Source organism: Cupriavidus sp. a3 (genome assembly GCF_051015765.1).
Taxonomy (GTDB): Bacteria; Pseudomonadota; Gammaproteobacteria; order Burkholderiales; family Burkholderiaceae; genus Cupriavidus; species Cupriavidus oxalaticus_A.
In genome coordinates this window covers 55,295-110,376 of record NZ_CP170644.1, presented here as the reverse complement: position 1 = coordinate 110,376, position 55,082 = coordinate 55,295, and the positions used below count along the sequence as shown (strand labels likewise).

General features: G+C 68.4%; 52 protein-coding genes and 3 pseudogenes (2 of these 55 running past the window's edge). 21 read left to right on the top strand and 34 right to left on the bottom strand.

Annotated elements, in window-relative coordinates; genetic code table 11:
- Positions 1-232 carry the start of a PhoX family protein gene (locus ACAD63_RS22440; RefSeq protein WP_434034365.1) on the bottom strand. Its footprint begins 1,757 nt before the window's first position, so the window shows 232 of its 1,989 coding nt (coding positions 1-232); the start codon lies at positions 230-232; its stop codon lies beyond the left edge, outside the window.
- Between the two features lie 275 nt (positions 233-507).
- Between ACAD63_RS22440 and ACAD63_RS22435 the strand changes: the two genes are divergently transcribed.
- Both ACAD63_RS22435 and ACAD63_RS22430 read left to right on the top strand, forming a co-directional pair.
- Positions 508-1,125: an IMPACT family protein gene (locus tag ACAD63_RS22435; protein WP_133095655.1), complete on the top strand. Its 618-nt coding sequence runs from the start codon at positions 508-510 to the stop codon at positions 1,123-1,125.
- Entirely contained in the window at positions 1,118-1,432 is a 315-nt protein-coding gene (locus ACAD63_RS22430) for a 2Fe-2S iron-sulfur cluster-binding protein (protein ID WP_135703284.1), read from the top strand. Before ACAD63_RS22435 ends, ACAD63_RS22430 begins: the two co-directional genes overlap by 8 nt.
- Positions 1,433-1,449: 17 nt before the next feature.
- Here the strand turns inward: ACAD63_RS22430 and ACAD63_RS22425 are convergent, their stop codons facing one another.
- Positions 1,450-2,550 (bottom strand): extracellular catalytic domain type 1 short-chain-length polyhydroxyalkanoate depolymerase, encoded by a 1,101-nt coding sequence (locus tag ACAD63_RS22425; protein ID WP_434034364.1) that lies wholly within the window; start codon positions 2,548-2,550, stop codon positions 1,450-1,452.
- A 152-nt stretch (positions 2,551-2,702) separates the two neighbouring features.
- On the opposite strand from ACAD63_RS22425, the gene ACAD63_RS22420 reads away from it, so the two are divergent.
- Together ACAD63_RS22420 and ACAD63_RS22415 are read left to right on the top strand one after the other, a co-directional pair.
- Positions 2,703-2,903: a DUF3606 domain-containing protein gene (locus tag ACAD63_RS22420; RefSeq protein WP_133095652.1), complete on the top strand. Its 201-nt coding sequence runs from the start codon at positions 2,703-2,705 to the stop codon at positions 2,901-2,903.
- 297 nt (positions 2,904-3,200) lie between these two features.
- Positions 3,201-3,950: a carbonic anhydrase gene (locus ACAD63_RS22415; protein WP_133095651.1), complete on the top strand. Its 750-nt coding sequence runs from the start codon at positions 3,201-3,203 to the stop codon at positions 3,948-3,950.
- A 98-nt stretch (positions 3,951-4,048) separates the two neighbouring features.
- On the opposite strand, the gene ACAD63_RS22410 is transcribed toward ACAD63_RS22415, so the two are convergent.
- From ACAD63_RS22410 to czcI, 8 genes are all read right to left on the bottom strand, one after another.
- Positions 4,049-4,804 (bottom strand): sulfite exporter TauE/SafE family protein, encoded by a 756-nt coding sequence (locus ACAD63_RS22410; protein ID WP_135703286.1) that lies wholly within the window; start codon positions 4,802-4,804, stop codon positions 4,049-4,051.
- Between the two features lie 11 nt (positions 4,805-4,815).
- Entirely contained in the window at positions 4,816-5,172 is a 357-nt protein-coding gene (locus tag ACAD63_RS22405) for an antibiotic biosynthesis monooxygenase family protein (RefSeq protein ID WP_135703287.1), read from the bottom strand.
- Positions 5,173-5,199: 27 nt separating this feature from the next.
- Positions 5,200-6,063 carry a cytochrome P450 gene (locus ACAD63_RS22400; RefSeq protein WP_434034363.1) on the bottom strand — a complete coding sequence of 288 codons (864 nt, stop codon included), beginning with the start codon at positions 6,061-6,063 and terminating at the stop codon, positions 5,200-5,202.
- 5 nt (positions 6,064-6,068) lie between these two features.
- Positions 6,069-6,341, bottom strand: a complete 273-nt coding sequence (locus ACAD63_RS22395) for a hypothetical protein (RefSeq protein WP_434034362.1) — start codon at positions 6,339-6,341, stop codon at positions 6,069-6,071.
- Between the two features lie 58 nt (positions 6,342-6,399).
- Positions 6,400-9,579, bottom strand: a complete 3,180-nt coding sequence (locus tag ACAD63_RS22390) for a CusA/CzcA family heavy metal efflux RND transporter (RefSeq protein WP_434034361.1) — start codon at positions 9,577-9,579, stop codon at positions 6,400-6,402.
- 12 nt (positions 9,580-9,591) lie between these two features.
- A complete protein-coding gene (locus tag ACAD63_RS22385) occupies positions 9,592-10,893 on the bottom strand; it encodes an efflux RND transporter periplasmic adaptor subunit (protein WP_434034360.1) in 1,302 nt (433 codons plus the stop codon).
- A 17-nt stretch (positions 10,894-10,910) separates the two neighbouring features.
- On the bottom strand, positions 10,911-12,191 hold the full coding sequence (locus tag ACAD63_RS22380; protein ID WP_434034359.1) for a TolC family protein: 1,281 nt from the start codon (positions 12,189-12,191) through the stop codon (positions 10,911-10,913).
- 96 nt (positions 12,192-12,287) lie between these two features.
- Complete coding sequence (czcI, locus tag ACAD63_RS22375; protein ID WP_133095644.1) at positions 12,288-12,662, bottom strand: cation efflux protein, CzcI family; 375 nt, start codon at positions 12,660-12,662, stop codon at positions 12,288-12,290.
- Between the two features lie 245 nt (positions 12,663-12,907).
- Between czcI and ACAD63_RS22370 the strand changes: the two genes are divergently transcribed.
- Positions 12,908-13,294 (top strand): hypothetical protein, encoded by a 387-nt coding sequence (locus ACAD63_RS22370; protein WP_434034358.1) that lies wholly within the window; start codon positions 12,908-12,910, stop codon positions 13,292-13,294.
- A 106-nt stretch (positions 13,295-13,400) separates the two neighbouring features.
- On the opposite strand, the gene ACAD63_RS22365 is transcribed toward ACAD63_RS22370, so the two are convergent.
- The 4 genes and pseudogenes from ACAD63_RS22365 to ACAD63_RS22350 form a co-directional block, all read right to left on the bottom strand.
- Positions 13,401-13,604: a zf-HC2 domain-containing protein gene (locus tag ACAD63_RS22365; protein WP_133095642.1), complete on the bottom strand. Its 204-nt coding sequence runs from the start codon at positions 13,602-13,604 to the stop codon at positions 13,401-13,403.
- Between the two features lie 47 nt (positions 13,605-13,651).
- A complete protein-coding gene (locus tag ACAD63_RS22360) occupies positions 13,652-14,242 on the bottom strand; it encodes a sigma-70 family RNA polymerase sigma factor (RefSeq protein ID WP_135703983.1) in 591 nt (196 codons plus the stop codon).
- A 66-nt stretch (positions 14,243-14,308) separates the two neighbouring features.
- Positions 14,309-15,340, bottom strand: a pseudogene (locus ACAD63_RS22355) (AAA family ATPase); the annotation flags it as partial.
- 48 nt (positions 15,341-15,388) lie between these two features.
- On the bottom strand, positions 15,389-16,108 hold the full coding sequence (locus ACAD63_RS22350) for a class I SAM-dependent methyltransferase (RefSeq protein WP_434034357.1): 720 nt from the start codon (positions 16,106-16,108) through the stop codon (positions 15,389-15,391).
- A 665-nt stretch (positions 16,109-16,773) separates the two neighbouring features.
- Between ACAD63_RS22350 and ACAD63_RS22345 the strand changes: the two genes are divergently transcribed.
- Together ACAD63_RS22345 and ACAD63_RS22340 are read left to right on the top strand one after the other, a co-directional pair.
- Entirely contained in the window at positions 16,774-17,463 is a 690-nt protein-coding gene (locus ACAD63_RS22345) for an ArsR/SmtB family transcription factor (protein ID WP_135703294.1), read from the top strand.
- A gap of 55 nt (positions 17,464-17,518) precedes the next feature.
- Positions 17,519-18,025 (top strand): DUF6630 family protein, encoded by a 507-nt coding sequence (locus ACAD63_RS22340; protein WP_135703295.1) that lies wholly within the window; start codon positions 17,519-17,521, stop codon positions 18,023-18,025.
- Positions 18,026-18,054: 29 nt separating this feature from the next.
- On the opposite strand, the pseudogene ACAD63_RS22335 reads toward ACAD63_RS22340, so the two are convergent.
- The 3 genes and pseudogenes from ACAD63_RS22335 to ACAD63_RS22325 all read right to left on the bottom strand — a co-directional run.
- A pseudogene (locus tag ACAD63_RS22335) lies at positions 18,055-18,180 on the bottom strand (helix-turn-helix domain-containing protein); the annotation flags it as partial.
- Positions 18,181-18,322: 142 nt separating this feature from the next.
- Positions 18,323-19,408 carry a Zn-dependent alcohol dehydrogenase gene (locus ACAD63_RS22330; RefSeq protein WP_135703296.1) on the bottom strand — a complete coding sequence of 362 codons (1,086 nt, stop codon included), beginning with the start codon at positions 19,406-19,408 and terminating at the stop codon, positions 18,323-18,325.
- 108 nt (positions 19,409-19,516) lie between these two features.
- Positions 19,517-21,181 (bottom strand): phospholipase D family protein, encoded by a 1,665-nt coding sequence (locus ACAD63_RS22325; protein ID WP_133095636.1) that lies wholly within the window; start codon positions 21,179-21,181, stop codon positions 19,517-19,519.
- A 371-nt stretch (positions 21,182-21,552) separates the two neighbouring features.
- Here ACAD63_RS22325 and ACAD63_RS22320 point away from each other — a divergent pair, with 371 nt between their 5' ends.
- Positions 21,553-23,115: an amino acid permease gene (locus tag ACAD63_RS22320; RefSeq protein ID WP_434034356.1), complete on the top strand. Its 1,563-nt coding sequence runs from the start codon at positions 21,553-21,555 to the stop codon at positions 23,113-23,115.
- Positions 23,116-23,198: 83 nt separating this feature from the next.
- Here ACAD63_RS22320 and ACAD63_RS22315 read toward each other — a convergent pair.
- The 3 genes and pseudogenes from ACAD63_RS22315 to ACAD63_RS22305 form a co-directional block, all read right to left on the bottom strand.
- Positions 23,199-23,357, bottom strand: a pseudogene (locus tag ACAD63_RS22315) (type II toxin-antitoxin system YafQ family toxin); the annotation flags it as partial.
- Positions 23,350-23,616, bottom strand: a complete 267-nt coding sequence (locus tag ACAD63_RS22310) for a type II toxin-antitoxin system RelB/DinJ family antitoxin (RefSeq protein WP_133095676.1) — start codon at positions 23,614-23,616, stop codon at positions 23,350-23,352. The gene ACAD63_RS22310 and the pseudogene ACAD63_RS22315, both read right to left, overlap by 8 nt.
- Before the next feature lie 94 nt (positions 23,617-23,710).
- Complete coding sequence (locus ACAD63_RS22305; RefSeq protein ID WP_434034355.1) at positions 23,711-23,986, bottom strand: hypothetical protein; 276 nt, start codon at positions 23,984-23,986, stop codon at positions 23,711-23,713.
- Positions 23,987-24,608: 622 nt separating this feature from the next.
- On the opposite strand from ACAD63_RS22305, the gene ACAD63_RS22300 reads away from it, so the two are divergent.
- The 6 genes from ACAD63_RS22300 to ACAD63_RS22275 all read left to right on the top strand — a co-directional run bounded on the left by ACAD63_RS22300 (position 24,609) and on the right by ACAD63_RS22275 (position 29,733).
- Positions 24,609-26,141: an NCS1 family nucleobase:cation symporter-1 gene (locus ACAD63_RS22300; RefSeq protein ID WP_135703301.1), complete on the top strand. Its 1,533-nt coding sequence runs from the start codon at positions 24,609-24,611 to the stop codon at positions 26,139-26,141.
- Positions 26,142-26,186: 45 nt separating this feature from the next.
- Positions 26,187-26,921, top strand: a complete 735-nt coding sequence (locus tag ACAD63_RS22295) for an aspartate/glutamate racemase family protein (protein ID WP_029045211.1) — start codon at positions 26,187-26,189, stop codon at positions 26,919-26,921.
- A gap of 32 nt (positions 26,922-26,953) precedes the next feature.
- The gene (gene puuE, locus ACAD63_RS22290) at positions 26,954-27,943 is read left to right on the top strand and encodes an allantoinase PuuE (RefSeq protein ID WP_135703302.1); all 990 of its coding nucleotides are present in this window, start codon (positions 26,954-26,956) and stop codon (positions 27,941-27,943) included.
- Between the two features lie 89 nt (positions 27,944-28,032).
- Positions 28,033-28,851: a GntR family transcriptional regulator gene (locus tag ACAD63_RS22285; RefSeq protein ID WP_135703303.1), complete on the top strand. Its 819-nt coding sequence runs from the start codon at positions 28,033-28,035 to the stop codon at positions 28,849-28,851.
- 100 nt (positions 28,852-28,951) lie between these two features.
- On the top strand, positions 28,952-29,371 hold the full coding sequence (locus ACAD63_RS22280) for a cupin domain-containing protein (RefSeq protein ID WP_434034354.1): 420 nt from the start codon (positions 28,952-28,954) through the stop codon (positions 29,369-29,371).
- 8 nt (positions 29,372-29,379) lie between these two features.
- Complete coding sequence (locus ACAD63_RS22275) at positions 29,380-29,733, top strand: hypothetical protein (RefSeq protein WP_434034353.1); 354 nt, start codon at positions 29,380-29,382, stop codon at positions 29,731-29,733.
- Positions 29,734-29,747: 14 nt separating this feature from the next.
- Here the strand turns inward: ACAD63_RS22275 and ACAD63_RS22270 are convergent, their stop codons facing one another.
- From ACAD63_RS22270 to ACAD63_RS22255, 4 genes are all read right to left on the bottom strand, one after another.
- Entirely contained in the window at positions 29,748-30,134 is a 387-nt protein-coding gene (locus tag ACAD63_RS22270; protein ID WP_195430297.1) for a DUF427 domain-containing protein, read from the bottom strand.
- Positions 30,135-30,210: 76 nt separating this feature from the next.
- Positions 30,211-31,200 (bottom strand): Bug family tripartite tricarboxylate transporter substrate binding protein, encoded by a 990-nt coding sequence (locus ACAD63_RS22265; protein ID WP_135703307.1) that lies wholly within the window; start codon positions 31,198-31,200, stop codon positions 30,211-30,213.
- Between the two features lie 73 nt (positions 31,201-31,273).
- Positions 31,274-32,431: a CaiB/BaiF CoA transferase family protein gene (locus ACAD63_RS22260; protein WP_434034352.1), complete on the bottom strand. Its 1,158-nt coding sequence runs from the start codon at positions 32,429-32,431 to the stop codon at positions 31,274-31,276.
- Positions 32,432-32,439: 8 nt separating this feature from the next.
- On the bottom strand, positions 32,440-33,387 hold the full coding sequence (locus ACAD63_RS22255; RefSeq protein WP_434034351.1) for a hydroxymethylglutaryl-CoA lyase: 948 nt from the start codon (positions 33,385-33,387) through the stop codon (positions 32,440-32,442).
- Between the two features lie 213 nt (positions 33,388-33,600).
- Here ACAD63_RS22255 and ACAD63_RS22250 point away from each other — a divergent pair, with 213 nt between their 5' ends.
- Positions 33,601-34,557 carry a LysR family transcriptional regulator gene (locus ACAD63_RS22250; RefSeq protein ID WP_434034350.1) on the top strand — a complete coding sequence of 319 codons (957 nt, stop codon included), beginning with the start codon at positions 33,601-33,603 and terminating at the stop codon, positions 34,555-34,557.
- A 184-nt stretch (positions 34,558-34,741) separates the two neighbouring features.
- The gene (locus tag ACAD63_RS22245) at positions 34,742-35,434 is read left to right on the top strand and encodes an SDR family NAD(P)-dependent oxidoreductase (protein WP_135703311.1); all 693 of its coding nucleotides are present in this window, start codon (positions 34,742-34,744) and stop codon (positions 35,432-35,434) included.
- A 43-nt stretch (positions 35,435-35,477) separates the two neighbouring features.
- Here the strand turns inward: ACAD63_RS22245 and ACAD63_RS22240 are convergent, their stop codons facing one another.
- On the bottom strand, positions 35,478-36,413 hold the full coding sequence (locus ACAD63_RS22240) for a LysR family transcriptional regulator (protein ID WP_135703312.1): 936 nt from the start codon (positions 36,411-36,413) through the stop codon (positions 35,478-35,480).
- Positions 36,414-36,529: 116 nt separating this feature from the next.
- On the opposite strand from ACAD63_RS22240, the gene ACAD63_RS22235 reads away from it, so the two are divergent.
- Positions 36,530-37,207 carry a type 1 glutamine amidotransferase domain-containing protein gene (locus ACAD63_RS22235; RefSeq protein WP_133095622.1) on the top strand — a complete coding sequence of 226 codons (678 nt, stop codon included), beginning with the start codon at positions 36,530-36,532 and terminating at the stop codon, positions 37,205-37,207.
- Positions 37,208-37,328: 121 nt separating this feature from the next.
- On the opposite strand, the gene ACAD63_RS22230 is transcribed toward ACAD63_RS22235, so the two are convergent.
- From ACAD63_RS22230 to chrA, 7 genes are all read right to left on the bottom strand, one after another.
- A complete protein-coding gene (locus ACAD63_RS22230) occupies positions 37,329-39,767 on the bottom strand; it encodes a penicillin acylase family protein (RefSeq protein ID WP_434034349.1) in 2,439 nt (812 codons plus the stop codon).
- Between the two features lie 125 nt (positions 39,768-39,892).
- Positions 39,893-41,491, bottom strand: a complete 1,599-nt coding sequence (locus ACAD63_RS22225) for a sulfite reductase subunit alpha (protein WP_434034348.1) — start codon at positions 41,489-41,491, stop codon at positions 39,893-39,895.
- A complete protein-coding gene (locus ACAD63_RS22220) occupies positions 41,488-42,516 on the bottom strand; it encodes an FAD:protein FMN transferase (RefSeq protein ID WP_205751605.1) in 1,029 nt (342 codons plus the stop codon). Before ACAD63_RS22220 ends, ACAD63_RS22225 begins: the two co-directional genes overlap by 4 nt.
- Before the next feature lie 11 nt (positions 42,517-42,527).
- Positions 42,528-43,394, bottom strand: coding sequence for a DUF4198 domain-containing protein (locus ACAD63_RS22215; RefSeq protein ID WP_434034347.1), 867 nt, complete (start codon positions 43,392-43,394; stop codon positions 42,528-42,530).
- A 19-nt stretch (positions 43,395-43,413) separates the two neighbouring features.
- On the bottom strand, positions 43,414-43,938 hold the full coding sequence (locus ACAD63_RS22210) for a DUF2271 domain-containing protein (protein ID WP_195430316.1): 525 nt from the start codon (positions 43,936-43,938) through the stop codon (positions 43,414-43,416).
- A 75-nt stretch (positions 43,939-44,013) separates the two neighbouring features.
- Positions 44,014-44,670 (bottom strand): PepSY-associated TM helix domain-containing protein, encoded by a 657-nt coding sequence (locus tag ACAD63_RS22205; protein WP_135703316.1) that lies wholly within the window; start codon positions 44,668-44,670, stop codon positions 44,014-44,016.
- 272 nt (positions 44,671-44,942) lie between these two features.
- Positions 44,943-46,166, bottom strand: a complete 1,224-nt coding sequence (chrA, locus tag ACAD63_RS22200; protein WP_135703317.1) for a chromate efflux transporter — start codon at positions 46,164-46,166, stop codon at positions 44,943-44,945.
- Positions 46,167-46,507: 341 nt separating this feature from the next.
- On the opposite strand from chrA, the gene ACAD63_RS22195 reads away from it, so the two are divergent.
- Together ACAD63_RS22195 and ACAD63_RS22190 are read left to right on the top strand one after the other, a co-directional pair.
- On the top strand, positions 46,508-48,064 hold the full coding sequence (locus tag ACAD63_RS22195; RefSeq protein WP_133095616.1) for a methyl-accepting chemotaxis protein: 1,557 nt from the start codon (positions 46,508-46,510) through the stop codon (positions 48,062-48,064).
- Positions 48,065-48,185: 121 nt separating this feature from the next.
- Positions 48,186-48,437 (top strand): GlsB/YeaQ/YmgE family stress response membrane protein, encoded by a 252-nt coding sequence (locus tag ACAD63_RS22190; RefSeq protein ID WP_133095615.1) that lies wholly within the window; start codon positions 48,186-48,188, stop codon positions 48,435-48,437.
- On the opposite strand, the gene ACAD63_RS22185 is transcribed toward ACAD63_RS22190, so the two are convergent.
- Both ACAD63_RS22185 and ACAD63_RS22180 read right to left on the bottom strand, forming a co-directional pair.
- Positions 48,410-51,676: a transglycosylase domain-containing protein gene (locus ACAD63_RS22185; RefSeq protein ID WP_135703318.1), complete on the bottom strand. Its 3,267-nt coding sequence runs from the start codon at positions 51,674-51,676 to the stop codon at positions 48,410-48,412. The two genes, ACAD63_RS22190 and ACAD63_RS22185, sit on opposite strands and share 28 nt — an antisense overlap.
- 260 nt (positions 51,677-51,936) lie before the next feature.
- Entirely contained in the window at positions 51,937-52,971 is a 1,035-nt protein-coding gene (locus ACAD63_RS22180) for an aldo/keto reductase (RefSeq protein ID WP_195430341.1), read from the bottom strand.
- A 293-nt stretch (positions 52,972-53,264) separates the two neighbouring features.
- On the opposite strand from ACAD63_RS22180, the gene ACAD63_RS22175 reads away from it, so the two are divergent.
- Together ACAD63_RS22175 and fabG are read left to right on the top strand one after the other, a co-directional pair.
- A complete protein-coding gene (locus ACAD63_RS22175; protein WP_434034346.1) occupies positions 53,265-54,494 on the top strand; it encodes an NAD(P)/FAD-dependent oxidoreductase in 1,230 nt (409 codons plus the stop codon).
- A gap of 42 nt (positions 54,495-54,536) precedes the next feature.
- Positions 54,537-55,082, top strand: the 5' portion of a protein-coding gene (gene fabG / locus ACAD63_RS22170; RefSeq protein WP_133095610.1) for a 3-oxoacyl-ACP reductase FabG. 186 nt of this gene lie beyond the right edge of the window; only the first 546 of its 732 coding nucleotides appear in the window; the start codon lies at positions 54,537-54,539; the stop codon falls past the right edge of the window.

Below are 55,082 nucleotides of genomic sequence, written 5' to 3'. Positions count from 1 at the left end.
TGGTGGTCGCCATCGCGGCGGCATCCGACAGCGTGGGCGCGCTCATGGGAATGAACTCGGCCGTGGTGAAGGTGGCGCCAGGCGCCGGGCCAGTGGCGGGCGCGGCCACGGCATCGTCGCTGCCGCCGCAGCCGGCCAGCAGGCCGGCGGAAGCCAGGCCAAACGGAAGCATCGGCGCGCCCGCCAGCAGTTTCAGGGCCTTGCGGCGGCCAGCATCAGGTTGTTGTTGCATGGTTTTATCCGGGGAAAGGGATGGATCTGGTTTTTTTGACCGCTTGATCGCGCCGGCACCGCGCGGGCGGCCGGGCACCTGTTGGCACAGGCGGGCGGCGGGCGGCATTGCGCCCGACAGCCGGAGATCGTAGGGCGTCTTTGTGACAGGAAGTTGACGATGCAACACTTCACATGGGAGCCACGGCCGGGGTGCCTCATCCGCTGCGGTACACTTCCCGCTTCTGTCCGCGGCCGCACCGCGCAGCTTCTTCCAGCTTTTTCCGCCCTTCCCGCTTGCCGACCTACACGCTAGCCCACCCTGTCCAGGCCGAAGTCGAAATCCGCAAGAGCCGTTTCCTGGCCCTGGCCTTGCCGGTGGCCGACCGCGACGCGGCCATGGCCGCGCTGCAGGCGCTGCGCGCGGAACACCCCACCGCTACCCATGTGTGCTGGGCGCTGCTCGCCGGCGGCGCGTCGGGCATGTCCGACGACGGCGAACCTTCGGGCACCGCCGGCCGGCCGATCCTGGAAGTGCTGCGCCACCACGACCTCGACGGCGTGCTGGCCGCGGTGGTGCGTTACTACGGCGGCGTCAAGCTGGGCGCTGGCGGGTTGGTGCGCGCTTACACCGATGCCATCGCCGCCGCGCTGAAATCGGCCGAACGCATCGAGCGCATCGCCTACGCCACGCTGACGATATCGATCGACTATGCCGACGAGCCACGCGTGCGCCGCTGGATCGAACAGGCCGCCCAGCATGGCTGCACGCTGGCCGATACCGCCTATGGCGCGCTGGCAACGCTGGTGCTGCGCCTTCCCGCCACGCAAGTGGATACGGCGCGCGATGCCTTGCGCGACGCCACCCATGGGCGCGCGCAATTTCCGCAGGCACAGGACGATTCCCATGGATGAACGCGATGCGTCCATAGCGGACATCGGCGGCGAATTCACCGCGCAGGTGCTGCCAGGCGGCCAGACTTTTGCCGCCCCGGCCGCGCTAAGCTTGCTGGAAGCCGCCTTGCTGGACGGCGTGCCGCTGCCCAACTCCTGCCGCAACGGCACTTGCCGCGCCTGTGCCAGCCGGCTGCATGCCGGATCGATCCGCTACCGGATCGAATGGCCCGGGCTGAGCCTGGATGAGAAAGAGGAAGGGTTGATCCTGCCGTGCGTGGCTTGTGCGGTCACTGATGTAGTGATCGAGCCGGTGACGCTGGGGTGACGCCGGGGTGACGCTCCTCACCCCCCGACCGCCAGAAAAAACCGCAACGCCAGCTTCAGCCCATCCGGCCCCGCCGGATCCGAGAACGCGTGCCCCCCGGCTCCGCCACTCCACGCATGGCCGAGCCCTTCGACCCGCACCAGCCGCATGTAAGGCGCCTTGCCCTCGGTCCAGTCGAACACATCGACCGCACGCCGCATGCCGCGCTGGGCGCGCCGCGCCGGCACCGCGGCAAGCGGATGGGCGCCTTCGGGCTGCAGGTGCATCCACAGTGCCGCCGCCGCGGTGGCATTGCTGAAGTCGACCATGGCGTCGGCGTCGCCATGCAGCAGCAGCAGCGGCGGCGGGCGCCGGCCGGCAAGGCCGAGGCGCAGCGCGTGGACGGCCTGCGCATCGGGCCCGCGCTGGCCGCGCATCGCGCGTGTGGCCTGCGCCGCGTTGGTGGCGCTCCACGGCACCGCACCGGAATGCGAGCCCACCGCCGCGAAGCGCGCGGGATAGCGCAGGCCGAGCGTCAAAGCCATCGCCCCGCCCGCTGACAAGCCGAGCACGCTGACGCGGTTAGCCGCCACCGGATGCGTGCGGCATGCCTGCTCGACCAGCGCCATCAGCAGGCCCGCTTCCACCGCACCGTGCCCGGCGGGTTTAAACCAGTTCCAGCAGCGCTGCGCGTTCGCCTGCGAACTCTGCTCGGGCAACAGCACCACCCAGCCCGCCTCGCGCGCCACGGCGGCAGCACGCGTGACCGCTGCAAAGCTGGCGGTGTCCTGCCCGCAGCCATGCAGCAACACCAGCATCGGTGCGCGCCGCCTGCCATTGGCGCCCGCCGGCACGAAGATGCGATAGCGCCGCGGCGCGAGCGGCCCGGCGCCCCAGCTGCCCTCCTCCCAGCGGCCGCTGCCGCGGCTGCGCGGCGGCTCGGCCGGCGACACCACGCCGGACAGCGCGCGCTGCGTGGCCGCGGTGACTGCAGCGGATTGCTTCACCGCGTTGCGCACGATGGCTTCGGTCATCGGCTTGGTGATGTTGCGGTTGACCGCGCGCTGCATGCGGCGGGCATTGCGCGTGGCGGCCTTGTTCAGCGTGGACCAGAGCTTTGCACCGGAAGAGCGGGGCATGCGTCGTCCTGTCGGTGTGGGTAACCCGTGCATCATATGCCGAGTCGCGTGCATGGCATGGCGCACAGCATCGGCTTTGCATGCAACGCGATCGCGATCACTGCCTACAATGCAAGGGTCGTGTCGCGCCGAGGCACGGACAGGAGGCGAGCATGATCGATGCAACGAGCCAGTTCAGGCCTTTGGATCCGGGCCGCGTTAACCTGATGGATCCGCTTGAAGTGCAGTACTGGTGCCGCGAGCTTCACTGCAGCGAGCAGGATCTCGAAGCGGCCGTCGATGCCGCCGGCGACCATATCGCCGCGGTTCGGGACCAGCTGGAGTCAAGCCAGCCGGGCACCCCGCCCCACTGAAGGCGCAGGCACGGCCGGATCACGCCGGCCGTGCCTGTCATGAACCCGCTTGCCGGTCCAGGGCCGCGCCGTCGATCAAACGGCTCGAATACCCCGGACCGTCCCATTGCTGGCCAGTGCGCCAGCGTCAGCCGCATACCCGGAATAAGCGCAGTGCAGACCGGAATTCAGTAATGCTGAGTTCGCGCGGGGCGATTTTTGCTGCATGATTTCGGGCCCGGATCAGGCGTGGCAGCAGATCGCGCCAACCCGGGAGTTCGGAGTACGAAGGGGTCACCTACACGAGGACGCATCGACATGACCATCAAGCTGCCGGCCATCACCATTTGCGCAGCCCTGCTCGCCCCTGCCGCCTGGGCAGGCAACGACACCCACTGGACCTACGCCGGGCCGACCGGCGCCAGCCATTGGGGCGAGCTCGACGCCGGCTACAAGACCTGCACGCTGGGCAAGCACCAGTCGCCCATCGATATCCGTACCAACAAGACCGTGAGCGCAGACCTGAAGCCGATCGGCTTTGGCTACACCGCAACGCCGGCAACCGTGGTCAACAACGGCCATACCATCCAGGTCAACCTGCCTGCGGGCGGGCAGGCCGAGTTCGACGGCGCGGCGTACAAGCTGGTGCAATTCCACTTCCATACGCCGAGCGAAGAGAAGATCAACGGCAAGGCCTATCCGCTGGTGGCGCACCTGGTGCACCAGAACGCCGAAGGCAAGCTGGCGGTGGTGGCGGTGCTGTTCAAGACCGGGCGCGAAAACGCGGCGTTGCAGCCGGTCTTTGCCAGCCTGCCGGCCAAGGCCGGCGAGTCGCGCGAGCTGGGTGCGCCGATTGACGTGGCGGCGCTGCTGCCTGCGCAGCAATCCTACTGGGCGTTCACCGGCTCGCTGACCACGCCGCCTTGCAGCGAGGATGTGCGATGGCAGGTGTTGAAGACGCCGGTGGAGATTTCGGCGGCGCAACTGGCGACGTTCCGCAAGCTCTACCCGATGAATGCGCGGCCGGTGCAGCCGTTGAATGGGCGAGTGGTGCAGGCGGGGCGGTGAGGATCGTTCGCGTACCCATGACCTTTGCTTAACCGACTGGGTGCTCCCTCTCCCGCAAGCGGGAGAGGGGAGAAAACCGATCGTATGCGAAAGCGTGATCACGAAAGCCCGCGCATCGCCAGCTCGCCGCCCAGCACCAGCAGCCCGCAGAAGAACAGCTTGCGGAAGCGCTCCGCACTGATGCGATGGCGCAGCCATTGCCCGATGAACATGCCGCCAAGCGCAGGCACCAGTGCCAGCAACGAAGCCCCCAGCACCGGGGTGTGCAGCAACGATCCGTCCAGCTCCAGGCTGACCGCCAGCGCAATGGTCGAGATCGTGAAGGACAACCCCAGCGCCTGCACCAGGCCCTCCTTTTCGAGCCCCAGCCCTTGCAGGTAAGGCACAGCGGGAATCACGAACACGCCGGTCACCGCAGTGATCGCGCCGGTCACCACCCCGACCACCGGCCCGAGCCAGGCCTCTGCCGCCGGCGGCACGTGCAGCTTGACCGCTGCCAGTCCGACCACCGCATACAGCACCAGCGCCACGCCAAGCGCCGAGGTGGCGTGGGTCATCATCCCGGCCGCCACCAGCGCAGCGCACAGCCACGTGCCGGCGCAGATCGCCGCCAGCATCGGCCATAGCCGAAGTACCAGCTGGCCGAAGCGCGGACCGCTGAACAGCTGCACCACGTTGGTCACCATCGACGGCGCCACCAGCAGCGCCGCGGCCTGCGCCGGCGGCATCACCAGCCCGAGCAATCCCACCGCGACGGTGGGCAGGCCCAGGCCCACCACGCCTTTGACCAAGCCTGCCAGCAGGAAGGTCAGGCCGATAAAGGCAGCCTGCGTGCCGATTGCTTCCATCGTCATCGCATGCTCCTTCAGCCGGGCTTGCGGTCGTGCACTGCGCGGCTGTCGGCGGGGGCTTCGTCGCGTGCGTGCATGCCGTAGTCGCGCAGCACCTGTGCCACGCGCAGGCGGTAGTCGGCAAACACGCCGCCGCGGCCCACGGCCTGTGCCTCGCGGTGTGCCACGGTATTGCGCCAGGCGATCACGGCCGCCTCGTCGCGGAAGAACGATAGCGACAGAACCTTGCCCGGGTTGGCCAGGCTCTGGAAGCGTTCGACCGAGATAAAGCCGTCGATGCTCTCCAACTCGCTGCGCAGCCTTGCGGCGATATCGAGGTAGGCGTCGCGGCGGCCCGGTGCGGGCTCGACTTCAAAGATGACGGCGATCATGAGGGCTCCGTGTTTTGAATGGTGAGGTCAGCAGAAATGCGGGATGCGGGCGTTCAGGGAAGGACGATAGCGGAACGCGCGCGCCAGTACGGCCGGGGCGGCGCCGCGTGCAAGTAGTGCCGTCACCGTCGCGCCGGCGAGCGCCTGCGCCAGCCTGTCGCCTGGGCACGCGTGGCGTCCGTGGCCGAAGGTCCACGGACGCTCGCCATCCGCCATACCGCCGCAGGAGGCTGCGGCGAGCAGCACCAGCACCACATCGCCGGCCTTGACGTCATGGCCGCACAGGGTTGCATCGGCGGCGAGGAAGCGGCGCGTGTTCTGCACCGGGGGATCCGACACCGCCACCTCTGTGACCAGTTGGTCCGGTGATATTCCGGGCAACGCCTTGCCACGGCCGAGATGCAGCAGCGAATTGCCTGCCAGCGCGGCGGTGGCTTCGCAGGCCTGCACCAGCAGGCCGATGGTGTTGGCGGCCACCGCTTGCGCATCGATGCCCGCCGCACAGGCAGCCTGCTGCAGCGACGGCAACGGGCCTGCTGCCGGTACGGCATTGGCGAGCCAGTTGCCGAGCCATTGTGCGGCGACCGCTCCGGCTTGCACGGCGTTCGCATCGGCAAGCGGTGACTGTGCGGCGGCAAATGCTGCGACGTGGGCGGCCACGGCCGCTGCCGTGGCTCGATCCACCGCGACGGGCAGGCCGAGCAGGTCAGCCAGCGTCACGACCGGCAGCGTCGACAGGACGCCATTGATGCGTTCCGCGGACCATGCCGTGCCGGCGTCCATCAGCTCAGCCAGCGCTGCCGCACGGCGTGCAGCTGCCGCCGGATCGATGGCGGCAAGCAGTGGCATCAGCAGGTCCTTCAACGGCGCATGCGCGGCGCCGTCGTTCATGCGGATCAGCCGGCCGAACAGATCCCCGCGGCGGTACCAGCCAGTGCGGGCGGCACCGGCTGCGCTGGCGGACGCACGCGGCAGTCGGGGTGGGACAGCACCGTCGCCACTTCGCGTGCGCCCGCCGCAACCCACAGGCCGAGCCGCTGGTCGCGGAAGAACGGCCGGTGCGTCGCCAGTTCGCGGTAGTAGGGATAGGGATCGGGGTGCGTGACGGCGCTTAGCGGGTCGAGCGCATGGTTGGCATCGTTGGCATGGGATTCGGCGGCAGGCAGCATGGCGGCACACGGGGGCTGAAATATGCTGCCAGTTTGCCGCCTGGGCACGGCAAACGCTTCACGGCGACGTGAAAGATGGATTGCCGGCCTGGCGGTCCGCAGTCACCGGCTCATCTTTCCTGTGCGCCAGCCGGTACAGCACCGGCAACACCAGCAGCGTCAGCGCCGTCGACGACAGGATGCCGCCGATCACCACCGTGGCCAGCGGACGCTGCACTTCGGCGCCCGTGCCGGTGGCCAGCGCCATCGGCACGAAACCCAGCGACGCCACCAGCGCGGTCATCAGCACGGGCCGCAGCCGCGTCAGCGCGCCGTCGCGGATCGCCTGGTCGAGCCCCACGCCCTCCTCGCGCAGCGAACGGATAAACGACAGCATCACCAGCCCGTTCAGCACCGCCACGCCGCACAGCGCGATAAAGCCCACCGCGGCCGAGATCGACAGCGGGATGCCGCGCAGCCACAGCGCGAGGATGCCGCCGGTCAGCGCGAACGGGATGCCGGTGAAGACCAGCAGCCCGTCCTTGACGTTGCCGAACATGGCGAACAGCAGCACGAACACCAGCCCCAGTGCCAGCGGCACCACTACGCGCAGGCGCGCCGTGGCGGACTGCAGCTGCTCGAAGGTGCCGCTCCAGCTGGTCCAGTAGCCGGCGGGGATGCGCACGCGATCGCGGATGGCGGCCTCCGCCTCGGGCACGAAGCTGCCGATATCGCGCCCGCGCACGTTGGCGCTGACCACGATGCGGCGCTTGCCGTTCTCGCGCGAGACCTGGTTGGGGCCCGGCGCGATCTCCACGGTGGCAACTTCGCTGAGCGGGATATAGCTGGTGCGCGCGCCCGCCACGGTGTCTTTCGGCAGCGCCACCGGCAGGCGCCGCAGCGCGTCCACGTCTTCGCGCACGGCATCGGGCAGGCGCACCACGATGTCGAAGCGGCGGTCGCCGCTGAAGAACGTCCCTGACACCTTGCCGCCGATGCCGATCGCCACCGCTTCCTGGATATCGCTCAGGTTGAGCCCGTAGCGCGCGGCCTTGTCGCGGTCGATATTGACGCTCAGCATCGGCAGCCCGGTGGTCTGCTCGACTTTGACCTCGGCCGCGCCCGCAATGCCCTGCAGCACCGCGGCGATGCGGTTGGCGGTATCTTCCAGCACGGCGTTGTCGTCACCGAACACCTTGACCGCGACGTCGGAGCGCACGCCCGAGATCAGCTCGTTGAAGCGCAGCTGGATCGGCTGCGAGAACTCGTAGTTGTTGCCGGGCAGCTTGCCGACCTCCGCGCGGATCGCGGCGATCAGTTCGTCGCGCGTGCGGCGCGGCGCGGGCCATTCGGACTGCGGCCTGAGCATGATGTAGCCGTCCGAGATATTCGGCGGCATCGGGTCGGAGGCAATCTCGGCGGTGCCGGTGCGCGCGAACACGCGTTCGATCTCGGGGAATTTCGCTTTCAGCGTGGTCTCGACCTGCTGCTGCATCGCCACCGATTGCGTCAGGCTGGTGCCGGGAATGCGCAGCGCCTGGATGGCGAGGTCGCCCTCGTTGAGGCTGGGCACGAACTCGCTGCCCAGGCGCGTGGCGATCGCCAGCGACAGCGCCACCGCCACGCCGGCCAGCGCCAGCACCACCGGCGTCGCCGACAGCGAGCGGTCCAGCAGCACGGCATAGCGGCGCCGCGCCCACGCCATCAGCCGGTTCTCGCGCTCGGCCACGCGATTGCCGATCGCCAGCGCCACCGCGGCGGGAACGAAGGTTACCGACAGCACCATCGCGCCCAGCAGCGCCAGCACCACCGTGATCGCCATCGGGTGGAACATCTTGCCCTCGACACCGGTCAGCGCAAAGATCGGCAGGTACACCACCATGATGATGAGCTGGCCGTACAGCAGCGGCCGGCGTGCCTCGCGCGCGGCGCCGAAGACCTCGTGCAGGTGCTCGGTGCGCGTCAGCGCGCGGCCATGCCGTTGCTGCGCATGCGCCAGGCGCCGCACGCAGTTCTCGACGATCACCACCGCGCCATCGACGATGATGCCGAAGTCCAGCGCCCCCAGGCTCATCAGGTTGGCGCTGGTGCGCGTGTGGACCATGCCGGTAAAGGTGAACAGCATCGACAGCGGGATCACCAGCGCGGTGATCAGCGCCGCGCGCAGGTTGCCGAGGAACAGGAACAGGATGGCGATCACCAGCACGGCGCCTTCCAGCAGGTTCTTCTTCACCGTGGCGATGGCCTTGTCGACCAGCTTGGTGCGGTCGTACACGGTGATCGCCTTCACGCCGGCCGGCAGCGTGCGGTTGATCTCCGCCATCTTGCGGTCTACGGCCTGCGACACCGTGCGGCTGTTCTCGCCGATCAGCATGAAGACCGTGCCCAGCACCACCTCGCGGCCATCCTCGGTGGCGGCGCCGGTACGCAGCTCGCCGCCGGTCTGCACGCTGGCCAAATCGCGCACGCGGATCGGCTGGCCCTGCGCGGTGCCGACGATGACGTCGCGGATATCGTCGAGCGAGCGCACCTGGCCCGGCACGCGCACCAGGTATTGCTCGCCGCGCCGCTCGATGTAGCCGGCGCCGACGTTGTCGTTGTTCTTCTCCAGCGCCGTGACCACGTCGGCGAGCGACAGCCCGTACGACGCCATCCGCTCCAGGCTTGGCGCCACCACGTAGGCGCGCGCATGGCCGCCGATGGCATTGACCTCGGCCACGCCAGGCACGTTGCGCAGCTGCGCACGGATCACCCAGTCCTGGATCTCGCGCAGGTCGGGCAGCGTGTAGGGCGTGCCGTCGGGCTTGCGCGCGCCGGGCTCGGCTTCGACGGTCCACAGGTAGATCTCGCCGAGGCCGGTCGAGATCGGGCCCATCGCCGGCGTGATGCCGGGTGGAAGCTTGTCGCGCGCTTCCTGGATGCGCTGGTTGACCAGCTGCCGCGCGAAATGGATATCGGTGCCTTCGCGGAAGATCACCGTGACCTGTGACAGCCCGTAGCGCGACAGCGAGCGGGTCTGCTCCAGCCCCGGCAGGCCCGCCATCACGGTCTCGACCGGGTAGGTGATGCGCTGCTCGGTCTCCAGTGGCGAATAGCCGGGCGCGGCGGTGTTGATCTGCACCTGGACGTTGGTGATGTCAGGCACGGCGTCGATCGGCAGCCGGGTGTAGTTGTACAGGCCCAGCGCGGCCATGCCGAGCACGGCCAGCAGCACCAGCCAGCGCTGCTCGATGGCAAAGCGGATCAGGCGTTCGAACATGGCGCCTCCCGCTCAGTGCTCATGCCCGGCGCTGGCCTTGCCCAGCTCGGACTTGAGGATGAAGCTGTTGGCCGCGGCGTAGCGCGCGCCGGCCTGCAGGCCTTCGGTGATCTCGACCAGCTTGCCGCCGCTGCGGCCGGTCTTGACCGCCTGCATGGCGAACCCGCCCGGCACCGCGACGAACACGGCACTGCGGCCATCGACCTGCTGCACGGCATCGGCTTCCACCGTAACCGGCACCTGCATCGCGGCGCCGAGCACGCTGACGGTGACGAACAGCCCGGGCCGCCACGCCATGCCCGGATTTGACAGCGTCACGCGGGCCTTGGCGGTACGGGTCTGTTCGCCGAGCAGCGCGCCGACGTAGGAGACCTTGCCCTCGGCCTGCGTCTCCGAGGCGGTGGAACGGATCCTGACGGTCTCGCCCACGCGCACCTGGTCGAGGTCGCGCGCCGAGACCACGAACTCGGCCCAGACCGAACTCAGGTCCGAGATGGTGAAGACGCTGGCGTCTTCCTTGACGGCTTCGCCCAGCGACAGGTGCTTCTCGACGATGATGCCGTCGAACGGGGCGCGCAGCGCGAACTGGTTCAGGCTGCCGCCCTTGCCGTCCACTCGATCCTTGCCGGCGCTTTCCGATGCGCCGATCGCGACCAGCTTCTGCCTGGCATTCTGCACCGCGATCTGCGCTTCTTCCAGCGCGGCGCGGGCCTGCTGGTAGTCCTGCCCGGCAGAGATCTTCTCCTGCCACAGCGTCTTTTCGCGCGCGTAGGTGGCGCGCGCCAGCGCCTCGCGCCGCTGCGCCGCGAGCAGTTCGCTGCGCTGCTCGGCGAGTGCCGTGCTGGCGATTACTGCCAGAACCTGGCCCTTGGCGACCTGCTCGCCCAGGTTGGCCGGCACCGCCTGCGCCACGCCCGCGACGCGCGGCACCACGTGCGCGGTGCGGTCGTCGTTGAAGCGGATTTCGCCGGGGAAATCGATGCTGCCGCGCAACGGCGCGGGGCCTGCCGTGGCGATACCGATGCCGGCCTGCTGCACCTGCTCCGGCGTCAGCTTGATGACATGGGGCCGGTCCGCGGCCTGCGCCGGCGCAGCGGCGGCAGCGGGGGCGTCGGCCTGCGTACTCGCCGGCTTGTCGTGCGCGTGGCCGTCGTCATGGTCGGCATGCTCGCCCTTTTCAGCGTGCTCGCCATGCTCATGCCCGGCCTCGCCCGACCCGCCGCCCTTGCCCGTGAACAGGATCGCCGCGCCGCCCAGCAGCCCCGCGACCAGAATGGCCACCACCGCGGCCCGTTGTTGCTTGCTTATTGCCATGCCTGGAGCCTTCCGTATCAGTGTCCGAGGATGCGATCGATGCTGGCGGCCGCGTCATAGGTGCGGGCCAGCACGTCCAGGTAGCGGATGCGCGCCTGGAACAGGGTGCGCTGGGCGTCCAGCACGTCGAGGAAATTGAATTTTCCGGCCTCGAACCCGCGCGAAGCGGCGGCATACGCCTGCTCCGCCGCCGGCAGCACCGAACCCTGCAGCGTCTGGGCCGCGGCGCGCGACACCGACAGCTGCGTCGACGCCTGCTGCAATTCATTGGCCAGCCGGATGCGGTTGGCGGCATGCACGTCCTGCGCGCGGTCGGCCCGGCGCAGCGCCGCGTACAGGTTGCCCTGGTTGCGGTCGAACAGCGGCAGCGGGATCGCCACGCCCAGCACGGCCATGTTGCGGTTGGCCTCGTTGTCGCGCTTGGCGCCGAGGCTGACGGTGACGTCGGGGTACTGGCGGCTGCGCGCCACCGCGGCTTCGGCGCGGCTGCGTTCGGCTAAGAGCCGGCTCGCGGCCAGCAACGGCGAATCTTCCAGCGCCGTTTCCAGCGCGGCGGGCGCGGGGCGCGACGGCAACGCGTCGAGGTCGCCCTGTGCCTGCGCGAAGCGCGGCGCGGCATTGCCCCACAGCGCGGCCAGCAACTGCCGTGCGGACTTCAGCGCGCCGGTGGCCTCGGCCAGTTCCAGCTCGGCGTTGGCCTGCTCGACCTGTGCGCGCGTCGCTTCCAGCGGCGCCACCTTGCCGGCGGCGACTCGGCGCGAGGCAGCCTGCGCCGCGCGGCTGGCGATGCCGACCGAGCCCTCGGCCAGCTTGACGCGCTCCTGCGCCACCAGCACGCCGAAGAAGCGCGCGATCACCGCGGCGCGGAGTTCGGCGCGCACGCCGCCCAGCTCCGCCTGCGCCAGCTCGCGGCCGCGCTCGGCCACGCCGATGCGGGCGGCGCGCTTGCCACCGAGTTCGATCGGCACGTTGAACTGGCCGGTGGTCGAGCGCGTGGCGCGGCGCGTGTCTTCCATCGACACTGCCAGCTCGGGATTGGGGATCACGCGCGCCTGCGTCAGGTCGCCCTCGGTGGCATCCAGCTCCTTGCCGGCGGCGGACAGCGCGAAGCTGCCGGCTTCGGCCAGCGCCAGCGCGGCGTCCAGCGTCAGCGTGCCGGATGGCTCGCGTACGCCCGCGCCGTCCGCACTGGCGGCGTACGGCGAGGGTTGGATGGCGGATGGTGGCGTCTGGGCGACGCCGGCAAGCGGGCTGGTCAGTACGGCCGCCAGCCCCAGCGGCAGCAAAAGTCTTCGCATCGAATTGCACCAGGAAAGAAACCGGGAATTCGGCGAGACGCCTGAGTTCAGCGAATCAGGAAGAAGTCAGGGAAGCGGGTAGCGTCGTCTCGCCGGCTAAGCGAGACGGGGCCACTGCGGGCGGTCGGGCGCCCTGGCGCTGTGGGAGGAGAAGCCGGCCTGCCGCGGGGCCTGCGCCAGTTCAACGCGCTGGCTGGCCTGCACGCGCGGCCCGTCGGCCCGTGCGAACGGGACCGAGGCGACATGGCAGACGCCGCAGTCGGGATCGGCGATGCCCAGCTTGTCGACATCAGCGTCGGCCTTGGTTGCGGGCTGGCCGGCCTCGCCTTTCTGCTGGTGCTGGTGCTCGTGATGCCCCAGGTGCGCCTTGGCCGCCGCTGCCACCTCGTGCCGGCAATAGGCGGCCGCTCCCGCCCAAGCGAACTGGAGCGGCAGGATCAGCGCGAGGACGATGAGGAGCAGGCGTTGCATGTCGGGAATGGCAGTGAGCCGCAAGTTTAACCGAGGCCGGGCAGTGTTCACGCGGCGAGCCGATTACATTTGCGTCATGACGTAACGCGGCGCGCCAGCCGGCATCTATTTCAATTTATTTGAACGATTTGTCCATAATGCTCCCCGCTTATGCCCGACCAAGACTCCTATAGTTCGTTATATGAACGGCACGCACACACAGCAAGACGTTCTGCCAAATTCAACGAATAATACTGGAGAAAATCATGACCAAGACCGCCCGTTTCGCTTCCGCCCTGTTCCTGTCGCTGGCCGCCCTCGGCGCCGCGCACGCCGCTAGCGCAGCCGAACCGCTGCCCGGCGACAAGTATGGTTACGAGTTCCGCTCGCACGACGTCTTCACCGACGGTGCGCGCACGCTGGCCGCCGCCACGCTGCCTGGCGACAAGTACGGTTATGAGTTCCGTTCGCACGATGCCTTCACCGATGGCGCCCGCGCCGGCAAGCCCGATACGTACGTGGACGGCGCCCGCACGGTGGCCGGCCTGGACCGCAGCGGCGTATCGGCAGCCCCGGCGCGCAGCTTCGACCCGTACAGCGAAGGCAGCCGCGTGGGTGGTTTCGATCCCTACGGCGAAGGTGCGCGTGCGTGATTGCCGCCGGTTTGCTCCCCTCTCCCACTTCGCGGGGGAGGGGAGCGTTTGCGAGAGACGTTGGCTTGCGTTCAGCACCTCGCGCACCTGATTGCGAGCAGTGGCCTCAATCCTCCCGCCCCATCCGCCGCATCGCCTCCCGCATGGTCCGCATCTGCGCGCTGAACACGGTGCAGGCTTCGCAGATCGCCAGGTGGCTGCGCATGCGCAGCCGTTCCACCCATGACAAGGGCTGGTCCAGGCCCTTCATGGTCAGGTGGTGAACCTCTTCGCAGTCCGGCAGCAGGCGGCGGGCGGGGCGGTCGGGCATGGTGGTTGCCGAGGGTTATGTGGACGAGATCGTTCGCAGGAGGCCGATCACCCCTTGCCGGTTGCGTCGCGGCGCCCGAACCAGTGCAGTTCCAGGCACGCGCGCAGCCGCATGCGGGCCCGGTACAGCATGGCCCATGCATTGGTCGCGCTGATCTGCAAGACCTGACAGATTTCTTCGGTATCCAGCTCCAGCCATTCCCGCATCATGAACAGCCGGCCCAGCCGCGGCGGCAGCCGGTCGACGCACAACTGCAGGATCTCGAAGAACTCGCGGCGCTCGAAGGCGCGCTCGGGGTCGCCCCAGTCGGAAGGCGGGTCCTGGTAGTGGCCGTTGCGCGTGAACAGCGCATCCAGCGCCTCCTGTTCGGACGGCACCTCGCCGTCCTCCGGCGCCACCAGCGCCAGCCGCACCTCGCGCCGGCCGCTGCGCAGGCTGTCGATCAGCTTGTGCTTGAGGATGCCGACCAGGTAGGTGCGCAGCGAGGACTGGCCGCCAAAGCGCTCCGGGTGCTCCAGCGCGGCCAGCAGCGTTTCCGACACGGCGTCTTCCGCCAGCCCCTCATCGCGCAGCTGCAGGCGCGCAAAGCGCAGCAGGTAGGGCCGTACAGCCTGCAGTTCGGCAGGATCGAGGCTCATGGGGCGCGTCAGCGGCGTTGGCAGATGCGCCATGATACCGCTGGCCCGCGCTTCACGGCATGCGCTTCAGTTCAGTCCCCGGAATTGCCCGCAAAGCCTGAACACGTCCTCGTTCAGCGGCACCTCCCGCGCGCAGGCATAGCGGGTGGCCAGCTTGAGCAGCTCCTTGATATCGCGCCCGCTGGCCTTCGGATAGGCCCGCAGCAGCGCCTCGACCAGCCCGTCGCCCAGCTCGGCGCCGAACTGCGCCGCCTGCAGCCGCCACAGGCGCCGCGCATCGACCTTGCCCGGCGTTTCGTAGTGGATGGTGGCGATGCAGCGCGACAGGATGGCATCGTCGACCTCGCCGATGCGGTTGGTGGTCATGAACAGCAGGCCGTTGAAGTACTCCAGCGTGCGCAGGAACTCGGCGACGATGGCATTGTGCTCGAGGTCGTTGTCCCGGCAGCGGATACAGACGTCGGCCTCGTCCAGCAGCAGGATCGCGTTCCAGCGCATGGCGCGCTGCAGGATGCCGCCCAGGCTGGCGCCGGCCGACGCCGCCGTGGTGCCGAGCTGTCCCGAATGGACCCGGTACAGCGGCTTGCCTACGACTTCGGCATAGATCTCGGCGGTCAGCGTCTTGCCCAGTCCCGGCGCGCCCTGGCACAGGATGGTGGTGCCGCCCGACTTGCCGGCCACGAAGTCCGGCACCAGCACGTCCATGTGCGAGGTCAGGATATCGATCAGGTCGCGGTGGTGGTCGGGCAGCACCAGCTTGTCGCGCAACTCTGGCTGGTAGCGGTATTCGGTCAGGTGCTGCACATGCACCCACAGGTTGCGGTGCCATTCCAGGTGGAAGAGATGCACGTAGCCGTGCAGCGGCACCGACTCGAAGCCCGCCTCCACCCCGGCCTCGCGCCAGAACGACGCATCGCAGCTCATCTCGAAACGGCGCGCGAGCCGTTCCTCGTCATTGACGCAGCGCGCCGCCACGCCATCGGGCACGCGCGTCAGCTCGGCCGCGCCCTTGGCGTCGAGCGACCACGCCGGCCCGCTGGCGACAAACTGCGCGCCGAAGCGCTGTTGGTAGCGCACGAAGCGCCGCGCGTGGTGTTCGAGGCCGTCTCCCGTGCAATTGCCGAGACGGCTCCCGATCGACAGGACTCAGCGTCCCGGCAATCTGTACGCGATGGTGCGGATGACACCACCGCTGTCGGGAACTTCGCAGAGAATCCGCGCGGACAGCACCTTCAGATTGAACGGCGGCGCGGTCAGCACGAGCCCGCTCGGTTGCGCCCCGAACAGGCGCAGGTGCGAGCCGATCGTCTTGTCGAGATTGGGCGTGAAGTTTGCGCTTTGTGGCAGGTACTCGGTCAGGATCAGGACCTTGTACGGCCCCAGCTTCGACAGCACGGTGGCGATGCGCGCATTGTCCAGATGGTCCAGCACCTGGCGCAGGAACACGATGTCGCCAGGAGGCAGCAGGTCGGTCGTGATGTCGACGCAGCGGAAGTCGACGTCAAGATCGGCGAACCTCGTGCGGTTCGACTGGATCGCCGCGTCCACCACGTCGCAGCCGATATAGCGTCCGCACACGGCGCGCAGGCGTTTGCCGACATTGAAGTCGCCGCAGCCCATGTCGACGACGGACGGCCGCTCCGGCATTGCCGTCAGGTACGCAGTCACCGCCTCGACATAGGGTTCGACGATCTTCGGGTCGTGGGAACTGCTGCCGCTATAGAACCCCGACTGGTCCTCCGCCACGCCCCAGGCGCCGGTTTCGTACACATGGGTGAAGATTTCGCCCAGCGACTTGCCTTCGTACAATGAGCTTTCCCTGCGTATCACACCGTCGCGGCGGAATTTCAGCAGCCACGCCGGCATGAATGGCTTCAAGCGTTGCTTGAATCGTTGCGCCAGCACGGAACCTGTGGGAGTGGCTGCCGTAGTCATATTGTCTCCTGTCTAGGGCCTGCTTCGGATGTTTCAGACTAGTAACAAGCATGAGCCGCTTCATCCCAAAGATTGATGACGTTTGTGCGGAAAGCCTCAGAACACGCGGCTAATCTCGGAGCAGAGTAAGCGCTGCGCCAGCACCGCCTTGACGTGAGCCCAAGTTCGGCCATTCTCGGCCGCTGATGGTGCGCTCCCACCTGGCGTAGAGTGGCTTGACCTCGAAGGAGCGACCATCGCGCCGCACTTAGGCTGCCATCGCTCTAACGGCGACTACTCACCTTGAAAAGGATTAAGTCTGCCCGCTCCTAGAAACCCTCACGATTGTCCAATCTTCGCCACCAGAGACAACTTGCCATTCAAGACACATCTGCTTTCCGCTGCAGGAAGGCACTATGAGCAAAGTCCTTGAATCCATCGTCGACGCAATCGGCAACACTCCGCTGGTCCGCCTGGATCGCCTAACCCTGTCCACAGATTTGTGGGAGTGATCGACCGGCGCAGGACTACGTGCGCGCGATGAAGCTATCTCGCACGTAATGGCCCCCGAGTTCGGCCATATACTCCGCCTTGCACCCTTCACCCGGAGCCGAACCATGGATTACACCCCCGGTATCAGCCAGCTGGCCGGCCTGCTCGCCGACCCCGGCCGCGCCGCCATGCTATGGGCGCTGATGGATGGCAGCGCGCGGCCCGCGGGCGAGCTGGCGCTGATCGCCGGCCTGTCGGCGTCGTCCACCAGCGGGCACCTGGCGCGGTTGACCGAGGGCGGGATGCTGGCGGTGGAGACGCGCGGGCGCAACCGGTATTACCGGCTGGCGGCGCCGGAGATTGGCGTGGCGATCGAGGCGCTGGCGTCGGCGTCGCTGGCCAGCCGGCCGCCGCGGCTGCGCGACGTGCCCGTGTCGCGCACCGCGCCGCCGGCGCTGCGGCAGGCGCGTACCTGCTACGACCACCTGGCCGGCGAACTGGCGGTGGGGTTGTTCGAGCGGATGACGCATAGCGGCTGGCTGGTGCTGGACGCGCAGCGCGTGGAGCTGAGCGGCGACGGCGCGCAGGCGCTGGCGGGACTGGGCATCGACATTGCTGCAGCGCGGCGCAAGCGGCGCCAGTTCGCCTGCACCTGCCCGGACTGGAGCGAGCGCAAACCCCACCTCGGCGGTGCGCTGGGCGCGGCGCTGCTGGGCAGCCTGCTGGAGCGCGGCTGGGTCGAGACTACGCGCACTTCGCGCGCGTTGCGCGTGACACCGGCGGGCCAACGCGAGATCATGCGCATCGCGGCATAGGTCGCGGCACTAATCGCGGCATGACCAAGCCGCACGGCACCACAGGAGATCCCGCATGGCCACACCACTGGACGACGACACGCAGGACGCGATCGCGCGTTTCTTCGCCCTGATCAACCTCGACGACAGCGCGCAGACGGCGGCGCAGCTGTCGATGTTCGAAGACGCGCTGCTTGACGCCGAGGACGACGACACCGACGGCGGCGAGCTGCTGTGGGTGGTGCGCGAAGTCATCGACTGGCAATCCGGCTTCTTTGTCGACTGGAAGGACTGCCAGTCCTTTATCGGCTGCCTGAACCAGCTGTGCGAGCGCATCGACCTGGAAATCGACTGGGGCACGGACGAGCCCGAGGAAGAGTCGTTCCTGGAAAGCACCAGCGTGCCCGAGCTGATGGAGCTGGCGCACAACCAGTTGCGCGTGGCCGGCTATACGCTGTGGAACTGGGATACCGGCGGCGACGCCTACGCCGGCTGGATCACGCGTAGCGAGGATGATGAAGAGATGCTGGACCTGGCCGAGCAGTTGCGCTTCGAGGTCCGGCCCGCGAACCAGCCCTACTGAGCCATCCACGGCGAACGCTGCGGCTGGCCCAACCGCGCCACGGCGGCGCTGGCGGAGGTTTTGGGCACTTGCGCGAGTTCGGCGCCTTGTGTGAAGCCGCCGCCTTCCACCACGCGGCAGAAGATTTCCCAGTCTTTCCAGTCGATGGTCTTCATGCGGGGGGAAGCTGGGATAGGGTTGGAGGCGGCTGCGGTGGGAGAGCGGCATTGTCCCACAGTGTGGACAATGGCACCGGTCGATGCAAGCAGCGCTCGGCAGCGGTCCCGCGCAACCCTGAGGCGATCGCTTACTTAACTCTTACTCGAACAGGATCACCGATCGCGCCAGTTCGCCCCGGCGCAGTTCGTCAAAGGCATCGTTGATGCGCTCCAGCGGCAGGCGCTGCGCGATCAGCTGGTCCAGGTGCAGCCGGCCGGCCATGTAGAAATCGACCATGCGCGGCATGTCGACCGGGAAGCGGTTCGAGCCCATCAGCGAGCCCTGGATGCGCTTCTCACCGAGGAAGTCGCTGCCCTTCAGTTCGATCTTGACGCCCGGCGCGATCATGCCGATCACGGTGGCGGTGCCGCCGCGGCGCAGCATGGCAAAGGCCTGCTCGGTGGTCTGCTTCAGGCCGATGGCCTCGAAGGCGTGATGCACGCCGCCGCCGGTCAGCCCGCGCACGGCGTCGAGCACGTCGGCATTGCCGGCATCGATCACGTCGGTGGCGCCGAACTTGCGCGCCAGTTCCAGCTTGGCCGGCACCCGGTCGATCGCGATGATGCGGCCGGCGCCGGCAATCGCGGCACTGTTGACCGTGGCCAGGCCGATGCCGCCGCAGCCGATCACGGCCACGCTCTCGCCCGGCTGCACCCTGGCGGTATGGATGACCGCGCCCATGCCCGTGGTGACGGCGCAGCCGATCAGCGCGGCGCGGTCCAGCGGCATGTCGCGGCGGATCGCCACCAGCGCGTGCTCGTGGATCAGCATCTGCTCGGCAAAGGCCGACAGGTTCAGGAACTGGTTCATGGGTCCGCCCTGCCGCGCCATAAGCCGCGGCTCCTCGCCCTCGCGGCGGCGGGTGTCGGGCTCGATGCACAGCGACAGGTGCCCCGTCAGGCAATGCTCGCAATGGCCGCAGTACGCCGACAGGCAGGTGATGACGTGGTCGCCGGGCCTGACCGTGCGCACCTCGGCGCCAACCTGCTCGACCACGCCGGCGGCCTCGTGCCCCAGGATGGCCGGCATCGGGTAGGGATAGGCGCCGTCCAGGAAATGCAGGTCAGAGTGGCACACGCCCACGGCAGCGGTGCGCACCAGCACTTCGCGCGGGCCGGGCTTGCCGATGGCAACATCTTCGATCACGAGCGGGGTCTTGGGTTGATGCAGGACGGCGGCTTTCATAACGCTCCTTTGCGGCGGGCGTGCCGGGACGGCACGGTGCAATGAAGCGAAAAACCATAACCGCAAACGATGGTTCAGGAAAGGCGCGTCGGCGCCGTGCAGCGATGTTTACAACTCTTTCTTGATCGGGAGCACACGCAGTACACCGATGCCCAGATGCTGCAGTGCGCCCATGCCGGGCTCGCTGTCGTAGGTGGTGAGCTGACTGTTCTCGCGCGTGGTCCACGTCAGCCGCGCGTTGTTGCCGTCGGCATCGGTGCGCACGCCGACGCGGTAGGCCATGTCGAGCAGGCCGTCCTCGGTGGTCTTGATCATGCGCTCGGCCAGCGCCGGGCTGTCGAGCACGATGCCCATCTCGGTGTTCAATTTGGCCGAGCGCGGATCCATGTTGAGGGAGCCGATGAACACCAGGCGCCGGTCGACGATGTAGTTCTTGGCGTGCAGGCTGGCGCGGCTGGACGACAGCCAGGAGCGCGAGCGCGAACCCTTGGCGGCCTTGCCGCGCTGCGCCAGCTCGGCATAGGCGCTGGGCTTGAGTTCGTACAGCTCGATGCCGGCGGCCACCAGTGCCTCGCGGTGCGGGGCATAGCCCGCGTGCACGGCGCTGACGTCGGTGGCCGAGAAGGAATTGGTCAGGATGCGCACGCGGATGCCACGCTTTGCGATCGCGATCAGCCAGGCTTCGCCGTCGTCGTCGGGGACGAAGTATGGGGAGATCAGCAGGACTTCCTTCTGCGCGCCGCTGATCATCTTCTCCAGCCGGGCGGTGGCATGGCCGGGATCGTCATGGGTCTGGTGGGTGATCTTGGCGGCCTTGTCGGAGACCACCGTAGCCTTGCCGGTGTAGGCCGGCATGCGGCCGCTTTCGATGCCCTTGGCCAGGCCCGAGTCGAGCAGTTCCTGCACGTACTGGCTGGCCTTGGCCTGGTCGCCGCGCGCCTCGAGGCGCTTGCGCAGGTTGCGCATTTCCACTGGCGCCTCCTTGCCCTCGGGGATCAGCGCCACCACCGGGTAGGAAGACTCGTCATTCCAGTATTCGTCAAAGACCGCGGATACCTGCGGCACGGCCGGGCCGGCGATCAGCACGTCGAGGTCGCTGAAATCCATGTCGGTGCGCGCGGAGAAGTAGGCATCGCCGATATTGCGCCCGCCCACCACCGACATCTGGTTGTCCACCGTCATCGACTTGTTATGCATGCGCCGGTCCAGCCGGCTGAAGTCCGCCAGCATTTCCAGCCAGCGCAGGCTGCGGTTGGCGAACGGGTTGAACAGGCGCACTTCGATATTGGGATGCGAATCAACCGCCGACAGGACCTTGTCTACCTCGCCGCCGGTGCGCAGGTCGTCGAGCAGCATGCGCACGCGCACGCCACGGTCGGCAGCGTCGATGATATCGCCCAGCACCGCGGCGCCGGTACCGGTCGGCTCGAGGATGTAGGTCTGCAGGTCAAGGCTGCGCTGCGCCGCGCGGGCCAGCGCCAGGCGCGCGGCCAGCGCATCGGGGCCTGACGAGAGCGGGTAGAACAGCGACTCGCCCGGGCGCTGCGCCAGGCGCGGGGCCAGCGCCTTGCCCAGCGGCGTGTCCGCGGCAGTGGCGGTGGCGGCCGGCGCGCTGGACGGCGGGCGCTGGGCCGATGCCGGCAGGCTTGCGCAACCGGTCAGCCCCATGGCCAGCGCCAGCGTCAGCGTGATCGCCAGCGGCAGCGCTGCCAGCGGTTGCGGCCGCTGGCAGCAGGTATCGGACGGATAGTGGCAGAAGAAAGTCTGGAACATCCATGGAGCTCCCTGCGCCGGAAAGGCGCCGGGCCGGGACGCGCGCTGCAGTCAACTCCATACAGACCGCATGTGGCGTGCCAGACCCCGCTATCACGACAATACACCGCGGCAACAGGTGACGGCAGCGGTGCCATTCCTTTCCAGGCGGGGTCGTTGTCCTACATGGCTTGTGCGCTGCGGCATGACTTGCGTTGGGTGGCGTCAAGTTTGCGGCTTTTCCTGCACTGTATTTTCTCTTATGATCCCGCCGCGTAGCCAGTTGTATATACCGGCCGGTAGGCCGCCCCGGCGGAACCTCCAGCCGCGTTGCCTCCGCGGCCGATCCCCGGCATAGTTGCGCGCTTTTGCGCGTCCCGACCCAAGTCCCGATGTCCAGCCAACCTTCCATTTCCGGCGCGCCAGCGCCAACGCTGCGCCGCACGCTGCGCGCCCGCCATCTCACCATGATCGCCATCGGCGGCTCGATCGGCACCGGGCTGTTCGTGGCGTCGGGCGCCACCATCGCGCAGGCCGGGCCCGGCGGCGCACTGGCCGCCTACATCCTGATCGGCGCGATGGTGTATTTCCTGATGACCAGCCTGGGCGAACTGGCCGCGTACATGCCGGTATCGGGATCGTTCGCCACCTACGGCGCGCGCTATGTCGACGAAGGCTTCGGCTTCGCGCTGGGCTGGAACTACTGGTACAACTGGGCGGTGACCATCGCGGTGGAACTGGCCGCGGCGCAGCTGGTGATGCTGTACTGGTTCCCCGACACGCCAGGCGTGCTGTGGAGCGCGCTGTTCCTCGGCCTGATGTTCGCGCTCAATGCCATCTCGGTGCGCGGCTTCGGCGAGGCCGAGTACTGGTGCGCGCTGGTCAAGGTGGTGACGGTGATCGCCTTCATCGGCATCGGCACGCTGATGATCTTCGGCATCCTGCGCGGCGACATGCCGGCGGCGAACGGCCTGGCCAACCTGACCCTTGGCGATGCGCCCTTCGTCGGCGGGCTGCCGGCGCTGATCGGCGTGGCCATGATCGCCGGCTTCTCGTTCCAGGGCACCGAGCTGATCGGCGTGGCCGCCGGCGAATCGGCGGACCCGGCGAAGAACATCCCGCGCGCGGTGCGGCAGGTGTTCTGGCGCATCCTGCTGTTCTATGTGCTGGCGATCCTGATCATCGGCATCCTGATCCCCTACACCGACCCCAGCCTGCTCAAGAGCGACGTGCAGACCGTGGGCGTGAGCCCGTTCACGCTGGTGTTCCGCCATGCCGGCCTGGCCTTTGCCGCCGGCGTGATGAATGCAGTGATCCTGACCGCGGTGCTGTCGGCCGGCAATTCCGGCATGTACGCCTCGACCCGGATGCTGTACAACCTCGCCACCGAGGGGCGCGCGCCGCGCATCTTCGCGCGGCTGACGCGCAACGGCGTGCCGCTGCTGGCGCTGCTGGCGACCACCGCGGTGGGCGCGCTGTGCTTCCTCACCTCGCTGTTCGAAAGCAAGTCCGTGTACCTGTGGCTGCTTAACCTGTCGGGCATGACCGGCTTCATCGCGTGGCTGGGCATCGCGGTCAGCCACTACCGCTTCCGCAAGGGCTTCGTCGCGCAGGGCCATGACCTGTCGCGCCTGCCCTACCGTTCGCCATTCTTTCCCTACGGACCGATCTTCGCCTTCGCACTGTGCCTGATCGTCACGCTGGGCCAGAACTACCAGGCCTTCACCAGCGGCAGGATCGACTGGGTCGGCGTGGCCGCCACCTATATCGGCATCCCGATCTTCCTCGCGATCTGGGCGGGCTACCGCATCGTGCGCAAGACCCGCTTCGTGCGCTATGCCGAGATGGAATTCCCCGCGCTGCCGGCCGGCGCCAATGGCGTGGCTACGCGCGCCGCGGTTCCGGTTCCGGTTCCGGTTCCGGTTCCGGTTCCGGTTCCGGTTCCGGGAGAATAGGGGCCAGTCCCGCGGATGGCACTGTGCCGCCCGTCCCCGGGCGGCCGCACGCTATGCTTGAGGCAGGCGCGCGGCGCGCCGACCAGGCCGTGGTCGCGGCATCGTGCAGGCAAGGCCTCGTCGCGCGCCAGCAATTCGATGGTGGCGGAAAGTTCGTTTTTCTGGCCCTGCAACGCCGACCGGTATGGGCCTTTCAATTCGCGTTTGTAGTCTCGTCTGAACTGGCTCGTCAGTTCATTCATCCTCATCGTTGAGATCCGCCATCAACGCCGCCACGGACCCGAATTTGCGCAGGCCGCCGGCCCGCGCTTCTTTCAGCGCGGCAATGGTTGCAGGGTTCGGAGTTATCAGCCCCGAAGGCAAAGCCTGCTCCAGCGCGATGCGGGTCAACAGCATGCGGACGGCGTCGGAAACGGTCAAACCCATTGCTTCCAGCACGGCCGCGGCCTCTTCCTTGATTTGCTGATCGATCCGGGCACGAACGAAAGTCGAGGCGGACATGGCAGGCTCCTGCGGACAATAACGAAGTGGACGAGCAACTACTTGTTGGGCGGCCGCGAGGCAGGCTACATGCCGTTGTCGCCTTCGACCTTGCCTACCGATATCTTGATCCCGCCTGCGATGGCGGTGCGCAAGCCGTGGACGCATACGTCTGCTCAGCATCGCCCTTCAGGTTGCGCACCCAGAGTTGCGCGAACAGACCATCCTTGCGTGAATAGCCGCCGAACCAGTCGATCAGGCGCCCGATAAAGCATTGGCGGCCAACCCAGACTGGCATATCCCTCACGATTTCATAGGCGTAGTGGCCCGCGCCGTAGCTGTAGTAGGCATCGCGGTCGTCGTCCTTGACCGTGTCGGGGACGGGGCACAAGGGCTTGTCCTGAGGGCCTACATCACGAGCGACTTCACTGCTCACTTGAGCAAGCGCTCTCGTCATGGCCGCATGCAAGGCGCTGTCCAGCCTCGTCACCGTACCCTTCGCCTCGTCCTTCTGAACCTTGGGGACGGATAACCGGTAGCGGTAGTGCACGGCCAGCCTGGGCACTTCGCCAACGACAAACTGCCATTGCCCGAGGCTGGCTAGATGCCGTGCTGCCGCAACTGGCCGCCAGGTTCAACGGCGCGCAGGTGATCGGGTCGGGATCTTGCCTTGCCATGCACTGCGCCCGATCCAATAGGGCGGCCGCGGCTTTCCCCTGCCACGTGTCTTTTATCTGCGGCAAGGCGCCCCTCGCCGGGACGGCATTCATGTGCCCGGTTCCGCATATTGCAGCTTCCCTCTGCCTACCCGCCAGCATGTCTACCCGCCTCGTTCTTTCGGGAAAACGAATGTTGACAATCACCAAACCGTGATCTACAACATCGTCTACACACCAAACAGATTTTGTAGACAATTTAGTAGACATCCCAGCAAGCAATCCCATGGCGCACAAAAGAGCCAGACGGCCGCACGTTCGCCTATCGTCAAGACAACCATCTGCCAGGAGACTCAGATGATGCAAACGACCGTAACGCCAGATGCGACCGCCGGCGCGCAGCAGGCGGGGCATGCCGCACACGGCAATGCCCTGATCAAGCCCACCTACGACGAGCGGCTGACCAACGAGGACCTGGCGCCGCTGCGCAAGCAGACCTGGGGCACCTACAACATCTTTGCCTTCTGGATGTCCGACGTGCACAGCGTGGGCGGCTACATCACCGCCGGCAGCCTGTTCGCGCTTGGGCTGACCAGCTGGCAGGTGCTGGTATCGCTGCTGGTCGGGATCGTGATCGTGCAGTTTTTCTGCAACCTGGTGGCCAAGCCCAGCCAGGTGACCGGTACGCCCTACCCGGTGATCTGCCGGGCCTCGTTCGGCGTGCTCGGCGCGAATATCCCGGCCATCATCCGCGGACTGATCGCGGTGGCGTGGTACGGCATCCAGACCTACCTTGCGTCCAGCGCCTTCCTGGTGCTGGCGCTGCACTTCTTCCCATCGCTGGCGCCATATGCCGACGTCAAGCTGCACGGCCTCGCCGGGCTGTCGACGCTGGGCTGGGCTGCGTTCATGGTGCTGTGGGTGCTGCAGGCGCTGGTCTTCTGGACCGGCATGGAGACCATCCGCAAGTTCATCGACTGGGCCGGCCCGGCGGTGTACGTGGTAATGATCGCGCTGGCGATCTGGCTGGTGAACAAGGCCGGCTGGGAAAACGTCAACTTCACGCTGAGCTTCGTCAAGTACACCGGCTGGGAAGCGGTGCCGGTGATGCTGAGCGCGATCGCACTGGTGGTGTCGTATTTCTCCGGCCCGATGCTGAACTTCGGCGACTTCTCGCGCTATGCCAAGGATTTCAAGTCGGTCAAGCGCGGCAACTTCTGGGGCCTGCCGGTCAACTTCCTGGGCTTCTCGCTGCTGACCGTGATCACCACCTCGGCTACGCTGCCGGTGTTCGGCAAGCTGATCACCGACCCGGTTGAGACGGTGAGCCATATCGACAGCACCTTCGCCATGCTGCTGGGCGCCTTCACCTTCATGACCGCGACCATCGGCATCAACATCGTCGCCAACTTCGTATCGCCGGCGTTCGATTTCTCCAATGTGTCGCCCAAGCACATCAGCTGGCGCACGGGCGGCATGATTGCCGCGGTGGCCTCGATCTTCATCACGCCCTGGAACCTGTACAACAATCCGGCCGTGATCCACTACACGCTGGATGTGCTGGGCGCCTTCATCGGCCCGCTGTTCGGCATCCTGATCGCCGACTACTACCTGGTGCGGCGCCAGCACGTGGAAGTCGATGACCTGTACACGCTGAACCCGCGCGGCCGCTACTGGTACCGCAACGGCTTCAACCCGGCGGCGGTGGCCACCATGATCCCCGCGGCCATCATCCCGATCCTGTGCGTGGTGGTGCCGGCCTGGCAGGCTGCGGCCAACTACAGCTGGTTCATCGGCATGGGCATCGCGCTGGTGCTGTACCGCCAGCTGGCACCGCGCATGATGCCGGGCCACCTGGCCGCGCCCGCCGCTGCCTCCAGCCAGGCTTGAAACGACATCACTCCTTCGACAGCATCCATCCCAGAGCCGCGTCCCATGAAGCTGAAGATCATCAACCCCAATACCACCGAAAGCATGACCGAGAAGATCGGCCAGTGCGCCCGCGCCGTGGCCGAGCAGGGCACGCGCATCAGCGCGGTCAGCCCGCGCATGGGCCCGGCCTCGATCGAGAGCCACTATGACGAGGCGCTGTCGGTGCCCGGCATCCTCGACGAGATCCTTGCCGGCGAACAGGAAGGCGTGGACGGCTACGTCATCGCCTGCTTCGGCGACCCCGGCCTGTACGCGGCGCGCGAGGTGGCGCGCGGCCCGGTGATCGGCATCGCCGAGGCGGCGATGCACATGGCCAGCATGGTCGGCAGCAGCTTCAGCGTGGTGACCACGCTGGCGCGCACCTGCAATATCGCCTGGCACCTGGCCGAGCGCTATGGCATGAAGCGCTTCTGCAGCAACGTGCGCGCCTGCGACCTGCCGGTGCTCGACCTGGAGCGCCCCGGCTCGGACGCGCGCCGCATCATCACCGAGGCCTGCCGCCGCGCGCTGGTGGAAGACCGCAGCGAATGCATCGTGCTCGGCTGCGCCGGCATGACCGACCTGTGCGACGAGATCGCCGACGCCATCGGCGCGCCGGTGATCGACGGCGTGACGTGCGCGGTCAAGCTGGCCGAGGCGATGGTCTCGGTGCGGCTGGCCACCAGCAAGCGCGGCGACTGGGCGCGGCCGCTGCCCAAGGCGTATGCCGGCATGCTGGCGCCGTATGCGCTGAACTGATGTTTCCAGAACCTCTTACCTTATCGCGCAACATGCTCCAGACACGTTATCCCCGCGACCTGACCGGCTACGGTGCCCAGCCTCCCCACGCGCGCTGGCCGGGCGGCGCGCGCATCGCCGTGCAGTTCGTCCTCAACTACGAAGAAGGCGGCGAGAACTGCGTGCTGCACGGCGACGCCGCCTCCGAGCAGTTCCTCTCCGAGATCGTCGGCGCCGCAGCCTATCCCGACCGCCACATGAGCATGGAGGGCATCTATGAATACGGCTCGCGCGCGGGCGTCTGGCGCATCCTGCGAGAGTTCGAGAAGCGCGGCCTGCCGCTGACCATCTTCGGGGTGTCGATGGCGCTGCAGCGCCATCCGGAGCTGACGCGAGCGTTCGTCGAGCTGGGCCACGAGATCGCCTGCCACGGCTGGCGCTGGATCCACTACCAGAACATCGACGAGGCCACCGAGCGCGAGCACATGCGCATCGGCATGCAGATCATCAAGGAGCTGACCGGCGAACTGCCGCTTGGCTGGTACACCGGGCGCGACAGCCCCAACACGCGCCGGCTGGTGGTCGAGCACGGCGGCTTGCTGTACGACTCCGACTACTACGGCGACGACCTGCCCTTCTGGACCGAGGTGGAAGTCACCGGCGGCGAGAAGAAGCCGCACCTGGTGGTGCCGTACACGCTGGACTCGAACGACATGCGCTTTGCCACGCCGCAAGGTTTCAACACCGGCGAGCAGTTCTTCCAGTACCTGAAGGATTCGTTCGACGTCCTCTACGAGGAAGGCGATCCCGCAGGACAGGACAGCCCCAAGATGCTGTCGATCGGCATGCACTGCCGGCTGCTCGGCCGCCCCGGCCGCTTCCGCGCGCTGCAGCGCTTCCTCGACTATGTGCAGGGCCATGACAAGGTGTGGATCTGCCGCCGTGTCGACATCGCGCGGCACTGGGCGCAGGCGCATCCGTTCCGCCCCGCGACGGCTGGCGCTGCCGTTGCCAACCCGGTGAAGGAAGCCGCGACGGCCTGACCAGGAACGTCCGCGTCGCCATATTTGTGTACGATATAGCCGTGTTTCGTCGCCACTTCCGGCGACAGCCCGACTGTCCGTACCCTGATATGGCAACCACATCGAAGAACGCGGCGCCCGGCGCCGCGGCAAAAGCGCCGCGCCGGCCCGCATCCAAAGCGGCACCGAAAGCCGCACCCAGGCCCGTCCCGCCAGCCACCCCGGAGGAACCGGCCGGCAACGAGTCCGCCGCCGGCGAGGCCTCCGCCACCGAGGCCATCTACCTTGGCCTGCTGACGGCGATCATGGAGCATCGCCTCCTGGCCGGCACCAAGCTGGTCGAAGAACGCCTGTGCGAAGTCACCGGCGCCAGCCGCGCCCGCATCCGGCAGGTGTTCGCCCGCCTCGCGCATGAAAAGCTGGTGACGCTGGTGCCCAACCGCGGCGCCTTCGTGTCGAGCCCCACCGTCGACGAGGCGCGCGAGGTCTTTCAGGCCCGCCGCGTGGTCGAGCCCGCGCTGGCCGCCGAGCTGGCGCTGGGCGCCACGCCGGCCAAGGTCCGCAGCCTGCGCCGTCATGCCATGGAAGAGGACAACGCTCGCGCCCGCGGCGACCGCGCCGCGATGATCCGGCTGTCCGGCGAATTCCATATCCTGCTGGCCGAGATGGCCGGCAATGCGATCCTGGAAAAACTGATCCGCGAGATGGTTTCGCTCACCTGCCTGATCATCACGCTGTACGACCGCCCCGGCGCACCCGCATGCGCCGAGCACGAGCACCGCCAGCTGATCGATGCCATCGAGCAGCGCGATGCCGCGCGTGCCAGCGCACTGATGGCCGAGCACCTCGAGCACATCGAAGGCTCGCTCGACCTGAGCATGCCCGACAGCGGCGCGCCCGACTTCTACAGCATCTTCAGCAAGGGTTGATTGAAGCACCCGGTCCGCCGGCCTGGTATTGCACTCGCCGCATGGCAGCCTAGACTGCGTGGATAACAACCCGCACTTGCAATGCGCCGCAGGGGATGCCATGGCTGCCACTGCCGAAACCGTCACAACCCAGCGTCCGCCGCTGGCCTTCGAGCGTCTCTATGCCGATGCCGACGGCGAATCCCACTTCGGCCCGGTTTCCGTGGCCATCACGGAGAGCCTGTTTGCCCCGCCCGCGCGGGCCTTCTGGGTATCGCCGCTGGCCGATGCGGCGCGACAGGGGTTCCTGCTGGTGCCGGCCGGCTGGGTCGGCACGCTGCACCCGTCGCCGATACGCATGTGGATCTTCGTGCTGGCCGGTGCGATGGAGTTCGAAGCCAGCGATGGCGAGCGCCGGCCGCTTGCCGCGGGCAGTGCGCTGCTGCTGGAAGACACCACGGGCAAGGGGCACGTCAGCAGGGTTATCGGTACTGACGACGCCACCCTCGCCGCGGTGCAACTGCCCGAAGGCCGCGGCTGAGGCGCCCGATGGAACCGCCCACCGAACCCGCTACGCCACCAAGGCCCGTACCACCGCTGGTGCCCAGCGGCTACCGCCAGGGCATCATCACCGCCATCACGGTGCTGCTGGGCTTTTCATTGGCGTTCTGGCGCTTCTGGGGCTTCGAAAGCCCGGGCCACTGGAACGTGCGCGCGGTGTTCGCCGCGATCTCGCTGCTGGCGGCAGTCTCGCTGCAGATCGTGGCGCTGTTCCGCGCGCTGCGCATCGAGGACGATGCGGTGGAGGAATATCGCAAGACCGTACGGTGGTTTATCGCTTCCGCTCTGGCGTTGCTGACGGGACTGGCCGTGGCCATGGTCGACGCGGCGCTGTCTCCCTGACTGCGCCGGCACATTCAATCGCCGATGCCGCCGATATCGATGCTGTCGACGCGATCCGGGTAGAAGGCCACGTGCGACGCAATCGCGGCGACCGCGTCGTAAGGCGTCTCGTAGCTCCATACCGCATTGCGCCCGCGCTCGCCGGCGGCGGGGACGGAGAAGTAGCTGCAGTCGCCCTTGTAGGGGCAGTAGGTGGCGTGATCGCTGCGTGCGAGCTGCGCCATGTCGACATCGGCGCGCGGGATGTACTGCACCGGCGCGTAGCTGGCTTCCTGGAGCGTCAGCGCCGCGGTGCTGTCGGCGACAATACGGCCCGCCACCTTCACCACCACTCGTCCTTGTGTCGGCGTGATAGTGATGGGATGGTCGGGGCCGGGTATCTTGACGGGCTTGCCTGGCATCTTCGTGCTCCTGCATGGCGGGATCAGGACATTCTAGGCGCTTGCCGGTTTATGTGCCGCGTGTGTGGTCGCCGGCCTATTCGACCTTGACGTTGGCCTTCTTCACCAGCGCGGCGTAGCGCGCGGCTTCGCTGCGGAAGAACGCTGCAGCGGCTTCGGGCGTGCCGGGCTCGACCACCGTGCCCTGCTTCTTCATCGCTTCCAGCACTTCGGGCGACGTGAAGGCCCTGGCAAAGGCATCGTGCACGCGCCTGACTTCCGGCGCCGGCATGCCGGCCGGGCCGATGACAGCGAACCAGCCCGCGACGTTGTAGCGCGGCAAACCCTGTTCGGCGATGGTGGCAATGTCCGGCGCGGCGTCCGTGCGCTTGTCGCCGCACAGGCCGATCGCGCGCAGCGTGCCGGCCTTCAGGTGCGGCGCCACCGCATTGAGCGCGACCACGCCCATTTCCACCTGCCCGGCGAGCAGGTCGTTGATCATCGGGCCGGTGCCCTTGTACGGCACATGGCGTGCCGTCACGCCCGCCTCGTCCAGGAACATCTCGCCGGCCAGGTGGATGATGGTGCCGTTGCCCGACGACGCGTAGTTGTAGCCATCGGGCCTGGCCTTGAGCAGCGCCACCAGCTCTTTTACGTTCTTCGCCGGCACCCTGGGGTTGACCACCAGCACCAGCGGCGTGGTGCCGATCACGCTGATCGGCGTGATGTCCTTGATTGCGTCGAACGGCATCGCGCGGAACACGCTGGGGTTGATCACGTGGTTGTTCGATACCAGCCCCAGCGTGCTGCCGTCGGGCTGCGCCTTGACCACGGCCGCGGCACCAGTGATGCCACCCGCGCCAGGCAGGTTCTCGATCACCACCGGCTGGCCGAATGCCTTGCCCAGCGCGGGGCCCGCGGCACGAGCGATGGTGTCGACGCCGGAGCCGGCGCTGATCGGCAGGATCAGGCGCACGGGCTTGCCCGCTCCGCCCTGTGCGAGCGCTTCTAAGCCAGGAACGGTGAGGGAAACGGCGAGCGTGGCGGAAATTGCCAGCACGGACTTGAGCAGGGTGCGACGTTGCATGGATTTGTCTCCGTATCGTTATCGTCGGGCGATGCCGGCGCCGCTGTGCCGCGGCCTGCCGGGCAGGCGCAGTTCAGCCGCGGCCCTTGCCGAGCTGCGCCAGGATCTCTTCATTGTGCTCGCCGGGCCTCGGCAGCGGGCTGCGCACGCCGGGGCGGCGGCCGCCCATCAGCAACGGCAGCAGCACCGTGGGCGTGGTCGAGCCGTCGTCGGCCTGCATCGGCACCAGTCCGCCGCTGGCGAGCAGGTGCGGATCGTCGAGCAACTGGTCGGGGCGCACGATCGGCGCATAGGGAATGCCGGCCGCTTCGAGCTTCGGCGCGAGTTCCGCGGAACGATGGTGGCGCAGGATCGCACCCAGTTCTTCCAGCAGTTGCGCCCGCACGGCCACGCGCGCGGTGTTGCTGGCGTACTCCGGCTTGTCGATCAGTTCCGGATGCTCCAGGACGTGGCACAGCGTGACGAACTGCTTGTCGCTGACCGCGCCGATAAAAAGCTGCTCGTGCTGCGCCAGCGTGAACACGTCATACACGCTCCACGCCGACACGCGCGACGGCATCGGCGGCGGCGGCTCGCCGGTCATCGCGAATTGCTGCATGTGCTGCGAGGCCAGGAACACGCAGTTCTCGAATAGCGCGCTCTGGATCTCCTGCCCCTTGCCGGTGCGGTCGCGCTCGCGCAGCGCGGCGAGCACGCCGATCGCGCCGAACATGCCGCCCATGATGTCGTTGACCGAGGTGCCAGCGCGCAGCGGCCGGCCGCTCGGGCCGGTCATGTAGGACAGGCCGCCCATCATCTGCACGACTTCATCGAGCGCCAGCCGGTTCTCGTACGGGCCGGGCAGGAAGCCCTTGTGCGAGACGTAGATCAGGTGCGGGTAGTCGCGCGACAGCGTGGCGTAGTCCAGCCCCAGCTTCTGCATCAGGCCGGGACGGAAGTTCTCCAGCAGGATGTCGCTCTGGCCCGCCAGCTCGGCGGCGGCGGCGCGGCCTTCGTCGGTGGTGATGTCGAGCACCACGCTTTTCTTGTTGCGGTTGAAGGCGCGGAAGAAGCCGATGCCCAGGCCCGGCAGGCTGCGCGTCTTGTCGCCGCCGGGCGGCTCGACCTTGATCACCTCGGCGCCGAGGTCGGCCAGGATCATGCCGCAGGTGGGGCCCATCACCATGTGCGTGAATTCGACCACGCGCACGCCGGCGAGCGGCAGGGCGTTGCTGTTGCTGTCTTGGGGCATGTTGGTTCTCAAACGGTGGCCGCGACGCGCTCGGCCGCGAAGGTCTTGGGCAGGCCGGCGCGCCACAGCGTGCCGTGCAGGGTCTCGTCGCGCAGCCAGCCGGCCACGTCTTCACGCAGCGCCAGCAGGCGCCCGATGTCGATGCCGGTATCGATGCCCATGCTGCCGAGCAGGTAGGCAAGGTCTTCGGTGGCAACGTTGCCGCTGGCGCCGGGCGCGTGCGGGCAGCCGCCGATGCCGGCCAGGCAGGCGTCGAAGCGGGTCACGCCGGCCTCGAGCGCGGCATAGACATTGGCCAGGCCGAGCCCGCGCGTGTCGTGGAAATGGCCGCACCAGAAGCGCTCGCCGGCGATGGCGATGGCGCGCGCGAACAGCTCGCGCACCATGGCCGGATCGGCGTAGCCGACGGTATCGGCCAGGCTGACGCGGTCGGCGCCGGCATCGAGCAGCGCCTGCATCAGCCGCAGCACTTCATCGGCATCGACATGACCCTGCAGCGTGCAGCCGAACGCAGTACCGACGCCGCCTTCGATCAGCGTCTTCGCGCCGCTGGCATCGCGCGCGGCGCGGATGCGCGCCACTTCGGCCACGACTTCATCGGGCGTCTTGCGCAGGTTGGCAAGGCTGTGCGCGTGGCTGGCCGACAGCGGCACGATCATCAGGTCGGCGCCAGACTCCAGCGCGTCCTGCGCGCCGCGCAGGTTGGGCACCAGCACTGACGTGAACATACCCGGCAGCGTGCGCGCGAACGCGACCAGTTCGGCGGTATCGGCCAGTTGCGGCAACAGGCGCGCGGGGACGAACGAACCGACTTCCAGTTCGCGCAGGCCGGCGGCGTGGGCGCCGCGGATCCAGGCGAGCTTGCTGGCGGTGGGCAGGATGGTGCGGATGCTTTGCAGGCCGTCGCGCAGACCGACTTCGCGGATCACGGCCTGGCTGGGGAAGGAAAGGGTCATGGTTCTCGGGGACTGGTGAGGCGTCCGTGCGGGGGCGACGGGATAACTCTATGAGTTTCTCCAGGCAAGCTGAAGCGATGGTTTACGCATCCAGACATGCCGAAACGGAAAGTCATCACGTGCCCTCTGTCACGCTTCGGGATTTCCCGGATGCGATGTCATTGCGCCTCCAGGCGGCGTAGCATTCCAATCCGGAAACCAAGTTGCCCCGCCATGCGAGACCTCGACCTCACCACGCTGCGCCTGTTCGTCGCCGTCTGCGAAACCCGCAACATGGCGCGCGCGGGCGAACAGGAACACATCGTTGCGTCCGCCATCAGCAAGCGGCTGGCGCAATTGGAAGAGACGGTCGGCGCCACGCTGCTGGAACGCCGCCGCCGCGGTGTCATCCCCACCCCCGCCGGCGAGATCGTGCTGGGTCATGCGCGCGCCATGCTGGCGGCGGCCGACCGCGTGACGCGCGACATGGTTGACTACGGCTCCGGCGTGCGCGGGCAGGTGCGCCTGCTCGCCACGGTGTCGACCATGGCGGAATCGCTGCCGGACGACATCGCCGCCTTCATGCAGTTGCCGGCGCACCGCGACGTGCGCGTGACGATCGAGGAGAGCCTGAGCAGCGAAGTGGTGCGCGCGCTGCGCGACGGCACGGCGCCGCTGGGCATCTGCTGGGACGCGGCCGACCTGGAAGGCTTCCAGACCCGCCCCTACCGCACCGACCACCTCGCCGCCGTCGTCCACGCGGGGCACCCGCTGGCGCGCGCGGATACCTGCCTGTTCGAAGACACGCTGGACTACGACCAGATCGCCATGCCGGCACAGACCGCGGTGCAGATCATGCTGACGCGCTATGCCGCGATCCTGGGCCGCCGCATGGCGCATCGCGCGGTGGTGTCCACCTTCGACGCCGCGCTGCGCTGCGTGCGCGCGGAACTCGGCATCGTCATCATCCCGGCGGAGATCGCCACACTGGTCGCCACGGCCTTTGGCCTGCGCGTGATCCCGCTGCGCAACGACTGGGCGCGGCGGCGCTTTGCGATCTGCTGCCGCGACTTCTCGCTGCTGTCGCCCGCGGCACAGCTGCTGGTGCAGTTCCTGGAAGAAGCCGCGGCGAAGGAAGCGGCCGCTTCAGGCGTTGTGCCCGCGCAGACCCCGGCGCGGCGCAAACGGTAAGCCGCGCGCGCAACTTCTCGTGCGTTTCGAGGGTTACCCCGAGGCGTTTTCGCAAGCTTATGTTGCGTGCCGTTGCGTAGACTGGCTTGCGTTTTTCGCTGCCGGCCACGATGGTCGAAGAAGAAAAAAGCCGGGCGAAACCTGATCACGACAATGCGCGCCGCCACGGCGCAGGAGCACGCAAATGAACTTCAACGGCAAGAACGTACTGGTCACCGGCGCACGCGGCAACCTGGGCCGCGCGGTCGCGCACGCCTTTGCGCAGGCGGGCGCGCGCGTGGTGCTGCTGGACCGTCACGACGCACCATTGCCGGAAGTCGGCAGCGGCCACCTGGCCCTGCAGGCCGACCTGCTCGATGCGGACAGCCTGGCCAAGGCCATCGGCGCAGCCGTGCAGGCGTGCGGGCGCATCGACGTGGTGTGCAACCTGGCCGGCGGCTTCGCCATGGGCACGGGCATCCACGAGACCAGCACCGCAGACTGGAACCGCCTGTTCGACATGAACGTGGGCACGGTGCTGAACATGGCGCGCGCGGTGGTGCCGCACATGCTGGCCGCCGGCGGCGGCGCCATCGTCAACGTGGGCGCCAATTCGGCGGCGCGCGGGCTGGCGCAGATGGGCGCCTACTGCGCCTCCAAGGACGCGCTGGCGCGTGTCACCGAATCGATGTCGGCCGAGCTGCGCGACCAGGGCATCCGCGTCAACGCGGTGCTGCCCAGCATCCTCGACACGCCCGAGAACCGCCAGGCCATGCCGGATGCCGATACCTCGCGCTGGGTCGCCCTCGATGCGCTGGCCGACGTGATCCTGTTCCTCGCCTCCGACGCCGCGCGCGCGGTGCAGGGGGCGCTGGTGCCAGTGGTCAACCGCGCCTGACCGCTGGCCGGGCCGGCTTGCGCGCCGCAGGCCTGTCCTGCGGCTATGGCTGCAACAGCGGCTGCGGCTGCAGCGAGCCGGCCACTTCCTGGATCTGCTGGCGCAGCCAGCGCCGCAGCCGGTCGGCGTCGGTGCGGGCATGCCAGATCTGCATCATCTCCACCCTGGGCAAGGCAAACGGCACCGGCAGCAGCAACAGGTCCGGGTCGCGCGCGACCGCCTCATCCGCCACCGACCGCAGGCAGGTCAGCAGCAAGGCCGTGCCGCGCACCAGCCGGCTCGGCGCCAGGAAGCTCGACAGCCCCGCCACCACCTTGCGCTTGCGCCCTTGCGCCGCCAGCGCGCGGTCGACCACGCCGTTGAGGTCGCCGGTCAGCGTCGTCAGCAGGTGCTCGCAAGCCAGGAATGCATCGAGATCGAGGCCGCGCGCCAGGTGCGGGTTGGACCTGGATGCCAGCACGACGAAGTCTTCGCTGCACAGCCGCTGCTGGTGGAAGGTATCCGGCAGGTCTTCGTAGAACCCCGCGATCGCCAGGTCGCAGGTGCCCTTTTCCAGTTCCTCGCGCGGCAGCTCGCCGCGGGTGTTATGCGTGACCACGACCAGCCCGGGTGCGTCGCGCCGCAGCCGCGGCAGCAGCGCGGGCAGCAGCAGTTGTTCCATGTAGTCGGTGGTGTAGAGATGGACGGCCTCGCCGCGCGCAAGGAAATCGCGGCCATCGCAGGCCTCGTAGAAGGCATCCAGTTCCGCCACCAGCCGCTGCACCTGCGGTGCCAGCTCGTGCGCGCGCGGCGTCGGCGTCAGGCCGCGCGGCGCGCGCACGAACAGCGGGTCGCCCAGTTCGTCGCGCAGCCGGTTCAGCTTGTGGCTGAGCGCCGGCTGGCTCAGCGCCATGCGCGCCGCCGCGCGCGAGGCATTGCCTTCCTGGTAGAGCACATGGAAGACGTAGAGCAGGTTCAGGTCCTTGCTGACGATATTCATTTTTTGGATGGCAGAAATCGAAGATTCGAAGTTTTCGAATCATATCCAGCTGCGTAGGATGTTGCCAATGCCGGGGCTGCCCCGGCTGACCGTGGACGCAAAACCGGAGAACGAACATGCAAATCCTGATGGTGCTGACCTCGCACGACCAGCTTGGCAATACGGGCAAGAAGACCGGCTTCTGGCTGGAGGAATTCGCCGCGCCCTACTACGTCTTCAAGGACGCCGGCGCCGACATCACGCTGGCTTCGCCCAAAGGCGGCCAGCCGCCAATCGATCCCAAGAGCGACGATCCGGATGCACAGACCGATGCGACCCGCCGCTTCCGCGCCGACACCGCCGCGCAGCAGGCGCTGGCCAGCACGCTGACGCTGGACCAGGTAAAGGCCGACGACTTCGACGCCGTGTTCTATCCCGGCGGCCATGGCCCGCTGTGGGACCTGGCGGAAGACAAGCGTTCGATCGCGCTGATCGAGCAGTTCGACCGGCTCGGCAAGCCGGTGGGCGCCGTGTGCCATGCGCCGGGGGTGCTGCGGCACGTCAAGGGCGCGGACGGGCAGCCGCTGGTCCAGGGCAAGGAAGTCACGGGCTTTACCAACAGCGAGGAAGAGGCGGTGCAGCTCACCGAGGTGGTGCCGTTCCTGGTGGAGGATGTGCTGAAGGCCAGCGGCGGGCGGTTTACGCGAGGAGATGACTGGGCCAGCCACGTTGCGGTGGCGGGACGGCTGGTGACGGGGCAGAACCCGGCGTCGTCGGAGGCGGGGGCTGAGGCGGTGTTGGGGTTGTTGAAGTAAGGCGAGAGTCTTCCACCTGCTGGCGGTTTGCACCCCTCGCCCGCTTGCGAGAGGGGTGCGTTTGCAGGGGGTGGTAGCTTGCGGCAGACGGTTGAGCTTGCGATGCGCCGGTTGAAGGTTCTTACTGCGGCACCAGCTCCAACCTCTCCCTGCTCACCCTCTCCACCGCCTTGCGCGTATAAACCAGCGGGAAATACTCCCCCTTGGCCCACAACGGCGCCAGGTCGCGGTAATGCGCGCTCGCAGGATTGCCCGACTGCCCCGGCGTGTTGATCACGCGCGAGCCATCCCAGTTGCCAACATCCAGCACCATGCGGAACGAGGCCCCCGCGGTCAGCCGGAAATCGTTGTTTCGGTAGCTGGTATTCATCGGCGTAAAGGCCGAGCCGCCGATCGGGCCAGCGTTGATGTTGAACTGCTGCCGCTCGGCGTCGTTCAGGATCGGGTCCATCGGATGCGTGAACACCGCGGTGTGCAGCTTGCCCCATTGCCAGCCGCGCGGGTCGGGGCCGAGCTTGCCTTCCATCTCGGCCAGCGCGGCCTTCAGCGATTCGAGCATCACCGCATTGCGCCGCGCCGCCGGCATCCACGGATCTGGCTGCTCCAGCACCGCGACCACGCGCGCTGCATCGCCGGCGCCGACCAGCCGGGCGGCATCGGCGGGCAAGGCCGCGCGCACCACCGCCGGGCGCAGGTGCTTGCTGAACCAGACTTCGAACAACGCCGCCGCGGCGCTGTCGGCGCGTTCGTTGCCGTCCCAGCCGCGCAGCAGGTCAAGGCCGCGCGCCAGTTGCGCGTCGTCGCTGCGCACGTCCTTCAGCAGCGCCACCACGCGCTGCGCCGGCAGCGACACCGTGTCGTTCTGCCACGCCATCGAGTCCTGCACCGAGCTGCGCGGACTGGCGCCCACCACCGCCTTCAGGCGCCGCGCGCGCGAGCTGTCGCTCCATTCGTAGCCCACGCCCGGCTTTGCCGCCGGATGCTCGGGCGGGATGTTGTTCTCGTTGGCGGTGACGATATAGCCGGGCGCCGGGTTGTAGGCCCACGGCAGCTCGTCCATGTTGCGGTAGCCGGCCCATTCATAGCGGCCGTCGCCCGGCACCGGCGTCAGCCCGTCCCAGTTGGGGCGCTTGACGGTCAGGCCGCCGGGGATCCAGCCGATATTGCCGCCGGTGTCGGCATAGACCTGGTTTTCGCCGGGCGCGCCCCAGCGGTTCATGGCGGCGCGGAACTGGTCCCAGTTGCGCGCGCGCATGTAGTCCATCGAGCCGAAGTACGGCGCCATGCCGTAGTCGAGCCACGCGGCGCGCAGCACCCAGGCGCGCGCGGCGTCGGCGTACAGCACCGGGCCGTGGCGGGTGAAGTCGACGGTGACCTTGCGCGGTGCTGACTCGCCCTTGACGACGATCTCCTCGGTGACGGTCTCCATCGGCTCCCAGCGGCCCTTGTACTTGTACTCGCGCGCGTTGGCCGGGTTCAGCTCGTAGCCGTAGAGGTCTTCCTGGTCCATGTAGAAGCGCGTCAGGCCGAACGCGATGGTGCCGTTGTGCCCGATCGAGATGCCTGGCAGGAACGGCTCGCCCGCGCCGATCACCGACATGCCGGGCGCGTTCAGGTGGCTGATGTAGCGCAGGCTGGGCGCGCCATGCGAGCGGTGCGGGTCGTTGGCCAGGATCGGCCGGCCGGTGGTGGTGCGCTTGCCGCCGATGACCCAGTTGTTGGAGCCGAGGCTGCGGCCGGTGTCGCTGTTGGGGTCGACCAGTGCGTAGAGCTGGTCGAGCGGGATGCTGGCGTTTTGGGCGCCGCTCCATGCGTCCTTGGGAAAGCGCGCAGCGGCGGTGGCCAGCTCGTAGGCACGGCGCAGCTCGGCAGCGGGCACCGTGCAGGGATCGAGGCCGGCGCTGAGTCTGGGTTCGACCGGCGGGTCGAGCTCGCGCCGGATCCAGTCGGCGCGCACGGCATCGGCCTTGGCTTCGCAGAACAGGCGGGCGCGATCGATCTCGCCGGTGAAGTTCAGCGTCAGGCCGTGGTGGCGGATGCGCACGATATCCTCGGCCTGCCAGCGCGCGGGCTTGTAGTTGAGCTTGCGGAACTCGGGCGGCAGCAGTTCCGGCTTCTGCTCGGTCAGCGCCACGTAGGCGTTCACGCCCGCAACGAAGGCCTCGGCGACGCGCTTGGCGTCGGAGCCGTAGGCCAGCCATTCGCGGTACATGTCGCCGCGGAACAGCACCGCGCGCGCCATGCGGTCGCCGTCGGCATAGGCGGGGCCGAAGTCCTTCGCCATCTCGCCGAGGCCGCGCTTGCGCCACAGGTCGATCTGCCACAGGCGGTCGCGCGCTGCCATGAAACCCTGCACGTAGAAGGCGTCGTAAAGCGTGCCGGCGTAGATATGCGGCACGCCCCAGCGGTCGACCAGCACGGTCGCGGGTTTCTCCAGGCCGGGAACGGCCAGGCGGTCGGCGCGCGCGGGCGCCTCGGCCATGGCGGCGGGGATGGTGGTGGCAACGGTGGTGGCAGCCAAAGCCAGCGCAGCGGCAAGGCGGCGGGGGGTGCGTCGCATCAGGTCTCCTCGGTTTTGTGTTCGCTGCAAATGCTTTGCAGTCCACACCGAAGATAGTGCATGCGCGGCCGGGGCGCGAGTGGGTAAAGGAAGGCGCGCCGATCTCCGCACGGCACGTGGTGCAATCAGTAGACGTCGCGCCGGTAGCGGCCCTCGTCGGCAAGCTGGCGCAGCGCGGGTTCGCCGAGGATTTCCGTGAGGGCCTCGTTGACGCCGCCGGCCATGCCTTGCAGGCTGCCGCAAACATAGATGGCCGCGCCTTCCTGCACCCACTCGCGCACCAGCGCCGCCTGCGCGCGCAGCGCGTCCTGCACGTAGTGCGGCGTGGCGCCGTCGCGCGACCAGGCGTGGTCGACACGCTGCAGCGTGCCGTCGGCCCGCCATGCGGCCAGTTCGTCGGCGAAGAAGGCGTCATGCTGCGCCGAGCGCTCGCCGAACAGCAGCCAGTTGCGGCGCCGTGCCGCCGCGGCGCGCGCCTTCAGGTGGGCGCGCAGGCCGGCCAGCCCGGTGCCGTTGCCGACCAGGATCAGCGGCCGATCGTCGGCGGGTGGATGGAAGCTGCGGTTGGCGCGGATGCGCAGCGCAATGCGCGCGCCCACGGCCGCATGCTCGGTCAGCCAGCCGGAGGCCAGCCCCAGCCGGCCGTCGTCGCGGCGCGCCTGCCGCACCAGCAGTTCGAGGCGGCCGTCCTGCGGCAGCGAAGCAATTGAATACTCGCGGTGCGGCAGCGGCGACAGCGCATCGACCAGCTGCTGCGGCGGTACGGCCTGCATCGCGGCAAAGTGGACGTCGGGCAGCGGCATGCGCGTGGCCAGCGCCTCGGCTAGCGTCAGGTCGCGGGCGTCGCAGCGCACCGGCGTGGCACCGTCCAGCGCGAGGCGCGCCAGCAGCCGCGCGACCTCGGCCGGCGCATGGCATGGGCCGACTTCGGCGATATCGCCCGGCTGCCAGTCGAGCGCGTCGCGGTCCCGCGGCTCCAGCACCACGTGGAACGCCGGCGCGCCGTGGCTGCCGGGATTCAGGTGGCGGCGCTGGGCCAGCACCCAGTCGCCGTAGGGCGGGCGCTCCCAGTCGGCAATCTCGGCGCCGCCGCTGAGCGCCGACAGGTGGTTCTGCCAGTGGCGCAGCGCGCCGGCATCGCCGTTGTCGACCTCGATCAGGTCGAACAGCGGCTGCGCGCGATGGCGCTGCAGCCAGTGGTCGAGCGCGTGGCCAAAGGCGCAGAAGCGCGCGTAGCTGCTGTCGCCGAGCGCCAGGATGCCGTAGCGCAGCTCGCGCAGCCCGTCCGCGCGGCCAGCCAGCAGCCGGCGCGCAAACCCGCAGGCGCTGTCGGGCGCGTCGCCCTCGCCGGTGGTACTGACCACGAACAGCGCCTGCCGGCAGGCGGCCAGCCGGCCGGCATCGACATCGGCCAGCGACAGCAATTGCACCGGCATGCCGGCGCCCTGCAGCGCGGTCGCGGTCTGCAGCGCGAGCTGCTCGGCAAACCCGGTCTGGCTGGCATAGGCGACCAGCGTGGCGCCGTCCGTGGTGCCTGCCAATGCCGCCACGCGCGTGCGCCGCTGGCGGTGGGTCGCCAGCACCGTGCCGCAGAAGCCGGCATAGGCGGCGACCACGCCGGCGGCGATGGCGCTGCGCGACGGTCCCAGCAGCGACAGCGCCACGCCGCCGGCCAGCGCCAGCCAGCTGGCGCCGGCAAAGGGTGAAAGGATGGGACGGCTCATGCCAGCATCGCGGCAAAAGCCGGGGAAAGATGTTCGTCGAAACCGCCCGGCGTGCGCACCAGGAAGCGCGCGGCAATGCCGTGGCGGCGCGCGTGCGCCATGCCGGCCTCGGGGCCGAGCACGGTCAGCGCGGTGGACAGCGCATCGGCCAGCATGCACTGCGGGTGGATCACCGTGACCGAAGCCAGCGCGTGGCTGGCCGGGTAGCCGGTGCGCGGGTCGATGGTATGCGCATAGCGCCGGCCGTCGCGGTCAAAGTAGCGGCGGTAGTCGCCGGAGGTGGCGACGGACAGGCCGTGCAATGCCAGCAGGGTCTGCCCGTGCTGTTTTTCCTGTTTTTCTTGTTCGTCGCTGCCCAGGCCCGGCGGCGCTTCCAGCGCGACCCACCACGGCATGCCGTCAGGCTTGACGCCATGGCCGCGCAGTTCGCCGCCGATCTCGGTCAGGTGGTGCGCCAAACCCTGCGTGTCGAGGTAGCGCGCCACCGCGTCGACGGCAAAGCCCTTGGCGATGGCGCAGAAATCCAGTGACACGCCGCCGGGCTGGCGCGCGCGCCTTGCATCGTCATCGAGTTCGATGCGCGACCAGCCACAGCGGCCGCGCGCTGCCTGGACGGCATCGGGCGACGGCGGCGCGCCGCGCCGCGGCGCCGGGCCGAAACCCCACAGGTCGACCAGCGGCCCGGCGCTCGGGTCATATGCGCCGCCGCTGTCGCGCGCCACCTGCAGCGCGCATTGCAGCACGGCAAAGCAATCGGGCGGCAGCTCGTGCCAGCTGCCCGCCCCGGCGCGGTTGAAGCGGCTGATATCGGAATCCGGCTCCCAGTTGCTCATCTGCGCAATCACGCCGTCGATCACCGAGGCGATGCCTGCGCCGATGGCATCGGCATCCGCAGCCGGCGGCAACATGGCCACGACCGACCAGGTCGTGCCCATGCTCGCGCCGCCCCAGCGGTGCTGCCGCCCATCGCGCGCGGGCGGCACCGGAGGTGCTTGCAGCGCGACGGGGACCAGGATGCGGTTCATCAGCGCAATGCTTATTGCGGCAGCACTTCTACCGTGACCGCGTAGGTCGCGCGGCGCGACTTGGCCTGCTTGAAGGTCGCCTTGTCGTCGCGCACCTCGGCTTCCATCCAGTACATGCCGGGCGCCGGCCACTTGACGCTGAACTTGCCGTCGGCGTCGGTGGTGACGCTGAGCTCCTGCAGCTTGTCGCGATAGCGGATGCCGCCCGGCACCACCTCGACCTTCAGATTGGCGGCGGGCTTGCCGTCGAGCAGCAGGCGGAAGCTGGCGGTGTCGCCTGCGACCAGGTCGTTGGGATGCGTAATCGGGGCCAGCTCCAGGCCGCGGCCGGTGGTGCGCAGGCCCTTGTCGCTGGGCTTGCCGGCGGTGACGAAGGACTCGACCCGCCCTTCGGCCTGCGTGACCGTCAGCTCCTGCGCGTTGGCCGGGACTTCCCTGGCGAAGTTCTCCGCCGAGCCGCGCCAGCGCTTTGCCTGGCCATCGACCTTGTAGCTGGCGAACAGGCCCTGGTTGACCACCGCCACGCGGTACGTGCCCGGCTGCGTCAAGTGCACGTCGAAGGTGCTGCGGTACTTGCCGGTCGCCGCGTTCTCGGCCTTGACGGCGCTGCCGTCCGGTGCGGTCACCTGCAGGTTGTCGAGGCGCAGCGGCACGTGCTCGAAGTAGAACAGGTCGTTGGAGACCGCGGCGTCCACGGTCACCCACGAATCGTTGCCCGACAGCACGGTGGCCGACGGCAGCAGCCACTGGCGGTGCGCGTGCGCGGCCAGCGGCGCCAGCGCGGCCAGGGCGAGCACGGCCAGGTTGGTGGCCATGTGGGTGGCCATGCGGGAACGGGCGGGGGACAGGATGGCAGACAGGTTGGCGGCGGGTTTCATCGTCGGGCTCCGGGAAGGATTACGGCTTCAGGTCGACGGTGACACCGCCGAGTTCGTGGTCGCCCTTGGCGCGGGCGGTCTGTGCGGCTTGCGGCGGCCAGGTGAACGGCACGCGCACCAGCTCGCGTCCGCCGACTTCGCGCGCGGCTTCGACCACCAGCTGGTAGTCGCCCGCCGGCAGCTTGCCCAGCGGGTTCTTGCCGTCGCGGAAGCTGACCGTGTGCTCGCCCGGCGCGCGGGTCGCGCCCGAGATGCCGTCGGCCGGCATGTTCAGGTCGCGGCCGGCCTTGCGCCACCACTGGCGCATGTCCTTGAGCCACTTGGTGCCCTCGTTTTCCTTGAGCTTGCCGTCATACCAGACCGCCAGGGTCTGCACCGGGCTCTGGTCGGCGCGCTCGACCCACATCGCCACATAGGGCTTGTGGTACTCGGCCACGTTGAGTCGCGGGATTTCCACCTTGACGTTCAGGTCGGCGGCCAGCGCGGGGCCCGCGAACGGGACCGTGGCCATGCCGGTCAGGGTGACGGAGAGCAGTCGGCGCATATTCGGAGAAACCTCGTCAGTGAGATGCAGCAGGAAAATCGATCGGGATGCCGGCGTGCCTGGCCAGGGCCAGGCTCAGTGAATGAACAACACCGCCAGCAGCAGCGGCACCACCAGCCCCAGGCCGACCAGCGGCCAGGTCGCCAGCCGCCCGCCCGCATGCAGCTTGAGCAGGAACAGGCCGGTGACGCTGAAGACCAGGCACGCGAGCGCGAACACATCCAGGAACAGGCTCCATGCCTGGCCGGTGTTGCGGCCCTTGTGCAGGTCGTTCAGGTAGGAGATCGCGCCGCGCGTGGTTTTCTCGTACTGGGCCTCGCCGCTGTCGAGCTCAAGGCTGACCCAGGCATCGCCGCCCGGGCGCGGCAGCGCCACGTAGATTTCATCGGCCGACCATTCGGCCTCGCGCCCGCCGGCATCGACATCGAGCGCCTGTGCCAGCCAGGCGGCCAGCGCTTCGGGCACGGGCGCCTTGCGATCGCGGGCCTTGCCGTCGCCAGCGGGCTCCTGCGCGCGCAGCGTGTCGAGCAGCGCAGCGGGGGCGGTGGCATGGCGCGTCTCGACCGCGGGCTTTGCCTCGATCTGCGATGCGTGGTTAAGCGTAAATCCGGTCACGGCAAACAGCATCATCCCGATCAGGCAGATCGCGGAACTGATCCAGTGCCACTGGTGAAGGTGCTTGAGCCAGAACGCGCGGCGCTGCTGGCCGGAAGCTGGCTGGGATTCGGTCATCGCGGTGGTAGGCGGCTGGCCCCGGTAGGACCGGCGGCCGGCCCTGCTGGGAATCCTGGGAAGCTGGAGCGCCGCCTTGCACACAAGACGCAGGGGTTGTGCCATTGCCATCACAATGACGGACGCAGGAGAGAAGGATAATCGTTCGCATTTGAATGCGCAAACGGTTCCGGGCGCGTCAGGTTACGGCGCATTACAAGGGTCAGGCTTTGTGTGTGTGTGCGGCGCGCGCCCTCCTCGGATGCGCCGCTATAGCCACTATGACAGCGGCGCTACAACCACGTGCCCGCCGCCCACCCCGCCACGCCGCTGGCCAGCACCACCAGCCAGGGCGGCAGCTTCCACAGCATCAGCGCCACCAGCGCCAGCGCGACCAGCACGATATCGAGCGGCCCGCGCACCGCGCTGACCCACACCGGCTGCCACAGCGCCGCCAGCAGCAGCCCCACCACGGCCGCGTTGACGCCGGCCAGAGCCGCCTGTGCCCGGCGGTTGCGGCGCAGGCTATCCCAGTAAGGCAGCGCGCCGATGACCAGCAGCGCGCCGGGCAGGAAGATCGCCACCGTGCACAGCAGCCCGCCGGCCCAGCCGGACGGCGGCACCTGCGACGAGGCGCCCAGGAAGGCGGCAAACGTAAACAACGGGCCGGGCATGGCCTGGGCCACGCCGTAACCGGCGAGGAAGGTTTCCTTGCCGACCCAGCCGGGCGCCACCACTTCGGCGTCCAGCAGCGGCAGCACCACGTGGCCGCCGCCGAAGACCAGCGCGCCAGCGCGGTAGAAGGCATCGAACAGGCGCACGGCGGGATCGGCGCTCAACTGCGCCAGCACCGGCAGACCGGCCAGCAGCAAGGCGAATGCCACCAGCAGCAGCGCCCCGGCACGATGGCTGACCGGCAGTCCGAGCGGCTCATGCGTGCCGGCCAGCGCCGGCCGCAGCAGCAAGGCGCCCGCCAGCGCCGCAACGGCCATCACCGCCACCTGCGTCCACGCCCCCGGCAGCGCCAGCACCGCGCCCGTGGCGGCGATCATGATGGCGATGCGCACCGGGCCACGGCACAGCGTGCGCGCCATGCCCCACACCGCCTGCGCCACCACCGCCACCGCCACCAGCTTGAGCCCGTGCAGCACCCCGGGTGCCGCGGCCATGCCGTAGTGCGAGACGCCCAGCGCGAACAGGATCATCAGCAATGCCGACGGCAGCGTGAAACCCAGCCATGCGGCGAGCGCGCCAGCGTACCCCGCGCGCGACAGCCCCAGCGCGATCCCGGTCTGGCTGCTGGCTGGGCCAGGCAGGCACTGGCACAGCGCGACCACGTCGGCATAGGCGGCCTCGCTCAGCCACTGGCGGCGCCGCACCAGCTCATCGCGGAAGAACGCCAGGTGCGCAACCGGACCGCCGAACGACGTCAGGCCGAGGTGCAGGAACACCAGGAACACGGCAAGCGGCCCCTCGTGGCGGTGGGTGTTTTCGGAGGGGCTCGGCAAGGTGGCCATGTGCGCGGGGATCGATGGAGATAAGAAAGGCTACGTCGGTGCAACGCGCCGATTCTGCCGGATTTCCGGGGGCAACGGCGCGACAAGAGCCGGCAGCAGCACGTCTCGCATGCCACCCATAAAAAATAAGCGCTCACTACAGCACTTATAAGGCAAATGTATTAAAGCCAAACAACCACACCGCTTCCATGGACGGTATTACCCCAATCAAGTTAGTTTCCTGCCCCGCCGTTAGCCCGCAGACGCACACGCATGCCCGGACAGGCGCCAACCACGAATGACGCCGCAGATGCGTGTCACCGATGAGCAATGCGCAATGCGCTGAAGGAGGAATGGAAAGCATGCTGGACAACCTGAGCCTGAAGAAAAAACTGATGCTGCCGCTGGTGCTGAGCTGGGTCTGCCTGCTCGGCATCACGCTGTGGAACGCCTGGCACATACGCACGCTGCGCATGGATGAGCGCCGGCTCGACCTGGCTCACGTCACCGACACCGCGGTCTCGGTGGTGGCCGAGTACGAAGCGCTGGCCAGGGCCGGCAAGCTGCCCGCCGACGAGGCCAGGCAGCAGGCCATCGAGCGCGTGCGTGCGATGCGCTTCGGCGCCGACGGCTACTTCACGCTGATGCGCTCCGACACCGTGGTGCTGATGCACCCGTTCAAGCCGGAGATGAACGGCAAGGCGATGGAGGGGATGAAGGACCCTAACGGCGTCTACCTGTTCCGCGATATCGCCGCGATCGGCAAGGGTGCCGGCAAGGGCTTCGTCGAATACCTGTGGCCCAAGCCGGGCGCCGAGGCGCCGCAGCCGAAGCTGAGTTACGTGGCCAACTTCCGCCCGTGGGACTGGAACTTTATCGCCGGGCTGTACCTGGATGACATCGAGGCGGCGTTCCGCGCCGAGCTGTGGAAGGCGCTGGGCCTGCTGCTGGCGGTCGGCGCGCTGATGTCGCTGGTGATGGTGCGCGTCTCCGCCAGCCTGCACCGCCAGCTCGGCGGCGAGCCGGCGGCCACCGCGCAGATCGCCGGCCGCATTGCCGAGGGCGACCTCGCCGGCCATGTCGAAGTGCGCCCGGGCGACGAGCACAGCGTGCTGTTCGCGATGCAGCGCATGCAGGCGCGCCTGACCGGCGCGATCGGCAGCATCCGCGGCTCGGCCGATTCGATCGCCGGCGCCGCCAAGCAGATCGCCGCGGGCAACGCCGACCTGTCGCGCCGCAGCGAAGAGCAGGCCGCCTCGCTGCAGGAAACCGCGGCGAGCATGGAGCAGCTCACCAGCACCGTGCGCCAGAGCGCCGACAACGCGCGCCAGGCCAGCCGCCTGGCGGAGGGTGCCTCGGACATCGCCGTGCGCGGCGGCACCATCGTCAACCAGGTGGTCGGCACCATGGGCGAGATCAAGCAGGCCTCGGGCAAGGTGGCCGACATCATCGGCGTGATCGAGGGCATTGCCTTCCAGACCAACATCCTGGCGCTGAACGCCGCAGTGGAAGCCGCGCGCGCCGGCGAGCAGGGCCGCGGCTTCGCCGTGGTGGCCGGCGAGGTGCGCACGCTGGCGCAGCGCAGCGCCACCGCCGCCAAGGAGATCAAGGCGCTGATCGGCGACTCGGCGCAGCGCGTGGAAGACGGCGCGGTGCTGGTGGAAAGCGCCGGCAAGGCGATGGACGAGATCGTGGCAGCGGTCAAGCGCGTGACCGACCTGATGGGCGAGATGCGGGCCGCCACCGAGGAGCAGACCGGCGGCATCGAGCAGGTCAACCAGGCGGTGTCGCAGATGGACCAGATGGCGCAGCAGAACGCGGCGCTGGTGGAAGAGGCGGCGGCCGCGGCGGCGTCGCTGGAGGACCAGGCCGACATGCTGCACCGGGCCGTCGGCCAGTTCCGGCTGGCGCGCGCCTGACCGCAGCGGCGCTGTCACGTCAGCGTCATACGCGGCCGGCGGCTGCGTGTATCATGAAGCGCAGCCGGCTGCACCATGCAGCCGGCCCCCATCCTAAGCAGTCCACTACCGGGAGCGCACCATGATGGCATTCATCGGCACCGTGTTCGTTGGCCTCATCGTCGGACTGATCGCACGGGCGGTGAAGCCCGGCGAAGACAAGATGGGCTGGATCATGACCATCATCCTCGGCGTGCTGGGCTCGGTGGTGGCCGGCTACGTCGGCCGCGCGATGGGCTGGTACCAGCCGGGCCAACCGGCCGGCTGGATCGCCTCGGTGATCGGCGCGATCGTGCTGCTGGTGATCTACGGCATGGTCCGCCGCAAGGGCTGACTGGCCTTGCGCACGGTGATGGCATCGTTGGCGTCGGCCAGGCTCGGCGCTTCGGGCTTGGCCGGCGCAGGCGCCGCGGGCTGAGCCACCGCGTCGGCGCGGGGCGGCGGGGCTTCCAGCCCCTGCGCCATGCTGGCGCCCGGCACGGCTTCGGCCGGTGACGCCATGGTCGGCACGCGCGGCATGCGCAGGCCCGGCGCCGCATCACGGCAGCGCAGCAGCGCACGGTCGCCGCCTGGCGCCATCGCCGCCACCTGCGGCGCGATCGCGCGCAGCACCCGCACCGCCAGCGCGCTGGTAAAGCTGTAGCGCACCGCGTACGGCTCGCGCACATTGACCACCACGGTGCCGAAGAAGCGCTCGCCCAGCGTAAAGACGAACGTCGCCGAGCGGTTCACCGAGCGCGACGAGATCAGCCGCCCGCCCGGCCCGTACACCTGGAAGCGCTGGTCGCCGGTGCCGGTCTTGCCCGCCACCGTCAGCGACCCGCCGTCGCGGCCCGGCACCGTGAAAGCGCCGCGGATCGACTTGGCGGTGCCGCGTTCCACCACGTCCAGCATCGAACGCCGCGCCAGCTCGGCCACCTCGGCCGGCAGCACGCGCTTGCCCGGGCCCGGCTGCAGCACGTAGCGCGTGGCGTAGGGCGTGCCGTCGGCAAAGGCCAGGCTGCGCACCGCTGCACTCTGCGTGGCCACGCCGCCGGCCAGCAGGATGCCGGCCAGCTCGGCCAGCGCCGCCGGACGGTCGCCCGCCGCGCCGATCGCGCTGGCGTACGACGGCGTCAGCGAATCGAACGGATAGCCCACCCGTTGCCAGCGCCTGGCGATGCGGGTGAAGGCGTCCTGCTCCAGCAGCGTGCGGATGCGGTTGTCCTGGCCCGCCTTGCTGCGCGTCTTGAACAGCCACTTGTAGACTTCCTGGCGCTCCGCCGTGCTGGCGCGCAGCAGCTCCGTCAGCGTGGCGTCGGGGTGCTGGTCCAGGTACTCCACCATCCACAGTTCCAGCGGATGCACCCGTGACAGGTAGCCGCGGTCGTTCAGGTTGAACTTGTCCTTGCCGTACTTGCGGTACAGCGCGGGCAGGTCTTCCTTGGCGAGCTGCTTGTCGCCCAGGCGCGCGCGCATGATGCGGATATAGCTGTCCTCGTCCAGGTAGGGGCGCGCGCTCAGCAGCGTCACCGACATGCGCACCGCGTTGATGTGCGGGATGGTCATGCGCACGCGGCCCAGCAGCGTATCCAGCCGCTGCTCGGAAGTCTTGCCGCGGTAGCGCTGGTAGAAGTTGACCATGTAGGCGCTGCCTTCCTGGTCGGCAAAGCGCTCCAGGTACTCGCGCCGGCCCGGGGCGTTGCGGTCCTCGAACAGGTCGCCGATGTCCGGATTGGCGTGGAAGGTCTCGTAGCGCACGATGTCGCGCATCATGCGGATGAAGACCAGGTTGACCGAATGCTGGAACGCGATGCGCACGGTCATGTTGCGCTCGCCCGCCGAGCGCTCGAAGTTGGTGAAGCTCTGCAGCCCGCCGCCGGTGTAGAAGCCTTCCCCGGCGCTGCCGGAGTACTTGCGCTCCATCGCGGCCTCGAGCATCGCCATCAGTTCGCGCTCCTCGGGCTTCTTCGCCTTGGACAGGTAATCCACCGCCCAGTGGGCAAGCACATCCTGCCGTGCCAGCCGCACCCCGGCCAGTTCGGCGCGGCCCATGCCGGCGTATTGCGCATGCAGCTCACTGACGATTTCCAGGTAGGTCACCAGCGTGCGCAGCTTGGCGGTCGAACCGAGGTTCAGCCGCGCGCCGCTGTTGATGTCGAACGGCTGGTCGATGTTGTCGGCCTGCACCCGCACCACGTTGGCGTTGCCGACACGCTCGAACAGCGTGAAGCTGGTCATCAGCTTCGACGGGTCGTCGTTGTCGCGCAGCAGGTTATGGCCGTACAGGCCCATGGCGCGCGCGTCCGTCTTGTTGTTCACGCGCTGCAGCGTCTCGGTGACGATGCGCTGCGCCTCGCGGTTGATGGTGCTGTCGACCGTCAGGTCGAGCCGGTCCATGTCGTAGCGGCTTTCCACGCCGGTCAGGCGGGTGACATCGGCGCGAACGCGGTTGACGGCCTTGCGCGTGACGAACGGCTCCTGCGGCCCGCGCTGCGGCGGCGCGGCCTTGTCCAGCGGCTGCGCCAGCGCCGCGTCGCGCAGCTCGGCGGTGATGACGCTGTTGGCGGCCAGCAAGCGCAGGTAGCTGGCCGTCAGCGCATCCAGGTTGGTGTCGTCGCGGCGCAAATGGTAAGACGGCCGGCGCTGCGAGATGATCAGCGACAGCGCTCGCTTGAATACCTGCGCCTGGCGCGGCTCGGGCGCGCGCTGGTCCATTTCCTTGAGCAGCCGGTTGACCTCGCCGAAGTCCTCGCCATACCACACCCACAGCGCGTCGCCGATGCCGTTGATCTCGCCGAAGCCCTCGCGCGCCGACAGCGGCACGGTGTTGAGGTAGTCGACCACGATGCGCTCGCGCGCGCGCTGCGTGTCGGGTCCGTCCAGGTAAGCGCGCAACGACGCCGATGCCATCTGCCGGAATTTCTCGGGGATCGACGCGGTGCGTCCTTCGGGTGAGTGCCGGTACTTCTCGATCTGCGTGGCCAGCGTGCTGCCGCCGGGCGCGTCGTGCGAACGGTCGGCCAGCCGGATGAACTGGTCGAGCACCGCGCGCGACAGCCGGCGCCAGTCCAGCGCCGGGTTCATGTTGGGGTATTCGGGGTTGAGCAGGCCCTGGTTCTCGACGTACAGCAGCGCGCTCACCAGCAGCGGCGGCACCGTGGCGAAGTCGGGATACTGGCGCTGCGGATAGCGCTCGAACGCCAGCGTCAGCCCGTTGCAGTCGCGCAGCAGGAGGCCGGCCTGGTTCTTCTCGCGGTACGGCGCGAACAAGCCCTGGTCCATCAGCCTGACCATGTCGGGCGACATGCGCGCCTGCTCGGCGGGAACGTAGCCGCGCTGCTGCAGCCGTTGCGCGAACTGCGGCAGCAGGCCGTAGCCCATGCGTGCGTCGTAAGGACCGGAATGCGGAAAGCGGATGCTGTCGCTGGCGCCAGGCTGGATCTCGAAGGTCAGCCGCTGGCCGAGCTCGCCGATGAGCCGCGCCTGCCAGTGCGAATTGCGCACTTCGCTCGCGACAAAGCTATACACGACGTAGACGCCCCCGGTGAGGGCGACCGCCAAGCCAGCGAAAATCCAGCCACGACGCGACACGTTTGGGCTTCCCTGTTTGGCCGGCGTTGCGCGCATCGGAATCCGCGCACCAGCTCGAAGCGCAATGTTCTCGCGGCACGCGCATTGCGCGTGCCGCCTGTCTTGATATTAGTAGGAGTCTGGCCGGCGTGCATCAAGCATGCGCGAGGTCATGGCGTTATTGACCCTCGCCGTGCATCGCGCCGTCGCTAACGCGCGTCATTCGGAGACGCGCTTGCGCCACATGCCGGCGTGCCCTGCACCGCCGGCGTGCGTCGCTGTCATGCCTGCTGCGCGCGTGCCACCGGCCGTCCCCCGAACGGGTAGCCCGGGTCGTTGTAGCCGTGGGTCGACGCATGCCCCGGCGCGACCAGCGCATCGATCATCGATTCTTCGTCGGGCGTGATCGCAGCCCCGAGCGCACCGAAGTAATCTTCGAACTGCGCCAGCGTGCGCGGCCCCGCGATAACCGACGAGATGATGGGGTTGGCCAGCACCCACGCCGTGGCGAACTGCCCCGGCGTCAGGCCGCGCGCCTCGGCATGCGCCTTGAGTTGCTGTGCGATCACCAGCGATTCCTCGCGGAATTCGGTTTCCATCATGCGGCGGTCGGCACGGCCGGCGCGCGTGCCCTGTTCCGGCGCCTGTCCGGGCGCGTACTTGCCGGTCAGCACGCCGCGCGCCACCGGGCTGTAGGGCACCACACCCAGGCCGTAGTGCTCGCAAGCCGGCAGGATCTCCACCTCGGGCAGGCGGTTCAGCAGGTTGTAGTACGGCTGGCAGGCCACCGGGCGCGGCACGCCCAGCTCGCCGCACAGCCGCGCGATCTCGGCAATGCGCCAGCCGCGGAAGTTCGACACCGCCCAGTAGCGGATCTTGCCGCTGCGCACCAGGTCGCCCATCGCGCGGACCGCCTCTTCCAGGTTCTCGCCGGGATAGTCGCGGTGCAGGTAGAGGATATCGATGTAGTCGGTCGCGAGCCGGTGCAGGCTGTCCTCGACCGCGCGCGTGATCCACACGCGCGAGTAGTGCGAGTGGTTGGGCGCGGGCTGCATTACGTTGCCGAGCTTGGTCGCCAGCACCCAGTCGTGGCGGTTCGCGGTCAGCAGCCGGCCGACCATCTGCTCCGACGCGCCCTTGGTGTAGACATCGGCGGTATCGATGAAATTCACGCCGTGGTCACGCGCGCTGGCAACGATGCGCGCCGCCTCGGCCTCGTCGGTCTGGTCGGCAAACATCATGGTGCCCAGGCACAGCGCTGAAACGCGCAGGTTGCTGACGCCGAGGCGGCGGTAGGGCATGGTGGTGGCTGGCATGGGATTCTCCGGAAGGGGGGTGTGACCACGGTCCCACATTTTGCCGGGAGTTGGGCAGGCTTGCCGGCAAGCGCACCGTCAGATGGCGGGCAGCGAAATAAACGCGGCCGCCATGCGCTTTTTATTGCACCCCTTGCAGCACCTTTGCTGCACACCCGATTCCGCGCGACAGCGCCCTGAAATGGTTTCAAGATGTTGCTGGAACGCCAACTGGCGACGATTTACCGCCATATTCTTGCGTTTGCCGGCGGCGCCCACCCCGCCGGCCTGACCAGGAACAAGGATCGGACACCATGCAAACGGAAACCACGGATGTCGTCATCATCGGCGCAGGCCCGGCCGGCTCGGTCGCGGCGGGCCTGCTGCGCAAGCACGGAATCCCGGTACTGGTGATCGAGAAGGAAATCTTCCCGCGCTTTTCGATCGGCGAGAGTTTGCTGCCGCAGAGCATGGCCTATATCGAAAGCGCCGGCATGCTGCGCGCGGTGGTCGAAGCCGGCTTCCAGTACAAGAACGGCGCCGCGTTCTCCCGCGCCGGCCAGCACACCGCCTTCGACTTCCGCGAAAAATTCTCTCCCGGCTGGGGCACGACCTACCAGGTGCAGCGTGCCCGCTTCGACGATGTGCTGATCCGCGAGGCGGCACGCCAGGGCGCCGAGGTCCGTTTCGCGCATCTGGTCGAGAACGTCGATGTCAGCGGCGCGCAGCCCGAGGTGACGGTGCGCGCGCCGGACGGCAGCCGGTACCGGGTGCGCGCGAAATTCCTGCTCGATGCCTCGGGCTTCGGCCGCATCCTGCCGCGCCTGCTCAAGCTGGAGTCGCCGTCGGGCTTCCCGGTGCGCAGCGCGCTCTTCACCCATGTCGAGGACCGGATCGCGCCGGGGGGCTTCGACCGCAACAAGATCCTGATCAGCGTGCATCCGCAGCACCCGGATGTCTGGTACTGGACCATCCCGTTCTCGGACGGCCGCTGCTCGCTCGGCGTGGTGGCGGAGAAGGCGTTCCTGGACAACTACACCGGCACCGAGACCGAGCGGCTGCGCGCGCTGGTGGCCGAGGAGCCCGGGCTGGCGAGCCTGCTTGCCGATGCCTGCTGGGACACCCCGGCGCGGCAGATCGCGGGCTATTCGGCCAACGTCAGTTCGCTGTGGGGCAATGGCTACGCGCTGCTCGGCAATGCCGGCGAATTCCTCGATCCGGTGTTTTCCTCCGGCGTCACCATTGCCTTCAAGTCGGCCAGCCTGGCCGTGGAGTGCCTGGTGCGCCAGCTCGGCGGCGAAGCGGTGGACTGGGAGAAGGATTTCGCGCAGCCGCTGCGAGCGGGCGTGGATTGCTTCCGCGTCTTTGTCGAAGCATGGTATGAAGGCCGCTTCCAGAAGCTGATTTTCTACCCCAATGCCACGCCGGAGATCCGCAGCATGATCAGCGCGGTGCTGGCCGGATATGCCTGGGACCGCAACAACCCGTTCGTCGCCGATCCGCGCCGCCGCATGGCGGTGCTGGAAGAATTCTGCAACGTCTGACCGCCGCCGAGCCGGCATGGCAATTCTGCAAGGACAACAAGCATGACCAATCCGACCGTACTGGTCACCGGATCGTCGCGTGGCATCGGCCGCGCCATCGCGCTGCGCCTGGCGCGCGATGGCTATGACGTGGTGGTCCATTGCCGCGCACGCCGCGACGAAGCCGAAGCCGTGGCCGACGCGGTGCGCGCCCATGGCAGCAGGTCGCGCGTGCTGTGCTTCGACGTCAGCCGCCGCGACGAGGCAGCGGCCACGCTGCTGGCCGACATCGCCACGCACGGCTGCTACTACGGCGTGGTCTGCAATGCCGGGCTGGCCCGCGACGCGGCCTTCCCGGCCATGACCGGCGCCGAATGGGACGAGGTGGTGCACACCAACCTCGATGCCTTCTACAACGTGCTCAACCCGGTGGTGATGCCGATGGTGCAGCGCCGCCAGCCTGGCCGCATCGTCACGCTGTCGTCGGTCTCCGGACTGGTCGGCAACCGCGGGCAGGCCAACTACAGCGCCGCCAAGGCGGGCATCATCGGCGCCACCAAGGCGCTCGCCATCGAACTGGCCAAGCGCGCCATCACGGTCAACTGCGTC

Excerpts from the sequence above, each read along its gene's own strand:
- ACAD63_RS22260 (WP_434034352.1), bottom strand. The coding sequence starts at position 32,431 with ATGCCCCAAGACAGCAACAGCAACGCCCTGCCGCTCGCCGGCGTGCGC.
- ACAD63_RS22295 (WP_029045211.1), top strand. The coding sequence starts at position 26,187 with ATGAAGCTGAAGATCATCAACCCCAATACCACCGAAAGCATGACCGAG.
- ACAD63_RS22215 (WP_434034347.1), bottom strand. The coding sequence starts at position 43,394 with ATGAAACCCGCCGCCAACCTGTCTGCCATCCTGTCCCCCGCCCGTTCC.
- ACAD63_RS22405 (WP_135703287.1), bottom strand. The coding sequence starts at position 5,172 with ATGATCGCCGTCATCTTTGAAGTCGAGCCCGCACCGGGCCGCCGCGAC.
- ACAD63_RS22235 (WP_133095622.1), top strand. The coding sequence starts at position 36,530 with ATGCAAATCCTGATGGTGCTGACCTCGCACGACCAGCTTGGCAATACG.
- ACAD63_RS22175 (WP_434034346.1), top strand. The coding sequence starts at position 53,265 with ATGCAAACGGAAACCACGGATGTCGTCATCATCGGCGCAGGCCCGGCC.
- ACAD63_RS22220 (WP_205751605.1), bottom strand. The coding sequence starts at position 42,516 with ATGAACCGCATCCTGGTCCCCGTCGCGCTGCAAGCACCTCCGGTGCCG.
- ACAD63_RS22225 (WP_434034348.1), bottom strand. The coding sequence starts at position 41,491 with ATGAGCCGTCCCATCCTTTCACCCTTTGCCGGCGCCAGCTGGCTGGCG.
- ACAD63_RS22390 (WP_434034361.1), bottom strand. The coding sequence starts at position 9,579 with ATGTTCGAACGCCTGATCCGCTTTGCCATCGAGCAGCGCTGGCTGGTG.
- ACAD63_RS22230 (WP_434034349.1), bottom strand. The coding sequence starts at position 39,767 with ATGCGACGCACCCCCCGCCGCCTTGCCGCTGCGCTGGCTTTGGCTGCC.
- ACAD63_RS22255 (WP_434034351.1), bottom strand. The coding sequence starts at position 33,387 with ATGACCCTTTCCTTCCCCAGCCAGGCCGTGATCCGCGAAGTCGGTCTG.
- ACAD63_RS22360 (WP_135703983.1), bottom strand. The coding sequence starts at position 14,242 with ATGAGCCTCGATCCTGCCGAACTGCAGGCTGTACGGCCCTACCTGCTG.
- chrA (WP_135703317.1), bottom strand. The coding sequence starts at position 46,166 with ATGGCCACCTTGCCGAGCCCCTCCGAAAACACCCACCGCCACGAGGGG.
- ACAD63_RS22205 (WP_135703316.1), bottom strand. The coding sequence starts at position 44,670 with ATGACCGAATCCCAGCCAGCTTCCGGCCAGCAGCGCCGCGCGTTCTGG.
- ACAD63_RS22415 (WP_133095651.1), top strand. The coding sequence starts at position 3,201 with ATGACCATCAAGCTGCCGGCCATCACCATTTGCGCAGCCCTGCTCGCC.
- ACAD63_RS22320 (WP_434034356.1), top strand. The coding sequence starts at position 21,553 with ATGTCCAGCCAACCTTCCATTTCCGGCGCGCCAGCGCCAACGCTGCGC.
- ACAD63_RS22425 (WP_434034364.1), bottom strand. The coding sequence starts at position 2,550 with ATGCCCCGCTCTTCCGGTGCAAAGCTCTGGTCCACGCTGAACAAGGCC.
- ACAD63_RS22380 (WP_434034359.1), bottom strand. The coding sequence starts at position 12,191 with ATGCGAAGACTTTTGCTGCCGCTGGGGCTGGCGGCCGTACTGACCAGC.
- ACAD63_RS22345 (WP_135703294.1), top strand. The coding sequence starts at position 16,774 with ATGGATTACACCCCCGGTATCAGCCAGCTGGCCGGCCTGCTCGCCGAC.
- ACAD63_RS22330 (WP_135703296.1), bottom strand. The coding sequence starts at position 19,408 with ATGAAAGCCGCCGTCCTGCATCAACCCAAGACCCCGCTCGTGATCGAA.
- ACAD63_RS22385 (WP_434034360.1), bottom strand. The coding sequence starts at position 10,893 with ATGGCAATAAGCAAGCAACAACGGGCCGCGGTGGTGGCCATTCTGGTC.
- puuE (WP_135703302.1), top strand. The coding sequence starts at position 26,954 with ATGCTCCAGACACGTTATCCCCGCGACCTGACCGGCTACGGTGCCCAG.
- ACAD63_RS22275 (WP_434034353.1), top strand. The coding sequence starts at position 29,380 with ATGGAACCGCCCACCGAACCCGCTACGCCACCAAGGCCCGTACCACCG.
- ACAD63_RS22265 (WP_135703307.1), bottom strand. The coding sequence starts at position 31,200 with ATGCAACGTCGCACCCTGCTCAAGTCCGTGCTGGCAATTTCCGCCACG.
- ACAD63_RS22280 (WP_434034354.1), top strand. The coding sequence starts at position 28,952 with ATGGCTGCCACTGCCGAAACCGTCACAACCCAGCGTCCGCCGCTGGCC.
- ACAD63_RS22410 (WP_135703286.1), bottom strand. The coding sequence starts at position 4,804 with ATGACGATGGAAGCAATCGGCACGCAGGCTGCCTTTATCGGCCTGACC.
- czcI (WP_133095644.1), bottom strand. The coding sequence starts at position 12,662 with ATGCAACGCCTGCTCCTCATCGTCCTCGCGCTGATCCTGCCGCTCCAG.
- ACAD63_RS22340 (WP_135703295.1), top strand. The coding sequence starts at position 17,519 with ATGGCCACACCACTGGACGACGACACGCAGGACGCGATCGCGCGTTTC.
- ACAD63_RS22365 (WP_133095642.1), bottom strand. The coding sequence starts at position 13,604 with ATGCCCGACCGCCCCGCCCGCCGCCTGCTGCCGGACTGCGAAGAGGTT.
- ACAD63_RS22240 (WP_135703312.1), bottom strand. The coding sequence starts at position 36,413 with ATGAATATCGTCAGCAAGGACCTGAACCTGCTCTACGTCTTCCATGTG.
- ACAD63_RS22310 (WP_133095676.1), bottom strand. The coding sequence starts at position 23,616 with ATGTCCGCCTCGACTTTCGTTCGTGCCCGGATCGATCAGCAAATCAAG.
- ACAD63_RS22350 (WP_434034357.1), bottom strand. The coding sequence starts at position 16,108 with ATGCCGGCGTGGCTGCTGAAATTCCGCCGCGACGGTGTGATACGCAGG.
- ACAD63_RS22370 (WP_434034358.1), top strand. The coding sequence starts at position 12,908 with ATGACCAAGACCGCCCGTTTCGCTTCCGCCCTGTTCCTGTCGCTGGCC.
- ACAD63_RS22325 (WP_133095636.1), bottom strand. The coding sequence starts at position 21,181 with ATGTTCCAGACTTTCTTCTGCCACTATCCGTCCGATACCTGCTGCCAG.
- ACAD63_RS22245 (WP_135703311.1), top strand. The coding sequence starts at position 34,742 with ATGAACTTCAACGGCAAGAACGTACTGGTCACCGGCGCACGCGGCAAC.
- ACAD63_RS22210 (WP_195430316.1), bottom strand. The coding sequence starts at position 43,938 with ATGCGCCGACTGCTCTCCGTCACCCTGACCGGCATGGCCACGGTCCCG.
- ACAD63_RS22395 (WP_434034362.1), bottom strand. The coding sequence starts at position 6,341 with ATGCTGCCTGCCGCCGAATCCCATGCCAACGATGCCAACCATGCGCTC.
- ACAD63_RS22300 (WP_135703301.1), top strand. The coding sequence starts at position 24,609 with ATGATGCAAACGACCGTAACGCCAGATGCGACCGCCGGCGCGCAGCAG.
- ACAD63_RS22180 (WP_195430341.1), bottom strand. The coding sequence starts at position 52,971 with ATGCCAGCCACCACCATGCCCTACCGCCGCCTCGGCGTCAGCAACCTG.
- ACAD63_RS22430 (WP_135703284.1), top strand. The coding sequence starts at position 1,118 with ATGGATGAACGCGATGCGTCCATAGCGGACATCGGCGGCGAATTCACC.
- ACAD63_RS22250 (WP_434034350.1), top strand. The coding sequence starts at position 33,601 with ATGCGAGACCTCGACCTCACCACGCTGCGCCTGTTCGTCGCCGTCTGC.
- ACAD63_RS22400 (WP_434034363.1), bottom strand. The coding sequence starts at position 6,063 with ATGAACGACGGCGCCGCGCATGCGCCGTTGAAGGACCTGCTGATGCCA.
- ACAD63_RS22285 (WP_135703303.1), top strand. The coding sequence starts at position 28,033 with ATGGCAACCACATCGAAGAACGCGGCGCCCGGCGCCGCGGCAAAAGCG.
- ACAD63_RS22195 (WP_133095616.1), top strand. The coding sequence starts at position 46,508 with ATGCTGGACAACCTGAGCCTGAAGAAAAAACTGATGCTGCCGCTGGTG.
- ACAD63_RS22270 (WP_195430297.1), bottom strand. The coding sequence starts at position 30,134 with ATGCCAGGCAAGCCCGTCAAGATACCCGGCCCCGACCATCCCATCACT.
- ACAD63_RS22190 (WP_133095615.1), top strand. The coding sequence starts at position 48,186 with ATGATGGCATTCATCGGCACCGTGTTCGTTGGCCTCATCGTCGGACTG.
- ACAD63_RS22420 (WP_133095652.1), top strand. The coding sequence starts at position 2,703 with ATGATCGATGCAACGAGCCAGTTCAGGCCTTTGGATCCGGGCCGCGTT.